The sequence below is a fragment of the Streptomyces sp. NPDC059008 genome, assembly GCF_042749045.1.
GTDB lineage: Bacteria > Actinomycetota > Actinomycetes > Streptomycetales > Streptomycetaceae > Streptomyces.
The window spans coordinates 1-55,408 of sequence record NZ_JBHYJC010000039.1 but is presented as its reverse complement, the minus strand read 5'-3'; the positions used below and the strand labels follow the sequence as shown (position 1 = coordinate 55,408).

The window sequence follows — 55,408 nt, the reverse complement described above, 5'->3', positions numbered from 1 at the left end:
TCGGGGCCGGCACCACCCGCGTCGGCGGACCTGCCAGGGAGGCATGCCATGCACTACCGCACGCTCGGCGGTGATCAAGGGCCCCGGATCAGCGCCGTCTGCCTGGGGACGCTGCCGTTCGGCACCACCGTCGACGAACCGACCTCGTTCGCGATCCTGGACCGCTTCGCGGCGGCCGGCGGCACCTTCGTCGACACCGCGAACCACTACGCCTGCTGGGTGCCGGGCACCACCGGCGACGAGAGCGAGCTGCTGCTCGGCCGCTGGCTGCGCAGCCGTGGCACGGCCGGCCGCACGGTGCTGGCCACCAAGGTCGGCGCCCGGCCCGATCCGGCCCGCGGCGCCCGGTGGCCCGCCAACGCGGAGGGCCTGTCCGCGGCGGCCGTACGCGCCGGCATCGAGGGCAGCCTGCGCAGGCTGGGCACCGACCGGGTGGACCTGTACTACGCGCACCTCGAGGACCGCTCGGTCCCTCTGGAGGAGACGGTCGAGGCGCTGGCCGGCCTCGTCCAGGACGGCAGGGTGGGCACCCTCGGCGCCGGCGACCACCGGACCTGGCGGCTGGCCGAGGCCCGGCACACCGCCGCCGGGCGCGACCTGCCCGGTTTCAGGGCCGTACAGCGGCGGCACACCTATCTGCGGCCGCGCCGGGGCCTGCCCTCCGGCCACCATGTGGAGGCCGACGAGGAGCTGCTCGACTACGCGGCGGCGCACCCCGATCTGACGCCGGTCGGGTATGGGACGCTGATGGGAGGGGCGTACACGCGTGCCGACCGCCCGCTGCCGGAGGTCTACGACCACCCCGGATCGGTGGCGCGGCTGCGGGTACTGGCGGAGGTCGCGGCGGAGTGCGGGGCCACCGTGAACCAGGTGGTGCTGGCCTGGCTGATGGGCGGGGAGCTGCCCGTCGTGCCCGTGCTGGGCGTGAGCTCGGTGGCGCAGCTGGACGAGGGGCTGGCGGCACTCGACCTGCGGCTGGACCCCGTCCAGCGGGCCCGGCTCGACACCGCCTGACGCGGGCCGGCCACCGGCCGCGGGCCCGGCGCATCGGCCCGCGGACGGCGTTGTCAGTGGTCGCCGGTAGGTTCTGTGACGGAGAACGCAACGCACACCGGAGGTTGTTGACGTGGTGACCGACATGCTGCCCGAGTCCTGGCGCGGGGTACTCGGCGAGGAGTTGGAGAAGCCCTATTTCAAGGAGCTCACCGACTTCGTCGAGCAGGAGCGGGCCAACGGCCCGGTCTACCCGCCCCGCGAGCAGGTCTTCGCGGCGCTGGAGGCGACGCCCTACGACCAGGTGAAGGTGCTCATCCTCGGGCAGGACCCGTACCACGGCGCGGGGCAGGGCCACGGCCTGTGCTTCTCCGTGCAGCCCGGTGTCAGGACGCCGCCGTCGCTGCGGAACATCTACAAGGAGATGAAGGAGGAGCTGGGCCACCCGATCCCGGACAACGGCTATCTGATGCCCTGGGCCCAGCAGGGCGTACTGCTGCTGAACGCCGTCCTGACGGTCCGCGAGGCCGAGGCCAATTCCCACAAGGGCAAGGGATGGGAGAAGGTCACCGACGCGGTGATCCGGGCGGTGGCCTCCCGGCCCGACCCGGCGGTCTTCGTGCTCTGGGGGAACTACGCCAAGAAGAAGCTGCCGCTGATCGACGAGGAGCGGCATGCGGTGGTGCAGGGCGCCCACCCCTCCCCGCTGTCGGCGAAGAAGTTCTTCGGCTCCCGCCCCTTCACCCAGATCAACGACGCGATCGCCGCGCAGGGGCACGCCCCGATCGACTGGCGGATCCCTGACCTGGGCTGAGCCCTGGCGGCCCGCGCCGTGCCCGTCCGTGCGATCCGCCGGGCGGGCCCGGCCACCCGGTGCGTCGCCCACACCGCGCGAAGGTTTCCGGCGGCGGTTAGCGTCGAGGGAACAGCAGTGACGGTGGTGAGCGAACCCCGGGAGTGCGCGGTGATGGACAAGCGGCGGGAGGCGACGCCCGAGGACGGCGTGCTGACCCGGATCGGCCAGGCGATCATGCTGCATCGCGCGGGTGACCGGGAAGAGGCCCGCAACCGCCTCTCCGCGCTGTGGCACGAGATCGGACCGCACGGAGACGCCTTCCACCGCTGCACCCTGGCCCACTACATGGCCGACACCCAGGACGACCCCAGGGACGAGCTCGACTGGGACCTGAGAGCCCTGGAGGCGGCCGAGGGCTTCGTCACCGAGCGGCCCGACCGCGGCGGATCCGCGCCCGGGGAGGTGAGCGTCGCCGACGGGCCGGGGCCGCGTCACCCCCTCGTCGCGCTGCGCGCGTTCTTCCCCTCGCTGCATCTCAACATCGCGGCCGACTACGCCGCACTGGACCGGACGGCCGATGCCCGCGCCCAGTTGCTGCGCGCCCGGGCGTCGGTCAACGCCCTCGCCGACGGCGAGTACCGCCAGGGGCTCAGGGACGCGATCGAGCGCCTGGAGCTGCGGATCGACCGCGCGGCCGGGCGAACGGCGTAGGGGCCGTCCCGAGCGCGTCTCCGCGCGACCGTGTCGATCTCCACGGGACGGCGTCGATCTCCACGGGACCGCGTCGATCTCCGTGGGCCCGCTGATGCCCCCTAGAGCCTGTCCGATGGGTCATGGCCGGGTCCGCGGCGCCGGGCACGGCACCTCGCGGCGTTTCACGAGCGTCGGCGGCCACGCGGCCCCAGAGACTGCCTCGCCGCCTGTGATGCGGACCGCATGGGACTGCGAATCGATCAAGATACGTGGGCGACCTGGAGCCGGCTTCCGGATCTCTACTGGTTGAAGAACCAGGACTCTTCCATCCGGAGCGTGGAGCCGCTGGTGTGGCGGACGCGGAAGACGGACATCCGGAGGTCCGCGCGGCCCCACGGGTCGCATGGTCCAAGCGCAAGCCGGCCCAGGGCCCGCCAGTCGATTTCGTCGGGCTCCTCGTCCAGATCGATTGCTTCCTGGGCGAGGGCCTCGGAGCTGATGGCGAGGGCGCGCACTACGGCCTGAGGGTCGCCGGTGACTTCCAAAGGTTCCACGCCGAGCCAGCCTTCGGCGTGCAGCATCACGCCGTCGGGAAGCTGGATGGTGTCTTCGGTGTGGTCTCCTCCGAGGTGGACGTCGGCCGATCCGACGATCCTGGCGTCGGGGTAGCGCTCGCGGAGAGTGTTGGATGCCCCGAGCAGTGGGCAGTCGCCGATGTTGTCGGCCAGGGACGGGTCGGTTATGGAGATGACATTGCCCCAGCAGCCCACCTTGATGATCTCCAGGTCCGACCGCGTCCCCAGAGCCAGCGAGTCGGCTGCGGAGGCGGGGGGCAGCTCTTCGAGGATCTCGTCGACCGTGTCGAAGTTTTCGGCGAAGTGACGGGCCTCTTTCGGGTCGTGGGGAGAGAAATTCACGGTGCCCGCGGGGAAGGGGGGAAGGAGGAGAGTGAGGGTGTAGTCGTCGCCATGTCCCCGAACTTCCAGGTCGGGTGGGCAGGTCCAGAAAGTGGTGTCGGCCATGAGTGGCACCGTAGCGACGGGCACTGACAGCCCGAGCCGGCGGCTGCTGACGGGCACGAACCAAGATCCGAACGAAACGGCCTAGCCCCGCAGCATCCCGTCGAGGAGCTCCGCGCACGAGGCGCGCAGCGCGGCGCGGGTGGGCACGGCGGCGTGGAACTGCCCCGCCGTGCAGGAGAAGAGCACACCGTCGCACCAGGCGACCATGCTGAGCGCGTGCCGTTCCGGTTCGTCCGAGCCGGCCGCCGCCAGCATCGCCACCATCGGCTCACGGAAGGCCCGGCCCGCCCGGTCGTAGACCTCCCGCAGTTCGGGCCTGCGGGTGGCCTCCAGGGCCAGTTCGTAACGGGCGACGAGCAGCTGGCGGTGCCGGGAGAGGTAGCGGTGCAGCGCCAGGGACAGCGCGTCGGCGACCGCACCCGCCGCTGTGCCGTCGCCGGCCCCCTCCGGGGCCTTCGACACCTCGTCCGGTGCCAGCACCGCCGCCTCCCGCTCGGCCAGCCGGCGTACCGCCGCCGCCAGCAGGGCCGCCCGGGTGCGCGCGAGATTCGACGTCGAGCCCTGCGGCAGCCCGGCCGCCTCGTCCACGGCCCGGTGGGTCAGCCCGCGCATGCCGCGTTCGGCGAGCAGAGCGAGCGCCGCATCGGCGATCAGCTCTAGGCGGGAGGCGGAGCGGGGGGCCGGGGTGGGGGAGCTGCGGGCGTTCATGGCAGGTCAGCCTAGCGCTTCCACTACGGGTGTAGTCTGCTCTTCGAGGCGACCACTACACCTGTAGTCGCGCACTGTGGACCGGGGAGGCGGTATGCGGCAACCCACCGCGATCGTGATCGGCGGCGGCATCGGCGGGCTCACCGCCGCGCTGGCACTGGATCGCCGCGGCTGGTCGGTCACCGTCCTGGAGCGCGCCGCCGCGCCGGGCTCCGGGTCCGGCCACCCGGCGGCGGACGCGGGCGGTGCGCGGCGCGACGGCGCGGGCATCGGCCTCGCGCCGAACGCCCAGCGCGCCCTGGACACCCTCGCCGCGGGCGACGCGGTACGCGCGAGGGCCGCCCGGCAGGCCTCCGGTGAGCTCCGCCTCCCCAGCGGCCGGCGGCTGGCCCGTACGGACGACGCCGCCGCCGTCCGGCGGTTCGGCGGGCCGGTCCTGGTCGCGCACCGCGCCGACCTGATCGCCCTGCTCGCCGCGCGGCTGCCCGACGGCGTGGTGCGCACCGCTTCCCCCGCCGCCCTGGTCGACCCGGGCGACCCGGCATCGCCCGATCGCCCGGCACGCGTACGCATCACAGGTGGCGCAGCGCAGGAGCTGACCGCGGACCTCGTCGTCGCCGCCGACGGCATCCACTCCGCCGTCCGCCGCACGCTCTTCCCCGGCCACCCCGCACCCCGCTACGCCGGTTTCACCGCCTGGCGGATGGTCGTCCCCGCCCTCGACCGCCCCTGTACCGCGCACGAGACCTGGGGTCCCGGTGGCCTGTGGGGCACCATGCCGCTGCACGACGGGCGCATCTACGCGTACGCCACCGCGGCCGTCCCACCCGGCGGCCGGGCCGCCGACGACGAGCGGGCCGAACTGCTGCGCCGCTTCGGCGACTGGCACCACCCCGTCCCCGCCGTGCTCGCCGCCGTCGACCCGGCCGCCGTGCTCCGCAACGACGTCCACACCGCGGCCGCGGCGCCGCCCGCCTTCCACCGGGGCCGGGTCGCCCTGCTCGGCGACGCCGTCCACCCCATGACCCCGAACCTCGGGCAGGGCGGGTGCCAGGCCATCGAGGACGCCGTCGTGCTGGCGGACCAGGCCGCGCCGGACGGCGATCTCGCCGCCGCGCTCGCCGCCTACACCCGGCAGCGGCTGCCGCGCACCATGGAGGTGGTACGCCGGGCCGAGCGCATCGGGCGCCTCACCACCTGGCGCTCCCGGCCCGCCTGTGCGCTGCGCGCCGCCCTGCTGGCCGCCACCGCCCTCCTCGCAACGGATCTCGCGCTGCGGGCCCTGGACGGCATCGCCGACTGGTCGCCGCCGGCCGCCACGTATGCTGCCGAGGCGCGGGGCACCAGGACCGCGGAGCTACCCAAGGAGCACGAGTGAAGATCGGCTGCATCGGACTCGGCGACATCGCCCAGAAGGCCTACCTGCCCGTACTGGGCGTACAACCGGGCCTTGAGATACATCTGTGCACCCGTAACCCGGCCACCCTCCAACGGGTCGGCGCCGCCCACCGCCTGAGCGGTGAACAGCTCCACACCGACCTGGACTCGCTGCTCGCCACGGGCCTGGACGCGGCCTTCGTGCACGCGGCGACCACCGCGCACCCGCAGATCGTGACCCGGCTGATCGAAGCGGGCGTCCCGACCTACGTCGACAAGCCGATCTCCTACGAACTGGCCGAGTCCCAGCGGATCGTCGCACTCGCCGAGGACCGCGCGGTGGGCCTGACCGTCGGCTTCAACCGCCGCTTCGCGCCCGCCTACGCCCAGTGCCGCGAGCACGCCCGCGACCTCATCCTGATGCAGAAGAACCGCGTCGGGCTGCCGGAGGACCCGCGCACGCTGGTCCTGGACGACTTCATCCACGTCGTCGACACCCTGCGGTTCCTCGTGCCCGGCGAGATCGACCACATCGACGTGCGGGCCAGGATCCGGGACGGGCTGATGCAGCACGTGGTGCTGCAGCTCTCGGGCGACGGCTTCACCGCCATCGGCACCATGAACCGCCTCAGCGGCTCCGCGGAGGAGGTCCTCGACGTCTCCGGCCACGACACCAAGCGCCAGGTCGTCAATCTCGCCGAGGTCATCGACCACAAGGGCCAGCCGAGCATCCGGCGGCGCGGCGACTGGGTGCCGGTCGCCCGCCAGCGCGGCATCGAGCAGATCGTCCAGGCGTTCCTGGACGACGTACGGGCCGGCCGGACGCCGTCCGCGCAGGACGCGCTGCGCACCCACGAGCTGTGCGAACGGGTGGTCACCGACGCGCTGGCGCAGGCCGTCCGCTGAGCGCGCGGACACCCGCGTACGCGCCGGCCAGTACCAGCGCGCCCACCGCCGTGTACACGGCCCAGTCGCCGTACCGGACATACGGGCTGGTGCCCTCGGCCAGCGGCAGGTCGTAGACCGCCGCCGCACTGCGGTCGGTGCCGAGCTGTTCGCCGATCCGCTCGCCCCGGGGGCCGTACACCGCGCTGACGCCGGTGAGCGTGGCATGCACCATCGGCCGCCAGGTCTCGGCCGCGCGCAGCGCACCGAGCGAGGCGTGCTGCAAGGGCGCCCAGCTGCCCTGGAACGTCGACGTCGAGGACTGGGCGACCAGCACCTGCGCACCGTCGCGCGTCAGATGACGGCTCATGTCCGGGAAGGCGGTCTCGAAGCACACCAGCGGCCCGATCCGCAGCCCGTGCGCGGCGGCGACCGGCATCACCACCTGGTGGGCGCCGCGTATCCGATCGGTCGTGGCCGCCTTGCCGACCTTCGTCGCCCAGCCCAGCACCGACCGCAGCGGTATGTACTCGCCGAACGGCACCAGCCGCATCTTGGCGTAGCGGTCACCGGTCGGCCCGTCCGGTCCGATGAGCACCGCGCTCTTGTAGATCCCCGGTCCGCCGTTGCGCGGCGCGTCGGCGTTGATCAGCAACGCGGCGCCCGTCCGCCGGGACAGCGCGGCGAGCCGGGCCGCGAGATCGGGGCGGTCCACCGGGTCCCGGTACAGGCTGCTCTCGCCCCAGACGACCAGCCGGACCCCGCGACCGGCCAGCGAGCGGGTGAGCGCCTCGCTGCGCGCCAGCCGTTCGGTGGGGGTGCCGGTCAGGCCCGGCTGGACGACCGCGATCCGCACCGTGCCCGCGGGGCGGGGGACCGGCGCCCAGTACCAGGCCGCCGTGGCGCCCAGGGCGCACACCAGCAGGCCGGCGACGGCGGGCAGCCGTACCGCCGGGCGGGCGAGCAACTCGGCCAGCGCGGTGTTCACCGCCACGATCAGCAGGCTGACCAGCCACACCCCGCCGACCGACGCCAGCCGCAGCGCGGGCGGCAGCTGCCACTGGCTGGCGCCCAGCAGCCCCCAGGGGCCGCCCAAGTACTCCCAGGAGCGGACCAGTTCGACCATCAGCCAGCCCGACGGCACCAGCACCAGCGCGGCGGTGCCCCGGCCGGCGCCGGGCGCGCCGCCCAGCAGCGCCCGCACCAGGAGGCCCCAGGGCGCCCACAGCGCACCCAGCAGCAGGGCGAGCACGAGTATGAACACATGCAGGCTCGGCAGCAGCCAGTGGTGCACGGCCAGTATGAAGCCGGCGCCGCCCAGCCAGCCGTCCAGCGCGGCCCGGCCGTACGTCGGCGCGGAACGCACCAGCAGCAGCCAGGGCACCAGCGCGGCGTACGCCAGCCACCACCAGGACGGTGCGGGAAAGGCGAGGGCCGGCAGCGCCCCGGCGAACGCCGCGGCCGCCGCGCGCCCCCAAGGAGAGCGCAGCCACCACGCCCGACGGCCGGGCGATCTGTCCATACGGCCTCCCTCGTGCGGGTTTCCGCCGGTCGGACGGCCAGTGTGCGCGGGCGGGCCGATCAAGGAAAGGGGGCGTGGCCAGGACGGCCGATTCGGACCCCCGAGGGTCCGGCAGCCGGGCGTCAGCCGTCCTGGACGTGTACCTCCCGCCACTTCTCGTGCACCACGACCCCGGTCAGCCGCCAGCCTTCCGCGGTGCGGCGGACGGTGAAGTCGTAGCGGCCGGCGCAGGTGTAATTGGGGGCGGTGGCACCGCCTCCGGTGTCCGTCGCGGGTCCGGCGAGCCGCATCGGGTTGAGGTAGTCGGCCCGGACGGTCGCGGTGTCGCCCGGCGCGCCGTCCGTTCTCGCCAGGGTGATCCGGCGGTTGACGATCAGGTGCTGCCGTATGGCGAAGTGCCGCAGCATCTCGGCGAGCCAGGCCGCGACCTGCTCGATGCCGCCCTCGATGCCGCCCGCGGAGCGGTAGTCGGCCCGGCCGTCCGGCGTGAAGAGGGCCAGATAGCCCGGCCAGTCGCCGTCGTCCACGGCGATCGCATAGCCCGTGACCAGCTCGTCGATGGCGAGACGGTCCATGACCGTGGAGTGTTCCGCGCGCTGCGTCATCTCCTCAGTTTTCGGCATGCCGAAGGCCCCCGCCAAGAGGTGGGGGCCTTCCGGTACGGGGGTCAGTTCACCAGTGCCGATTCGGCGAAGGGATCCCGGCCGGAATCCGTGTCCACGGCCGCGTCCCGTGCGGTCCGCGCCCCGGCCTCCCGCTCGGGGCCGGAGTCGGTGAACTGCGTCCGGTACAGCTCCGCATACCGCCCGTCCGCCGCCAGCAGCGTCTCGTGCGTGCCGCGTTCGACGATCCGCCCGCCCTCGACGACCAGGATCAGGTCGGCGGCCCGTACGGTCGACAGCCGATGCGCGATGACCAGTGCCGTACGGCCTTCCAGCGCCTCGGTGAGGGCTTCTTGCACCGCCGCCTCGGAGGTGTTGTCCAGGTGGGCGGTGGCCTCGTCCAGGATCACCACCCGGGGGTGGGCGAGCAGCAGCCGGGCGATGGTCAGCCGCTGCCGCTCCCCGCCGGAGAGACGGTAGCCGCGCTCGCCGACGACGGTGTCCAGACCGTCGGGGAGCCCGGCGATCAGCTCCTGCAGACGGGCCCGGCGCAGCGCGTCCCACAGCTCGTCCTCGGTCGCCTCGGGCCTGGCCAGCAGCAGGTTCTCGCGGATGGAGTCATGGAAGAGGTGCCCGTCCTGGGTGACCATGCCGAGGGTGTCGCGCAGCGAGGCGGCGGTCAGCTCGCGGACGTCCACCCCGGACAGCCGCACCGCGCCGGCGTCGGTGTCGTACAGCCGCGGCAGCAGCTGGGCCACGGTGGACTTGCCGGCGCCCGAGGAGCCGACCAGGGCGACCATCTGGCCGGCCTCGGCGCGGAAGGAGACGTCGTGCAGGACCTCTTCGCCGCCGCGGGTGTCGAGGGTGGCGACCTCCTCCAGGGAGGCCAGCGAGACCTTGTCGGCGGACGGGTAGCCGAAGCGCACGGAGTCGAACTCCACCGACACCGGGCCCTCCGGCACCGGGCGGGCGTCCGGCTTCTCGGTGATCAGCGGCTTGAGGTCGAGCACCTCGAAGACCCGCTCGAAGCTGACCAGCGCGCTCATCACCTCGATGTGGGCCCCGGAGAGGGCGGTCAGCGGGGCGTAGAGCCGGGTGAGCAGCAGGGCGAGGGAGACGATCGCGCCGGCCTCCAGCTGACCGCGCAGCGCGAGGAACCCGCCCAGGCCGTAGACGACGGCCAGCGCCAGGGCGGAGACCAGGGTGAGCGCGGTGACGAAGTACGTCTGGACCATGGCCGAGCGGACGCCGATGTCCCGCACCCGGCGGGCCCGGGTGGCGAACTCCGCGGACTCCCGGGACGGGCGGCCCATCAGCTTGACGAGCGTGGCGCCCGGTGCGGAGAACCGCTCGGTCATCTGCGTCCCCATCGCCGCGTTGTGGTCGGCGCCCTCCCGGCGCAGATCCGCCAGCCGCCGGCCGACCCGCCGGGCGGGCAGGACGAACACCGGCAGCAGCACCAGCGCGATCAGGGTGATCTGCCAGGACAGCGTGAGCATCACGGCGAGGGTGAGCAGCAGCGTCACGATGTTGCTGACGACCCCCGACAGGGTGTCGCTGAAGGCCCGCTGGGCCCCGATCACATCGTTGTTCAGCCGGCTGACCAGCGCACCTGTCCGGGTGCGGGTGAAGAAGGCGATGGGCATCCGCTGGACGTGGTCGTACACCGTCGTCCGCAGATCCAGGATCAGCCCCTCGCCGATGCTCGCCGACAGCCAGCGGGTCAGCAGGCCCAGGCCCGCCTCCGCGACGGCGATGACGGCGATCAGCCCGGACAGTCCGACGACCAGGGCGGAGGAGTCGCCGCCCACGATCGCGTCCACCACCCGGCCCGCGAGCAGCGGGGTGGCCACCGCGAGCATCGCGGTCACCGTGCTCAGTACGAGGAACCACAGCAGGTGCCGCCGGTGCGGCCGCGCGAAGGCCATGATCCGGCGCAGCGTCCCGCGCGAGAACCGGCGCCGGCCCTGCTGCGCGGTCATCGTGCTGTGCAGTGAATGCCAGGCGGTGACTTCCATGTCCATGGGGGCCTCCAGTGTGCCGGGGTCGTCACGGGATCGCCGTGCGTGACCGGCGACATAAAGAAACCTAGAACCTCAACCAAAATTGAGGTCAAGTGATTCCCTGCAGGTCACCCTTCAGGTCCCCGACGGCGCCCGGAAATCCCCGGACCGGCGGTGTGGCTCACAGGGCGCGTTCCCAGACCGTGGGCCCATCGGCGGTGTCGGGGGCGGTCACCGTCAGACGTACGGCCGGGCGGCCGTCGGGCAGCGTGGCGGTGGCGTCCACGACGATCTCCAGGCGCGTCGGCCGGGCCGCCGTCAGCGTGGCGCGCAGCGCCGTCAGCAGTTCGCGGCCGCATGCGTCGTCGACCCGGGCGTCGACCGGGCCGGTGAACTGCACGGACGGTCGGCTGCCGAGGGCCTCGGCCGCCGCGCCGGCCTCCCGCAGGATGCGCGTACGCAGTCCCGGTGGCGCCTGGGACGGCCCCTGCTGCAGCGCGATGATCGCCGTACGGATCTCCTGGATCGTCGCGTCCAGCTCGTCGACCGCCTGGCCGACCCCCTCCCGCACCTCCGGCACCACGGCCTTGCGCTGGGCGCTCTCCAGCAGCATCCCGGTGGCGAACAGCCGCTGGATGACCAGGTCGTGGAGGTCGCGGGCGATGCGGTCGCGGTCCTCGTAGACGGCGAGGCGTTCGCGGTCGCGGTGCCGGTCGGCGAGGACCAGCGCCAGCGCGGCCTGGGCGGCGAACTGGGTGCCCAGAGTGCGCTCGGTCTGGCTGAAGGGCCGGTCGCCGGGCACCCGGCACAGCGCCAGGGCGCCCAGTACCCGCCCGTTGCTGCGCAGCGGCAGCAGCATCGTCGGGCCGTAGTGGCGCGACAGCGGGGAGATCGACCGGGGGTCGGTGGCGAAGTCGTCGGCGAAGACCGCGAGTCCGGCGTCTATCCGGTGCACCACCGGGCTCTCCGGCGGGATCCGGCCGCGGTACGCCTCGGTCCGTACGGGGTCGGGCAGCTCGGTGGAGATCGCCACGACCTCCATACCGCCCTCGGTGTGCGGCAGCAGCACCGCTCCGGTGGCCGCCTCGGCGAGCTCGCGGCCCTTCTCCGCGACGACGGTGAGGGCGTTCCCGGTCGTCGAGCGGGTCTCGGGGCCGGCCAGCAGGGCCGTGGTGACGGAGGCGGCGCCGTCGATCCAGCGGGTGCGCTGTCGGGCGGCGGCGTGCATCCGGGCGTTGCCCATCGCGATACCGGCCTCGGTGGCCAGCACCCGCACCAGGTGGAGGTCCGCGTCCCCGAACCCCGGGCCGCCCGGCGCGGCGGACTCCTCGGCGCCCTCCTCGCCGGGCCTGTCGCCGTCGCGCCGGTCCGCGACGTACAGGGCGCCGAACGTCTCGCCGTGGAAGGTGATGGGCACCTTGAGGACGTCGGGGCCGTGCGGCTCGCCAGGGCCCTGCGGGGAGGGGGCGACGCCGTGGGTGATGAGGTCCTCGGCCGGCCCGTCGCCGTCCTCGTTGCGGATGCCGACGGCGGCGTAGCGCGCACCGGTGAGGGCGGCGGCGGTCTCGGCGATACGGGCCAGCGAGCGGTGCAGATCACGGTCGGAGCCGATCGCCGCCATCGCCTCCAGGAGCTGCGGAAGCCGGGAGATCGGCCCGCCGGCCAGCTCGCGCAGGCTCTGCGCGGTGCGGTCGGCGAGATCGGCTGCGGCGTCGGCGGAGCGGTCGGCCGCCGGGTCGGGCGACTTCAGGACACACCTCACTCTTCCGGGCGGTTTGGACAGTCTATTTGCCCTGAAGATGCCGATGCGAGCCGATGGGTTCCCGCTGCCGCCGCGCCCGCACCGGCTACCGCGCCCGCACCGGCTACCGCGCCCGCAGTGGCTACCGCGCCTGCTCCGGCGCGCGGGAGGCGATCAGGGGGCCGATCACCCGGGTGCCCGGGCCGACCCGGCCCCCGGGGCCGGGCAGCTGGGTGGTGTTGTCCGGCGTGAGCGCGCCACCGCAGTGCCTGCAGGCGGTGACCGGTGTGGTGTCCCGGTCGCAGTCCCGGTGGTGGATACGGGCCGGTGGACCGGCCTCGCCCGCGTACCACCGGTCGCCCCAGTCCATCAGCGCCAGCAGTACGGGGTAGAGCTCCTTGCCCTTCTCCGTGGCGACGTAAGCCTCGCGTGGCGGCCGCTGCTGATAGCGCTCGCGGGCGAGGACGCCCTCCTCGACCAGCCGCGACAGCCGCGCGGCCAGGACCTTGCGGGAGATCCCGAGGTCATGGGCGAGGTCGTCGAAGCGGCCGATCCCGGTCAGTACGTCGCGCATGATCAGCGCCGTCCAGGCGTCGCCGAACAGATCGGTGGCGCGGGCGATCGAACAGGCGACATCGGAGAGGGGAGTGCGGGTCACCCCTCAACCCTATCCAGGTTCCCTGAGGGAACCATGCATGCTAGGTTCCCTCAGGGAACCTGGACTTCGATGGAGCCCCTACCCGAACGAGGGAGCACGCGATGGGCCCGACCCCGCTGATCGCACTGGACTCGGCCGACCCCGAAGCGGTCGACGGGCGACAGATCCGGGCGGCCGCCTTCCAGGGCGTACGTCTGGCGTACACCTCCGGGGTCCTGGAGCGGCTCGGCCGGGCGCCCTCGGGGCGCGCCCTGGTCGTCGGCAGCGGGCGCGGGCTGCTGGCGCGCGGGATCGCCGCACTCGGATTCCAGGTCACCGCCGTCGATCCCTCCAGGGCCGCGACCGCGCTGGCCCGCGCCGCCGCCGGGCGCGAGGGTCCGGCCGTGGAGTACCGCACCGCGCCCGCGGAGCGGCTCGGCGTCCCCGCGGCCGCGTTCGACCTGGTCTACCTCGCGGACACCCTGGAGATCACCGAGGACCCCGACCGGGTGGTGGAGCAGGCCGCCGGAGCCCTCGCGCCCGACGGCGTCCTGGTCTACGACACGGTCAACCGGACACCCCTCTCCCGGCTGGTCTACCTCGGGGCCTTCCAGCGGCTGCCGATGACCCGGGTGGTGCCGGCCGGCCGCTACGCCGCGCGCCGGCTGCGTACGCCGGCCGAGGTCGCCGCGCTGCTGGCGCGCCACGGGCTGGCCGACGGCGGCGTCTGCGACTTCGCGCCCCGCAGCGTCCGCGGCCTGCTGAGCGGAATCCTGGCGCGCCGCAGCGGCCGGATCGGCGACGACGAGATCGAGGCGGTGGCCGGCTTCGCGCTCGCGCCGAAGCGCCGGCCGTTGGTCACCTATCTCGGCCATGCGCGCAAGGGGCGACTTTGAGACAACCTGCGGATCTGGCGTGCGCCGGGACTTGAGGGCGGCGGCCGGCGGGTAAGCCGTAGACAACCATGGGCGCAGTTGCAGAAACGTAGCGGCACCAGCGCTACGCAACCGCACCATCGACGACCCGGGAACGGGCCGACCCGCCCGGATCGTGCCGGGCGCCCCCCACACCTTCCGTACGTCTCCGTCGGGGGCGCGTGGTCACCCCGCGCCCCCGGCACGAAAGTGGGTCGGGCCGATGAACGATGCTCCGCACTATCCGAGACTTGTGGGCCCGCGCCGCGCGGCGGGCGGCACGACCGTGCTGGAACTCCGCGGTGACCTCGACATCCTCGCCGTTTCGGTGCTCTCCGACCGATTGGACGGCATCACCCGCGGCCAGGGTGTCGACCTCGTGGTCGATCTGCGCGCGGTGACCTTCCTCGACTGCGCCGGACTGTCGCTGCTCAGCCGCGCCCGCCACCGAACCCGGCAGCGGGGCGGCCGGCTGCGGCTGACCGGCGTCATCGAGGGCGGTTGCGTCGCCCGGCTGCTGCGGATGACCGGGCTGACCGGCGACTTCGAGAGCGTGTCCGGCGAGGCGCTCGCGCAGGAGGACGCGGCTGACGAGGCCCCCGCCCAGGACCCGGTCGCCCCGTCCGCCGGGGCCACCGACATCGCCGTGGTCTGAGGGCCCGCCCGACTCAGGCCGGCAGAGCCGCCTCGATGGCGGCGAGCAGCTCCTCGGCCTCCGGCTCCGTGCGCGGCCGGAAGCGGCCCGCCACCTCGCCCTCGGCGTTGATCAGGAACTTCTCGAAGTTCCACTGGACGTCGCCCGAGGCCCCCTCGGCGTCCTCGGTGCCGGTCAGCGCCGCGTACAGCGGGTGCCGGTCCGCGCCGTTGACGTCGGTCTTCTCGAACAGCGGGAAGCTGACGCCGTACGTCGCCGAGCAGAACGTGGCGATCTCCTCGGCGGTGCCCGGCTCCTGGCCGGCGAACTGGTTGCTGGGGAAGCCCAGCACGCTGAAGCCACGGTCCCCGTAGCGCTCCTGCAGTCGCTCCAGGCCCGAATACTGCGGGGTCAGCCCGCACTTGGACGCCACATTCACCACCAGCAGGGCCTTGCCCCGATAGTCGGCGAGCGAAGCGGGCTCACCTGTCAGGGTGCGCAGCGGGATGTCGTACAGGCTCACGGTCATGCTCCTCGTCGCGGTTCCGCGGATAGGGACGGCCATCATCCCTCCCAACAGCCGCGCCCGTCCTGATCTTCCCGGGATCGTCGGTCGGCCATGACACGGCCGGACGCAGCGCCCCCGAGCGCCACTCCTTGAGGAGCTGGTCGAAGATCGGCGTCCCCTCCTCGGTGGGGCGCCGCGCCTGGGGAGCGGGCGGTGGCAGCGGTGGCAGCTGGTGGGGGAGGGAGATGCGCTGAAAGGGGTGCGAGGGGGGCTTCTTGGCGTCCATGCCCGGACTCAACCGGAAATCGGCCACCGAGTTGCGGGACGCGGCCGGGGCCGTCCGCAGAAGCCCCTTCGGTGGTGACGAGCAGAAGATACGTTCCCGGCACCGTGGGGCCGGCGCGGATCCCGCCGACCCCACGGCCCTCTCCCATCCCGTGCGCCCCACCATCCGGCCCGCTCCGCTCGTGGCGTTCCGTACGGACCGGGCCGGGAGCGCGGGCGGCCCGCGCGGTCAGTCCCTGCCGAGCAGCGCCGCGAAGACCTGCGCCAGCGCCGCCTCGGGATCGGCCACCCGGCCCTCCGCCCGCCACGCCACGAAGCCGTCGGGGCGCACCAGCACCGCGCCCTCGGGCGTCGTGCCGTGCTTCTCGGCCCAGTCGACGCCCTCCTCCGGGGCCAGGTCGTCGTCCGGCTCGGTGCCGATCAGATAGCAGTCCAGCGCTACGGCGAAGCGCTGGACGGCGCCCTTGGCCGCGGTGCGCCACATGTCGCCGTCGGAGCCGGACAGCAGCACGAACGACTTCTCGTAGAGGTCCAGGGTCGAGCGGCGCTCGCCGCCGGCGTGCAGCCACATGTGCGGGGCGCGGGTGCCCGGCTCGCCGGTCAGTCGCAACTGCTCGGGAACCACCGGGAGCTCGGGGTCGGCGCCGACGACCGCGCCCTCGGGATAGCAGTAGCCGAGGGCGACGGTGAGCACGCCGCGCTGTCGGCCACCGCCCGCCCCGGGGGCCGGGACGTACCCGGGATGGCTGTGCTCGGCGGACCGGGCCGAGGCGCGGGCGCTCGTCTCGCGCGCCACCGGCCGGCGCTCCGCCTCGTACGTCGCCAGCAGCCCGGGGCCCGCCGAGCCGTTGAGGACCGCCGCGAGCTTCCAGGCGAGGTTGTGGGCGTCCTGGATGCCGGTGTTGGAGCCGAACGCCCCGGTGGGCGACATCTCGTGGGCCGAGTCGCCGGCGAGGAAGACCCGGCCGGCCGCATAGCGTTCGGCGACCCGCTCGGCGGCGTGCCAAGGGGCCTTTCCGGTGATCTCCACGTCCAGGTCCAGGGCACCGGTCGCCCGGCGGATGTGGTCGATGCACCGCTCGTCGGTGAAGTCCTCCAGGGTTTCGCCCTGGTCGGGGTGCCAGGGGGCGTGGAAGACCCACTCCGCCCGGTTGTCCACCGGCAGCAGCGCCCCGTCCGCCTCGGGGTTGGTCAGGTAGCAGGCGATGAAGTGCCGGTCGCCCACCACGTCCGCCAGGGCCGGGGCGCGGAAGGTGATGCTCACGTTGTGGAACAGGTCGCCGGGGCCCGTCTGGCCGATGCCCAGCCGCTCGCGGACCGGGCTGCGCGGGCCGTCGGCCGCGATCAGGTAGTCCGCCCGCACGGTGCTCTCCTCGCCGGTATCCCGGTTCCTCAGGACCGCGGTCACCCCCTGCGCGTCCTGCTCGAAGGAGACCAGCTCGGTGGCGAACCGCAGCTGGCCGCCGTGCTCGCGGGCGCGGCGCACCAGTACGGGTTCGAGGTCGTTCTGGCTGCACAGACACCAGGCGGACGGACTGATCCGGGCCAGGCCACCGCCCGGGTCGATCTCCTTGAACAGCCACTCCTGCTCGTCGCCGGTGAGCGAAGGGGCCTGCAGGATGCCGTGGTTGGGCGCCAGGACCGACGCGGCCTCCCGGATCGGCCGCTCCGCTCCGGCGACCCGGTACAGCTCCATCGTGCGGACGTTGTTCCCCCGCCCGCGCGGGTGGCGTGAGGTGTCCGCGTGCTTCTCGACCAGTAGGTGCCGCACACCCAGACGTCCCAGGAACAACGACGCGGACAGGCCCACCAGGGACCCGCCCACGATGAGTACCGGGACCCGGTCTTCAACGGTGGGGTTCATTCGTGCTCCAGCTCCATGGGCGCATTGAGGGCAGATGGAGCACGAATGCCCGGATGTGGCAGTTTTCGATCACGATTCACCTGCATGGCTCACAGATCTCGCGCCACCGGACGGTCCCCGCCACGATCGAATCCGGGACGCCCCGGGACACCCGGGCAGCCGCCCACCATCCGGCTCAGTCACCCGGCACGCACCGGAACTGACGACGCACCACAGGGGCCGTCGGGCCCCGAAGGAGATGCGTAGACGATGACCACGCTGTCGGAACGAATATCCCAGTCCGCCTTCGACGGCTCCCGCCTCCGGGTCGTGCTGCTCCTGGACCTCCACGACGGAGCCCAGCAGCGCTTTCTGGAAGCCTACGAGCACCTGCGCAACCAGGTCGCGTCGGTCCCCGGGCACATGACCGACCAGCTGTGCCAGTCCATCGAGAACCCCTCGCAGTGGCTGATCACCAGCGAGTGGGAGAGCGCGGCGCCCTTCCTCACCTGGGTCAACAGCGAGGAACACGTCAAGATGGTCCAGCCGCTGCACAGCTGCGTCCGCGACACCCGCTCGCTGCGCTTCAGCGTCCTGCGCGAGACCTCCAACATCGCCACGCTCGCCCCCGAGCCCCCCAAGGGCCGGCTGCAGGCCAACCCCCGCGTCGGCGACGGAGTGGTCCGGCACGCCCTGACCTTCACCGTCAAGCCCGGCAGCGAGGACAAGGTCGCCGAGATCCTCGCCGGCTACACCTCCCCGGAGGCCCGGGTCGACGACACCACCCGGCTGCGCCGCACCTCCCTGTTCATGCACGGCAACCGCGTCGTACGGGCCGTCGAGGTGCAGGGCGACCTCGTCGCCGCGCTGCGCCACGTCTCCCGGCAGCCCGAGGTCCGGGCCGTCGAGGAGGCCATCAACCCGTACCTGGAGCAGGACCGCGACCTCAGCGACCCCAACTCCGCCCGGGTGTTCTTCACCCGCGCCGCGCTGCCCGCCGTGCACCACGTCGCGGCACACGGCAGCCGGCCCGAGGACGTCCGGCGCCATGCGCTGCTCTACCCCGCCAAGGAGGGGTGCGGCATGGTGCTGGCCAGGATGCTGGCCCGCCAGGACGAACTGGCCGCCGACGACGAGGCCTGCCCGATCGCCGGCAGCACGATCTTCCAGCGCGACGACATCGTCGTCCGGCTGATCGACCTGCGGATCCCCATCGACAGCGACCCCGTGCTGTCGCTCGGCGTGCGCGGCCCCCGCAAGATCGCCGTGCTGCGGCGCCTCCTCGACCCCGATGCGGCCGGCGACCTGTCCGACGACCGCGAGCTCGCACGCTTCCTGACGCGCTCCGACATGGCCCTGATCACCGATCGCCGGGCCCCGGACGCCTGACCGCGGGCCGCCCGCGCCAGATCCCACCCCACTCGACCGACGGCCTCACGCCCCCTGGAGGAATCAGCCATGACCACGGACCGCCCACGCATCGTGGACCTCAGCGAGACCAAGCCCAACCGCCGGCGCGGAGGTGATCTGCGCGCCATGCTGACACCCAGCGCGGTGGGCGCCACGAGCGGCTTCATGGGCATGGCACTCGTCCAGCCCGGCGAGCGCATCGGCGAGCACTACCACCCGTACTCCGAGGAGTTCGTGTACGTCGTCCAGGGCGCCCTCGAAGTGGACCTGGACGGGGAGACCCACCCGCTGCGCCCGGACCAGGGCCTGCTGATTCCCCCCTACATGCGGCACCGGTTCCGCAACGTGGGGGACGTCGAGGCCCGGATGGTCTTCCACCTCGGCCCGCTGGCGCCGCGCCCCGAGCTCGGCCACGTCGACACCGAGGGCGCGGAGGACAGCACGCCGGCCGTGCCACCCGAACGAACGGAGCCGGTGTCATGACCCGCCGTGTGGCGGTCACCGGCGTCGGCATCGTCGCCCCGGGAGGCGTGGGCGTACCCGCCTTCTGGGACCTGCTGTCCGCCGGGCGTACGGCGACCCGCGGCATCACCCTCTTCGATCCGGAGGGCTTCCGCTCGCGCATCGCCGCCGAGTGCGACTTCGATCCCGAGGCCCACGGGCTGAGCCGGGAACAGATCGCCCGCTCGGACCGGTACATCCAGTTCGCGCGGGTCGCCGCCGACGAGGCGCTGCGCGACGCCGGCCTGGACACCGAGAAGGAGGACCCCTGGCGCATCGGAGTGTCCCTGGGCACCGCGGTCGGCGGCACCACGCGCCTCGAACACGACTATGTCGCCGTCAGCGAGCACGGGCAGCGGTGGGACGTCGACCACCGGCCGGCCGGCCGCTATCTGGAGCGGGCGTTCTCCCCCAGTTCGCTCGCCTCCGAAGTGGCCGAACAGGTCGGTGCGCACGGCCCGGTACAGACCGTCTCCACGGGCTGCACCTCCGGCCTCGACGCCATCGGGTACGCCTTCCACGCCATCGAGGAGGGCCGGGTCGACGTGTGCATCGCCGGCGCGTCGGACTCGCCGATCTCCCCGATCACGGTGGCCTGCTTCGACGCGATCAAGGCGACCTCCGCCAACAACGACGACCCCGCCCACGCCTCACGGCCGTTCGACGCCCACCGCGACGGATTCGTCATGGGGGAGGGCGGCGCCGTACTCGTCCTGGAGGAGCTCGAACACGCCCGCGCCCGCGGTGCGACGGTCCACTGCGAGATACGCGGCTACGCCACCTTCGGCAACGCGTACCACATGACCGGCCTCACCCAGGAGGGCCTGGAGATGGCCGAGGCCATCAACCGCGCGCTCGGTCACGCCAGGATCGACGCCACCCAGGTCGACTACGTCAACGCACACGGCTCCGGCACCCAGCAGAACGACCGGCACGAGACCGCCGCGGTCAAGCGGTCGCTGGGCAAGCACGCCTACCAGGTGCCGATGAGCTCCATCAAATCCATGGTGGGGCACTCGCTCGGCGCGATCGGCGCCATCGAGATCGTCGCCTGTGTGCTGGCACTGACCCACCAGGTCGTGCCGCCGACGGCCAACTACGAGACCCCGGACCCGGAGTGCGACCTCGACTACGTGCCCCGGACGGCACGGGAGCTGCCGCTGCGTTCGGTGCTCTCGGTCGGCAGCGGCTTCGGTGGATTCCAGTCAGCGGTCGTACTGACCCGACAGGGCGGGAGGGCACGATGAGCGCCCCTAAGGAACGACGCTCGGTCGTCACCGGCATCGGCGTCATCGCCCCCAACGGCGTGAGCACCGAGGCCTTCTGGAAAGCGACCAGGGAGGGCATCAGCGTCCTGGACCGGGTGACCCGCGAAGGGTGCGAGCACCTGCCGCTCAAGGTCGCCGGTGAGGTCCGCGGCTTCGACCCGGCGGATCTGATCGAGGAGCGCTACCTCGTCCAGACCGACCGGTTCACGCACTTCGCCATGGCGGCGGCCAACCTCGCGCTGGACGACGCCCACCTCGGCCGCGCCGACTACAACCACTCGCCGTTCGCGGTGGGGGTCGTCACCGCCGCCGGATCGGGCGGCGGCGAGTTCGGCCAACGGGAGCTGCAACGCCTCTGGGGCCAGGGCTCCCGGCACGTCGGCCCGTACCAGTCCATCGCCTGGTTCTACGCGGCCAGCACCGGACAGATCTCCATCCGCGGCGGCTTCAAGGGGCCCTGCGGAGTCGTGGCCAGCGACGAGGCGGGCGGCCTGGACGCCCTGGCGCACGCCTGCCGCACCATCCGGCGCGGCACCGAGGCCGTCGTCGTGGGCGCCGCCGAGGCGCCGCTGGCCCCCTACTCGGTCGTCTGCCAGCTCGGCTACGACGATCTGAGCAGGCTCGACGACCCGGACCGCGCCTACCGCCCGTTCACCGACGGCGCCTGCGGATTCGTGCCCGCCGAGGGCGGCGCGATGCTGGTCATCGAGGAGGCGGCGGCCGCCGGGAAGCGCGGGGCGACCGTCCGGGCCGTGCTCTCCGGGCACGCCGCGACCTTCACCGGGGCCTCGCGGTGGGAGGAGTCCCGCGACGGGCTCGCCCACGCGATCCGCGGCGCGCTGGAGGACGCGCGGTGCGCCCCGGAGGAGATCGACGTGGTGTTCGCGGACGCGCTCGGTGTCCCCTCGGCCGACCGGGCCGAGGCGCTGGCCCTCGCGGACGCCCTGGGCCGGCGCACCAGCCGGGTCCCGGTGACCGCGCCCAAGACCGGCACCGGGCGGGCGTACTGCGGTGCTCCCGTGCTGGACATCGCGGCCGCGGTGCTCGCCATGGAGAACGGCGTGGTGCCGCCCACGCCCAACGTCGTCGACGTATGCCACGACCTCGACGTGGTGATCGGCCGGGCCCGGCCCGCCGAGCTGCGGACGGCGCTGGTGCTGAGCCGGGGGCTGATGGGGTCGAACGCGGCGATGGTGCTGCGGCACGCCCCCACGTCCCCCTCGTGAGAAGGAGAACCCCACATGACCGCTCAACTGACCCTCGACGAGCTGGCATCGCTGATGAAGTCGGCCGCCGGCCTCACCGTCGACCCGAAGGATCTGGCCAACCGCGCCGACCTGTCCTTCGCCGAGTTCGGCCTCGACTCGCTCGGCCTCCTCGGCATCGTGGGCGAACTGGAGAACCGGCACGGCCGGCCGATGCCGACCGACGCGGAGCGCTGCAAGACGCCGCGCGACTTCCTCGCCCTCGTCAACACCGACCACGCCAACGCCGACAAGGACAAAGTGCCTACGACAGGAGCCTGACATGCCCGGCCACACCGAGAACGACATCACCATCGCCGCGCCCCTCGACCTCGTCTGGGACATCACCAACGACATCGAGAACTGGCCGCAGCTGTTCAGCGAGTACGCCTCGGTCGAGGTGCTGTCCCGGGAGGGCGACAAGACCACCTTCCGGCTGACGATGCACCCGGACGACAACGGCACCGTCTGGAGCTGGGTCTCCGAACGGGTCATGGACCGACGGGCCCGCACCGTCCGCGCCCGCCGGGTGGAGACCGGCCCCTTCGCGCACATGGACATCCACTGGAAGTACTCCGAGATCCCGGGCGGCACCTCGATGCACTGGACCCAGGACTTCGCGATGAAGCCGCAGGCCCCGGTCGACGACAAGGGGATGACCGAGCTGATCAACCGCAACTCGCGGATCCAGCTGGAACTCATCCGGGACAAGATCGAACAGCGGGACCGCGAGCTGCGTTCCGCCGCCGTCAACTGACCGTCCCCTGGGCCGTGTCCGGACCGCCACCCGGCGGCAAAGAAGGGATCTCCCCGATGCACCACGCTCTGATCGTCGCTCGTATGGCACCCGGCTCGGCTCCGGACATCGCCGAGGTCTTCAAGGCCTCCGACCGTACGGAACTGCCGCACCTGGTCGGCGTCTCGCGGCGGACCCTCTTCCAGTTCGGTGACGTGTATCTGCACCTCATCGAATCCGACCGGCCGCCCGGCCCGGAGATCGCCAAGGTCACCGAGCACCCCGAGTTCCGCGCGGTGAGCGACAAGCTGTCCGCCTACGTCAGCGCGTACGACCCGGAGACCTGGCGCAGCCCCAAGGACGCGATGGCCCACGAGTTCTATCGCTGGGAGCGCGACGGCCGCGGCTGACGCGCAGGCGGAGCCGGGGCGATCCCCCGGTGCACGCATCCGCCCGGGAACGGGCCGGGCCGCCCGGCGAGGAGGCTTCTCCTCGCCGGGCGGCCTGCCGTTCACGGGCACGTTCATCTCACGCCGGAACGGTGCACTCGAAGGCGTGCAGATAGGGGTTGACGGGTGTGATGTCGCCGACCTTCAGGCCGGCCGCCGACATCCGGCCGACCAGGCTCTCCTTGGTGTGCTTGGCGCCACCGACGTTCAGGAGCAGCAGCAGGTCCATGGCGGTGGTGAACTTCATCGAGGGGCTGTCGTCGACGAGATTCTCGATGATCACCACACGCGCGCCGGGGCGGGCGGCGTCGACGACGTTGCGCAGCGTCCGGCGGGTGCTCTCGTCGTCCCACTCCAGGATGTTCTTGATGATGTAGACATCGGCCTGTACGGGGATCTCGTCGCGGCAGTCGCCGGGCACGATCCGCACCCGCGGGGCGAGCGCGCCGCCCTCCCGGAGCCGGGCGTCGCAGTTCGCCACCACCGCGGGCAGATCGAGCAGCGTGCCCTGCATCGCGGGGTACTTCTCCAGCAGGCCGGCCAGCACATGCCCCTGGCCGCCGCCGATGTCCGCCACCGACGACGCCCCGGACAGGTCGAGCAGCGCGGCGAGGTCCTCGGCCGACTGCTTGCTGGAGGTGGTCATGGCCCGGTCGAAGACGTCGGCGGAGTCCGGTGCGTCCTCGTGGAGATAGCTGAAGAAGCCCTTGCCGTACAGGTCGTCGAAGACGTTGCGGCCCGAGCGCACCGCTTCGTCGAGCCGGGGCCAGGCGTCCCAGGTCCAGGGCTCGGTGCACCACAGGGAGATGTAGCGCAGGCTGTTGGGGGCGTCCTCGCGCAGCAGCCGGGACATCTCGGTGTGGGCGTACTTCCCGTCCGCGGTCTCCTCGAAGATTCCGTAGCAGGACAGCGTGCGCAGCAGCCGCTCCAGCGGCCGCGGCTCGGCCCGCACCGCGGTGGCCAGCTCCTGCGCCGTGGCGGGCCGCTCGCCGAGGGCGTCGGCGACGCCGAGCTTGGCCGCGGCCCGTACGGCTGCCGCGCACGCGGCTCCGAAGACCAGCTCGCGCAGCCGCATGGCCGGCTGGGGGGTGGGACTTACGGTGGTCATTCCGCCTCGATTCTCCCGTGTGAAGTCAGCACAGACGGGCCGGCTCCGAGGTCCGGCACTTGTTGCCGTGGAACTCGTTGCCCCGGCCTTCGGTGTCCCGGTTGGCCAGGTCCACCGGCTTGTTGTCCAGCACCACGTTGTCCGCGATGACGTTGCGCTCGTTGAGGGCCTTGACGAAGCTGTGGAAGAGCACGACGCCGCCGGAGAGCGGGGACTTGCCGGCGTTGTCCCGGATGCGGTTGTGGACCACCTTCGCGTCCTCGGTGCCGGTGAGGACGACGCCGGAGCCCTGGAGGAACGGCAGACGGGGGTTGGCGGGGCAGTACTTGTTGTTCTTGGTGATCTCGTTGTTCCGTACGGTCAGGGCGCCCGCCCGGGGGCGTGACTCGTCGCCGACGATGAACGCTCCGCCGCAGTTCCCGGTCATGGTGTTGTGGCTGACCGTCAGATTCCTGACGCGCCGGATCGTGACGCCGATCCGGTTGTCCGCCATGAGGTTCTGGGAGATGGACGTGCCCCGGGTGTCGGTGGCCCCGCCCTCCTCCTTCACCGTGTTCGCGACGAAGATGCCGGAGTCGCCGTTGCCGGTGACCTCGTTGTCCCTGATCAGGCTGGCGGTGGACTTCTCCGTGGCGATGCCCCACACGCGGTTCTTCCGGGAGGTCACATCGGATACGGTCAGCCGTTCGGTGCCGGAGGCCCAGATGCCGTTCCGCTTGAAGTCGGCGACGGTCAGCGAACGGATGTGGACGTCGTGGAGCGGGTGGCCCTTGCTGCCGATGACGCAGATGCCGTTGCCCTCCTGCCCGCAGGCGTTCTCCGCGCGCTTCCCGGTCGGCTTGATCACCGTCTTCCCGCCCGCTCCGACGAGGCGCAGCCGGGACTTGTTGATCAGTACGCTCTCCTGATAGACCCCGGGCTTGACGACGACGGTGTCACCCGGCCGTGCCCTGTCCACCGCCCGCTGGATCGAATCGCCCGGGCGGACCACATGCCGTCCCCCGCCGCAGGGCGCGCCGGCGCCCAGTCCGCCGGCCAGTACCGCTGCGACGCAGCCCATGTATTTCATCTGTCGAAGCGCCATGAGGCGAAGTTATGGGCGATCACCACCGCTCGCCACATGTGGTAACCCGATGGCCACGGTGTGTGCGCCCGCCAGCTTTCGACGCGCTGTCAGCTCCGCTGCCGAGGCCGGCCGCGCGGCCGCCCGTCAGGGCCGGTCAGGGTGCCTGCGGGAGTGCTCGCCGCCGTCGTCGGCCGCACCGGGGCACGGATGGCATTCGGTCGTCCCTGAATCAGCTGACCGGGTAGGAGGCGGCCCGTCGGCCCCGCCCTCCCGCGGCTCGCCGGGTCCGGCGTCCGACGGCGCGTCAGCCGGCCCGTCCGGCCACACCTCGGTGAGGAACGCCGCGAGGCTGGTCGGCAGAAACCACGGTCGGACGCGGAAGACGGTCATGGCAGTCCAACGCGCGGGGGCTGCCTGACGACACCGGGGGGCGGCTTGATCACCCGTTCGCTGCGCTTTGCCCGCCTCCCACGCTTTTGGCTTTCCCGCCGTGGTGGTTGTTCACCGTTGCGCCCTTTCGCTGCGCTTTGCTGCGGCCCGCGTTGTCGGCTTTCCCGCCGTGGTGGTCATTCGCCGTTGCGCCTGCGGCGGGCGGTTGTTTGTCGGGTGCGGTGACAGCCCTACGGACTCCGTCCTACGGTCTGTCCCCTCCCGTGGTGGGTGGGAAAGCGGCCGGTGGGGGCGTGCCCTGTCCGTCGACTACCGGCACACGGGGGCTTACGGGACCCCCACCGGTCTTCCCTCCCCCCACCCACGGGAGGGGGCGGACCGCAGGACGGAGTCCGGAGGGCCGCACCCGCTGCCGAAAACGCCCCGCGCAGCGGCACCCAGCCCGCCGCAGGCGCAACGGCGACAAACCCCCACGGCGGGAAAGCCGACAACGTGGGAAGCAAGCCAAGCGCAGCGGACAGGCTAGAATTTTGCAATTCAACAGACGACGTTACGGCCGTAGGCCGGAACGCGGAGGTCATGCGTGGTACCGAGGCGCAAGGGGCCGCCGCCCTGGCGGGCGGTCCGCTCACGGACCTGTATACCCACGCGCTCCGGGCCCGGTGCCACGCCCCCGTGCCGGGGCCGTGCGCCGGGGCGCGGGCCGCTCCGCACGGCCCGTGGGCACACCCGTAGTTGCCCGGAGCGCCTCGCCCACCGCTACTCCTCGCCGCGCCACGGGGTCCGCCGGGCCCGCACCACCGCGGTCCGCCCCGGAACCCGGCTCGCCCGGCTGCCCGGCACGGTGCTCGTGCACCGGCCGCCCCGGGACAGCCTCTGGCGCCGGGTACTGCTCTGCGTCGTCGTCACGAATCTGGTGCTGGTCTTCCTGGTGCTCGTCGTCTACCTGGGGCGGCACGCGGGGACGTAGGACGCGGGACGACGCCGGACGCCGCGGCATGGACCCGCCACAGCCACCAGACGTCCCGCCCGAACGACCACACCAGCAGCGCCAGCGCCACGGCCACCGCGGCCGCCGCCGAGGCCCGCGGCATGATTCCGGAACCGGCCACGACCAGCACGATCCCCTGGAGCGCCGCCACCGTCTTACGGGCCATGCTGTGCGGCAGCGCACCGCCGAGCCACGGCAGCGCCCAGGACGCCGCGACGAAGGCGTACCGCATCAGACCGATGGTCAGCACCCAGGCGCCCAGCGGCACCGCGAGGTAGACGCAGAGCACCAGGATGAGGAAGGCGTCGACCTCCATGTCGAAGCGGGCCCCGAGCCGGGTCGCCGTACCGGTGCGCCGGGCGACCTGTCCGTCGACGGCGTCCAGCAGCAGCGCGACGGTGGCCAGCGCGATCAGCACCGTGACCGGTGCCCGCCCGTCGAAGGAGTCCGCGACCAGCGCCGTCACTGCGCCGACGAGGATCGTCCGGGCCAGGGTGACGCGGTTGGCGGGGCCGAACGACCCCGTCCACGACCGGCGCAGCGCGAGGGTGAGCACGGCCCAGCTGCCCACGGCGAACACGGCACCCGTCAGCCACCCCGCGGTGCCCAGGCCGACGGCCCGGCCGAGCACCACCAGTACCAGCAGCTGCACACCCATTCCGGCCGTGGTGTCCTGCTCCAACCGCCTTGTGCCGTGGTGCTCTTTCACAACAGCCACTGTGCCTCCCGCGACTTGTGGCGCAGTCCATGGGCGCCGCGTATGGTGACGGCGTCCTCATGATCCCCAGCATCAACGACCCCACGACGGAGCGTCCAGGAGGATCCCGATGCCGCGCGTCGCTTGTGCGTTTTGGCTAAGCGCTCCGGGCCGGGGCGAGCTGCGGCCGGTGCCGCTGCCGGAGCCCGGTTCCGATGAGGTGCTCGTGCGGACGCTGTACTCCGGTGTGAGCCGCGGGACCGAGACCCTGGTCTTCCGCGGCGGCGTTCCCAAGAGCCAGTACGGCGCCATGCGGGCGCCGTTCCAGGAAGGCGAGTTCCCCGCCCCGGTCAAGTACGGCTACCTCAACGTCGGCGTCGTCGAGGAGGGTCCGCCCGCGCTGCGCGGCCGTACGGTCTTCTGCCTCGCCCCGCACCAGACGCACTACGTGGTCCCGGCGCACGCCGTCACCCCCGTGCCGGACGCCGTCCCCGCCGCGCGCGCCGTGCTGGCGGGCACCGTGGAGACCGCGGTGAACGCCCTGTGGGATGCCGCGCCGCTGGTCGGCGACCGGATCGCGGTGGTCGGCGCGGGCATGGTCGGCTGCAGCGTCGCCGCCCTGCTCGCCCGCTACCCGGCGGTCCGGCTGCAGCTGGTCGACGCCGACCCGGCGCGCGCCACCACCGCCGAGGCACTCGGTATCGACTTCGCGCTGCCCGACGACGCGTTGGGCGACTGCGACCTCGTCGTGCACGCCAGCGCGAGCGAGGAGGGGCTGGCGCGCTCGCTCGAACTGCTCGCCCCGGAAGGCACCGTCATCGAGCTGAGCTGGTACGGCGACCGGCGGGTCAGCCTGCCCCTGGGGGAGGCCTTCCACTCCCGCCGGCTGGTCGTCCGCAGCAGCCAGGTCGGTGCGGTCTCCTCGGCCCGCCGCGCCCGCCGCACCTTCGCCGACCGGCTCGCGCTCGCCCTCGACCTGCTCGCCGACCCCGCCTTCGACGCCCTGGTCACCGGCGAATCCGCCTTCGAGGAGCTGCCCTCGGTGCTGCCCCGGCTCGCCTCCGGCGACCTCGCGGCGCTGTGCCACCGCATCCGCTACGCGCCTCCGGGCGCCTCCTAGACCACGGGCGCGGCACGCCGCGACCGCCCCACGGCAAGCACCGTCACCGTGGCCGTCCATGAGACCGACATCACACCGGAGGAACGCCCGTGTTCAGTATCACCGTCCGCGATCACCTCATGGTCGCGCACAGCTTCCGCGGCGCGGTCTTCGGGCCCGCACAGCGACTGCACGGCGCGACCTTCATCGTGGACGCCACCTTCCGCCGGGAGGCTCTCGACGCCGACAACATCGTCGTCGACATCGGCCTGGCCACCCAGGAACTCGGCCAGGTCGTCGGCGAGTTGAACTACCGCAACCTCGACGACGAACCCGCCTTCGCGGGGATCAACACCTCGACGGAGGCCCTGGCCAAGGTGATCGCCGACCGGCTCGCCGACCGCGTGCGGGCCGGCAACCTCGGCGAGGGCGCCCGCGAGCTGGCCGGCATATCGGTCACCCTGCACGAATCGCATATCGCCTGGGCGACGTACGAGCGCACGCTGTGACGCGGACCGGCGCCGACGGGGCGTCGGAGCGGGTGGTGCACTTCGTCGTGCCCGATGGCGTCGACGATCCGAAGAAGCCCAGCGGGGGCAACGTCTACGACCGGCGGGTGTGCCGCGACCTCCCGGCGCAGGGGTGGCGGGTGCACCCGTACGCGATGCCCGGCAGCTGGCCGCGGCCGGACGAGGCGGCCCGCGCGGGACTGGCGGGCCGGCTGGCGGCCCTGCCGGACGGCGCGGTGGTCCTGCTCGACGGACTGGTCGCCGGCGGCGTCCCCGAGGTCCTCGCCCCCGAGGCCGAACGGCTGCGGCTCGCCGTGCTGATGCATCTGCCGCTGGGGGACGAGACCGGCCTCGACCCCGGGACGGCGGCCGAGCTGGACGCCCGCGAACGCCGCACCCTGCGTGCCGTGGGGGCCGTGGTGGCCACCAGCGAGTGGGCCGCCCGTCGGCTCGTCGCGCACCACGGCCCGGCCGCGGCGCGGGTCCACGTCGCCAGGCCGGGGGTAGATCCCGCGCCCCTCGCGCCCGGCACGGACGGTGCCGGCGCGCTGCTCTGCGTCGCCTCGCTCACCCCGCGCAAGGGACAGCGCCGGCTGCTCGACGCCCTCGCGGCCGTCTCCGAGGTGCCCTGGAGCTGTGCGTTCGTCGGCGGGCCCGGAGGCGACCCCGGCTACGCCGAACAACTGCCCAGCAGAGCCGCTGAGTTGGGCATCGCCGACCGGGTCGACTTCACCGGTCCGCTGGCCGGCGCGGAGCTGGCCGCGCGCTATGCCGCCGCCGACCTGCTGGTGCTCACCTCGTACGCCGAGACCTACGGCATGGTCGTCACCGAGGCGCTGGCCCGCGGGATCCCGGTGCTGGCGACGGCGGTGGACGGCGTACCGGAAGCCCTCGGGCGGGCCCCCGACGGCAGTCTGCCCGGCCTGCTCGTACCGTCCGCAAGCCCGGTGGAACTCGCCGACGCGCTGCGCCGCTGGTTCGGCGATCCGCGGCTGCGCCACCGGCTGAAGAGATCGGCACGCGACCGGCGTGCCATGCTGGAGGAGTGGGAGATGACGTCGCACAGTCTGGCCGGAGCGCTGGAACGGCTTCGGCACGAACCCCGGAGGGCGCGTTGAACGCCGTGGGAAGCGCCCGGTTCGCCGCCGGCTGGCTGGAGTTGCGCGAGCGCGCCGATGCCGTGTCCCGGGCGCCCGAGTTGCTGCGCCCCCTGCGCACCTGGCTCGCGCAGGCGGCCGGGCAGGAGGGGCGCCCACCCGGCCTGGTGATCCGCGATCTCGGCTCCGGGACCGGCTCGATGGCGCGCTGGCTCGCCGTCCGACTGCCCGGTCCGCAGCAGTGGACCCTCCACGACCACGACCCGGCGCTGCTCGCCCACGCCGGCGCGCGGATGCCCTCAACCGCCGCTGACGGCAGTGCCGTTCACACCGTGACCGAGCACGGCGATCTGACCGCCCTCAGCGCCGCGGACCTCGCCGGTACGTCACTGGTCTCCGCCTCGGCGCTGCTCGATCTGCTCACCCGCGACGAGGTGGAGGCGCTCGCCGAGGCCTGTACGCGCGCCGGGTGCCCCGCACTGCTGGCGCTCTCCGTCGCCGGGCGGGTCGAACTGACCCCGAAGGAGCCGCTCGACGCCGAGCTGACCGCCGCCTTCAACGACCACCAGCGCCGCGCGGACCGCGGCCGCCGCCTGCTGGGTCCGGACGCGGTCGCGGCGGCCGTCGCCGCCTTCGAGCGACGCGGCGCGACGGTGTCGCTGCGGTCCAGCCCATGGCGGCTGGGAAGCGCCGAGTGCACGCTGATCGCCGAATGGCTGCGCGGCTGGGTCGGTGCCGCGCACGCCCAGCGGCCGGCGCTGGCGCCCCGGGCCGTCGCGTATCTGCGCCGGAGACTGGACCAGTGCGCGGCGGGGGAGTTGGGCGTCACGGTGCACCACACCGATCTGCTGGCGCTGCCCGGTCCGCCGCCCGGGGCCGAGTGATGCACCGGTCCGGCTGGGCGGTGTGGCTGAGGCTGGCGGCGGGCGCGGGTGTGCTGGTGGCGCTGGTGTGGCATCTGGGCTCCGCCGCCTTCCTGGCCGGGCTGCGCAGGATCGACGCCGGTACGCTGCTGGCCGCCCTCGCCATCGGCCTGCTGACCACGGTCCTCAGCGCCTGGCGCTGGTGCCTGGTGGCCCGCGGCCTGGGGCTGCGGCTGCCGCTGGGCCGGGCCGTCGCGGACTACTACCGGGCGTTGTTCCTGAACGCGGTGCTGCCCGGCGGGGTCCTGGGCGACGTCCACCGCGCCGTCGGGCACCGCCGCGGCTCGGGCGACCTCGGCCGGGGCGTACGCGCGGTGATACTGGAACGCGCCGCGGGCCAGCTGGTGTTGCTCGTCTGCGGTGCCGCGGTGCTGCTCGTGCGACCCTCGCCGGTCTCCGCCGCACTCGCCCGCGCCCTCGGCTCACCCGGCGTCGCACTGTCCGCCGCCGCTCTGTGCGCGGTGGCCCTGACGGCCGTCGGATGGCGGTATCTGCGCCGGGGGAGCGCACGCGCCCCGCGCGCCGAGGCGCGCCAGGGCCTGCCGTCCCGCGGGGTCTGGCCCGGTGTCGCGCTGTCGTCGGTGGCGGTGCTCGCCGGCTACCTCGCGATGTTCGTCCTGGCGGCCCGTGTCGCCGGGGTCAGTGCCCCCACCGCCGAGCTGGTGCCGCTGGTGGTGCTAGCGCTGCTCGCGATGGCGCTGCCGGTCAACATCGGCGGCTGGGGCCCCCGCGAGGGCGCCGCAGCCTGGGCGTTCGGCGCCGCCGGGCTGGGCGCCGCGCAGGGACTGACCACCTCCGTGGTCTACGGCGTCCTCGCCTTCGTCGCCGGCCTGCCCGGCGCCGTGGTCCTGCTCGTGCGGTGGGCCGCCGGGGCACGCGCCGGCCGCCGCCCGCAGTTCGAGCTCGAAGAGCGTGTCCTCGCCGAGCAGGGCGCGCCGCAGCGGCGGACGTAGCGCCTGGCGCATCACAGGCGTACCGGGAAACCGCAGGCCGGGGACGCCATCGCCGAGCAGGACCGGCGCGACGGTGAGGTACAGCCGGTCCAGTGCCCGTGCCCGCACGAACCGCGACACGGTGACGCCGCCGCCTTCTATCAGCACCCGGCCCAGCCCGCGCCGCGCCAGCACGGCCAGCAGCCGCTCCGGGTCGAAGGCGCCCGCATCCGGCAGCCGGAGGACATCGACCCCGGCGTCCAAGGCGTCCCGGGGCGTGGGGCCGGCGCCCGGTCCGAGCACCCACAGCGTCGGCGCCGCACCGTCGGTGAACACCCCGCTGTGCACCGGCACCCGGCCCTGTGGGTCGAGCACCACCCGTACCGGATGCTCGCCCGGACAGGCACGTACGGTCAGCCGGGGGTCGTCCGCCACGGCGGTACCGGCCCCCACCACCACCGCGTCGGCCAGTGCGCGCAGCCGGTGCAGATGGCGGCGGTCCTCCGCCCCGGTGACGTAGTCGGCGTCGCCGGTACGGGTCGCGATGAAGCCGTCCAGGCTCTGCCCGAGCTGTGCGAACGCGATCCGCGGACCCGCGAGGCAGAGCGGGAGATAGCGCTCGGCGAGCTCGGCCGCCCCGGACGAGGCCGGCTGTCCCCAACGCCGTCCGCCGTCCCCGTCCGTCACCAGACCGGCCGCGTGGGCATCGGCGGCCGTACGGATCCGCAGCAGACGTTCCCATGCCGCCGTGGCGTCCAGCACCTCGGGCCCCTTTCCGGCCGTCATCTCACCGGCCGCCTTCCGTCGGCGTCCCCAGCAGCGCGGCGTATTCGCCGAATGCCGCCACCAGTCCGGCCAGCAATTCCCTGCCTTTGCGGGCGGAGGCGAGCGAGGGGCGTCCGATGACTCCGGAGGCGGTATAGGCCGACATTCCCAGTGTCAGCAGATGCTTTCGGTCATCGGCGGTGCAATCCGCCGATTCGTAGCCGTCCTTGACCAGTTCGGGATGGGCATGCAGGAGGATGGACGTCTCGACCTCTCCCGCATGCATATCGCTGTGCGCGGAGGTCCGTACCCCGGCCCGGGCGCGCGCCGCCTCCCAGTCCGCCGACTGGGGGAACAGCGCCATCCGCACCCCGCTCCCGGCGGATTCCTGAACCACATTGCGCAGTACGTAATTTCCGCCGTGCCCGTTGACCAGAATCAGGGTGCCGATGCCGGACCGGCGCAGTGAAGCGGCGATGTCGGTGACGACCGCGTGCAGGGTCCGCGCCGAAATGCTGACGGTCCCCGGCCAGTCGGCGTGTTCGTGCGAACAGGACACCGTCAGCGGTGGCAGCAGCTGGACGGGGTGGGCGGCGGCCAGCTCCCCGGCGATGGTGCAGGCGATGACGGTGTCGGTGACCAACGGCAGGTGGGCGCCGTGCTGTTCGAAACTGCCGACCGGCAGCACGGCCGTCGACGGGCGTCGCGCCCGCACGTCCTCGGTGGTGTCCGCCGGCAACAGAGGGGTGATCGGGGACGGTTGTGGTGGAGCGGTCATGGGCACTGCCGCCTTTCGTCGCCGGCTGACCGGGGCGTCGGCCTCGCAGCATACTTGTCGTATGGGTGAGTAATCGCTGCCGCCCTATTCACCGCGCGGGTACCATCGCGCCATGACGGACCCCGACGATGTAGTCGGTCCGGGCCTCGGCCCCGACCTCGCTCTCGCTCTCGACAATGCCGGCCGTGAAAATGCGGGTGTGGAACGGGTGGTGGAGGTCCGGCTGCCCACCACCTATGGGGAATTTCGCGCCGTGGGCTATCTCGACCGGCGCGGTGATATCGAGCAGGTGGCGCTGGTGTACGGCGAGGTGGCGGGCGAACTGGCGCTGACCCGGGTGCATTCGGAGTGCCTGACCGGCGATGTCTTCGGCTCCACGCACTGCGAATGCGGCGATCAGCTGTCCGCCGCGCTGCGCGCGATCGTGGCGGCCGGGCGCGGCGTTCTCGTCTACCTCCAGGGCCACGAGGGGCGGGGAATCGGCCTGCTGGCCAAACTCCGGGCGATGAAGCTGCAGGACGACGGGCTGGACACGGTCGAGGCGAACATCGCGCTCGGACTGCCCGTCGACGCCCGTGAATACCGCGTCGCGGCGGAGATCCTGCAGGACCTGGACGTCCGGTCCGTGCGGCTTCTGTCGAACAACCCGCGCAAGCGGGCCGCGCTGCTGCGGCACGGCATCACCGTCGCCGAACAGGTCCCGCTGCTGGTGGCGCCCCGGGCGGAGAACATCCGCTATCTGCGCGCCAAACGCGAGCGCCTCGACCACGACCTGCCGCATCTGGACGGCACCCACGGCCTGTCCTGAGGCGGCCGGCACACGAGCGGAAGGGCCCGCGACGCGTGGTCGCGGGCCCTTCCCGTGTGCGCCTGCCCGGCGGTGGACGCCGTATCAGGAGGTGGCGGGCGCCGCCGCGGGTGCGGCGGCCCGTTGCTGCGTGGGGACGACACGCTCCGCGAGGTGGCCGAAGAGCAGCCCGAAGGCGGTCCACAGCACCAGTTGGACGGCGATCGTCGACAGCCGGAACTGCCACAGCAGTGTGCCGGGGAAGCCGTGCGGCACATTGTCGTAGGACGGCAGGAAGGCGTACGCGACACCGACGGCGACCACGAACGCGGCGCCGGCCGCCACCGTGGCGTACCAGTTGCCCAGCTTGGGCGCCAGGCGCCGGCCGAGGATCGTCGCGCCGACGGCCAGCAGGATGCCGAGCAGCATCATCAGGAAGTACAGGGCGGTGCGCTGGCCGATCGTGTCGGGGTCGCCGACGGCCGGCGGGTTCGCCGGGTACTTCAGGAACGGTACGAGATAGACCAGCAGTGCGGCGCCGGACAGCAGGGCGGCGGTGGTCCGGGCGCCGAAGCGGCCGATCCGGCCCAGCAGGAAGCAGAAGACCAGTGCGGCGATGCCGCCCAGCGCCACGCCGTAGACCAGGACGCCGGTCGCCAGCCCCGCCGTGGACTGCATACCGCGGCTGACGACCTCCACCTCGTGCTCGTGGCCGTGACTGTGGGCCTCCTCGAACGCGATGGCGGCGTCCACCCGCGGTTCGCCCAGCAGGTAGGCGACGACGAGGGCGACGACACCGGCTGCCAGGCCGGCGAGCAGACCGCGCACCAGAAGATTTCTGACGGTGAGCGAGTTCATTGGGTGCCAGGTCCGATCAGTGGCAGGGGAAGCCGAGGAGGTGGCGCCCGTCGTGGACCCACTCGTGCACGTCGGTGCCGGACAGCAGTGAGGTGGCGCCCTGCTCGGCGCCGACGAAGTACAGCAGGACCAGCGCCAGGACGACGCCGAACAGCGCCCAGGGGGCGATCTCCTTGAGGGGGAGCGGGGCGGGGGCGGCGGCGCCGGTGGCCGGGGGTGCGATGGTCTGAGCCATGGCAGAACCTCCTATTAGGGGGAACTCGCGTCCCTAGTCAGTGGAGTGCGGGACGACATGCCGGGTCTGGCTCATCCGGCCTGGCCCTTTTGGGCTGGTAAAAACCGGACATACAGTGGCGCGACCGCGCCGGGATCCCACCGGCTTCCGTCATGTCATCGTCAATACGATCGGGAAGGTACCGTGAACCGGCCACCGGGCCAAGGCCGTAGAGGGGGCGGAGTGGCGCAGGACGGGGCGCGCTCGCCGGGCAACTGCCCGGTACGGATGGCCGGTTGACGGTGGTGGTGGCCGGCGGAAGGAGCAGGCGTGACGACTCGGGTGATGTTGGTCTCACCGGCGGCGGGCGACGCCCAGCGCGAGGTGCGCTTCGATGACGACGGTCCGTTGGGCGAGGCCGGTCTGCGCCGCGCGCGGGCCGCGGCCGGATCGCTGCCGGCCGCCGACCGGATCTTCGCCTCGCCCTCCGTCCGGTGCCGGGACACCGCCGTGGAACTCGGGCTGCCGGCCCGCTCCGCGCCGGAGCTGGCGGGCTGTGCGATGGGCGCCTGGCGCGGCCGGACCCTGGCCGAGGTCGCCGATGCCGAACCGGTCGCGGTCTCCAGTTGGCTGAGCGATCCGGACTTCGACGGACACGGCGGGGAGTCGCTGCGGGCGCTGTGCGACCGGATCGCGGGCTGGCTGACCCGGATGGCACTCGACGCGGGCCGGGTGGTGGCCGTCGTCGAACCGGATGTCGTACGGGCCGCGGCGGTGTGCGCGCTGCGAGTGCCCGCGGACGCGTTCTGGCGGCTGGACGTGCCGCCGCTCACCGCGACCGAGCTGAGCGGCCGCGGCGGGCGCTGGAACCTGGGGCTGGGGCGGGCGCTGGACCGCAGGTGAGCGGGGGTGTGGCCGAAATGCTTCAGAATTCACCTGTCGCTTCATCTACACATAAAAGCGACATAAGTGCAGAATAAAGGTGCGCGGCCCGATGCCACGCGAAACGGCCAGGCTTGCGAGCGAAGGAGGCGAGTCGTATGGCCGACGTCTCACACACCAGGGGAGATCTCGCCGGTCACCCCGACGCTTCTGAGATGCGGGCCCGCTACGAGCGGGTGCTCGGTGGGCGTGATGTCGTACTCGTCGACGGCCCGGTGTTCCTGGTCGGCCTGTACTGCGCCGTCTCGCCGTGGATCGTCCACTTCGCCGCCGCGCAACCTCCGCTGGTGTTGCACAACCTCATCCTCGGCATCGCGATCGCCCTGCTGGCGGTGGGTTTCACTGTGGCACCCGCGCGGATGTACGGCCTGAGCGGCGCGATGTGCGCGATCGGTGTATGGATGATCATCTCGCCCTGGATCGTCGGCAGCAGTCCGGACGCCGGCGTCATCTGGAACAACCTCGTCATCGGTGTTCTGACGTTCTTGCTGGGCGCCATGTGTGTCGCCGTGGCATCGAGGAGCCGCAGCGCCACATGACCTGCGCTCCCCAAACGGGGGCGTGTGACAAGCCGCCGGTGCGCCTGCTCCCTCGGGGGCGGGCGGGCCGGCGGTCGCGTGTGCGGGCGCTGCGGTCGGGCTATCGGCGTCGTGCGCGGCTCTCGGTCGACAGGTGCCCGGCCAGTCCGGCCAGGACCAGCCCGCTCGCGATCAGCAGGCCGTGCGCCAGGGCGATACCGAGGGCTAGGCCGGCGATCGCCGCGGCCTGTGCAAGCCGTGCGGCGCCGCGCGGACAGGTGCGCGAGCGCCAGGTCGACGGGGTGCGGGTGTCGGAAAGGGCTCGGTGCCGGAACGGCTCGGCGATCTCGCCGAAGGGGCGGTCGTCGTACGGGGACAGGGGCGTCTCTCCTCTCCCGGATGGCGCGCGGGCGGCGTCGTACGGGCGGGATGTGGGCGAAGGGGGCGAAGGGGGCGTTGCCCCGTTGATCATTTGTAGTTAGGCTCGCCTAACTCATTGCGGGGCAACAACGTCACCTGCGTGTTGTGCCCTGCCGGGCCCTGCCCGTAACGCCGTTGAACCGGAGAGGTGTCGCACCATGTCGTACGAGAAGCAGCCTTTGGACGAGGCCCGGGACGCGCTGGTACGGATCGCCTACGGCGGCATGGCGGCACACACGCTGGGCGCCGCGGCCCGCATGGGGATCATCGACCTCATCGGGGACGGGGAGCGCGGCCCGGACGAGCTGGCCGCGGAGTGTGCCGCCGAACCCCAGGCCATGGGCCGGTTACTGCGGGCGCTGGCCGGCCTCGGACTGCTCGTGGAGCGGCCTGCCGGGAAGTTCGCCACCACCCCGGCCGGCGCTCTGCTGCACAGCGACCACCCCCAGTCGCTGCGCTCCTTCTCCCGGATGTTCACCGACCCCACCATCCTCCGGGCCTGGGAGCTCCTGGACGACAGCGTGCGTACCGGCCGGCCCTCCTTCGACACGGCCTTCGGTCAGGACTTCTTCGGCTACCTCGCCGAACAGCCGCAGCTCTCCGCCGACTTCAACGCCGCCATGGGCCAGGCCACCCGCGACACCGCCGCGCTGGTCCCCGCGGCCTACGACTTCGGCCGCTTCAAGGCCGTCGCCGACATCGGCGGCGGCGACGGCACCCTGCTCGCCCCGATCCTGCAGGCGCACCCCGCGCTCCGCGGCATCCTCTTCGACAGCGCGGAGGGCCTCGCCCAGGCCGGTACGCGACTGGCGGACGAGGGTCTGGCCGGGCGCTGCTCGCTCGTCGCCGGGGACTTCTTCGCCACCGCTCCCGAGGGCGCCGACCTCTACCTCCTCAAGAGCGTGATCCACGACTGGAACGACGAGCAGTGCACCACGATCCTGCGGCACTGCCGGCAGGCGATCCCCGACGACGGCCGACTGCTGATCATCGAGCCGGTGCTGCCGCCCGTGGTCGCCCCCTCGCTGTCCGGTGTCGACCCCTCAGGGGCCGGCGCGCTCTACCTCAGCGACCTCAACATGCTGGTCAACGTCGAGGGCCGGGAGCGCACCCGGGACGACTTCGACCAGCTGTGCCGCGCCGCGGGCTTCGCCCTGCGCACCGTCATCCCGCTCCCGGAACCCAACCGCTTCTGCCTCATCGAGGCCGAGCCGGTCTGATCCGGCGGTGACCCGGGCGGCGCGGCGCACCGGAGCGGGGCCGGCGGGGCCCCGCGCACACGTGCGGCCGCCGCCCGGACTGGGATAATCGGGGTATGGGGTATTTGGCTCTGGGCGACCGCCCCGGAGAGGGAGCATCCCGTGACCGCTGTGCCCGTGGATGATCACGAAGACTTCGCCGACGCCGACCGCGGCTTCATCGCGGAACTGGACCCGCCCGAGGTCACCATGGACGACGGCCGGGTGGTCTGGGACGCCGGGGCCTACGGATTCCTGGCCCAGAACTGCCCCGACACCGCCCACGAGGGCCTGTGGCGCCAGGGCCGGCTGGTGAGCCGCCAGGGTCTGTACGAGGTCACCGACGGCATCTACCAGGCCCGCGGTCTGGACCTGTCCAATATGACGCTGGTCGAAGGCGATCACGGCGTGATCGTCATCGACCCGCTCCGCTCCGCGGAGACCGCCGCCGCGGCCCTGGAGCTCTACCGCAAGCACCGGGGAGACCGGCCGGTCACCGGCCTGATCTACACCCACTCGCACGGAGACCACTTCGGCGGCGCCCGCGGCGTACTCCCGCCCGGCCACCACCCCGTTCCGGTGCTCGCACCCGCCGGCTTCCTCGCCCACGCCGTCGGCGAGCACGTCTACGCCGGGACCGCGATGGACCGGCGCGCCGTCTACATGTACGGCGCCGAGCTCACCAAGGGGCCGGACGCCCAGATCGGCTGCGGTCTGGGCGCCACCCACTCCACCGGAACCATGACCCTGATCCCGCCGACCGTGGACATCACCAGCACCGGCCAGGAGGAGATCCTCGACGGGGTGCACCTCGCCTTCCAGCTCACCCCGGGCACCGAGGCGCCCGCCGAGATGAACTTCTGCTTCCCGGCGCACCGGGCGCTCTGCCTGGCCGAGAACGCCACCCACACCCTGCACCACGTCCTGTCGCTGCGCGGCGGCGCCGTCCGCGACGCCCGGGCCTGGTCCCGCTACCTGGGCGAGGCGCTCGCCCTCTTCGGCGACCAGGTGGAGGTCGCCTTCGCCTCCCACCACTGGCCGACCTGGGGCAAGGACCGCATCAGGACCCTGCTGGCCAACCAGCGCGACCTGTACGCCTATCTGCACGACCAGACCGTGCGGCTGCTCAACCAGGGGCTCACCGGCCCCGAGATCGCCGAGGAGCTGCGGCTGCCGCCGGGCCTCGCGCGGGAGTGGGCCCACCACGGCTACTACGGCTCGCTCAGCCACAACGTCAAGGCGATCTACCAGAGCTACCTGGGATGGTTCGACGGCAACCCCGCCCACCTGTGGGAGCACCCTCCGGTCGAGCAGGCCAAGCGCTATGTGCACACCATGGGGGGCGTCGAGGCCACCGTGGACGCGGGCAAGCAGTACGCCGCCGACGGCGATCTGCGGTTCGCCGCCACCCTCCTCAACCACGCCGTCTTCGCCGACCCCAAGAACCTCCGCGCCCGCCGCGAACTGGCCCTCGTCTACGAACGGCTGGGCCACGGCTGCGAGAACGGCACCTGGCGCAACTTCTACCTCACCGGCGCGATGGAACTGCGCGGCACCCTCGCCACGCCACGGTCGGCCACCGCCGTCCCCGAAATGGACCGGGCCCGCACCGTCGACCAGCTCCTCGACGCGCTCGCCGTCCGCATCGACGGCCCGCGCGCCTGGTCCACCCCGCTCACCCTCGACCTCTACCTCCCCGACGAGGACCGGACCTGGCATCTGACGCTGTCCAACGGGGCGCTGACCCACCTCAGTTCGCCGGGCGCCCCCACCCCGTCCGACGACCGCGGCCCCGACCTGACCCTCACCCTCACCAAGCCCCAACTGCTCGACATCCTGGCCGGCCAGGGGCCGCCCGAGGCGGACCGGAACGGCGGGACCGGGGCGCTCAACCAGCTCCTGGGCCTCCTCAGCCTCCCCGACCCCACCTTCCCCATCGTCACGCCCTGACCGCCACGGCCCGCCCGCAGTCGTCAACTTCGCGCCGCGGACCGCCCACGCCACCCTCCGCCACCCGACGCCGAAGCTGGGGCAAACTGGGCTGGTGGCGAGCAGCATTCCCGAAGAATCCAGCAGTTTCGTCGGCCGGAGGGCCGAACTACGACAGATCGGCCAGGAGTTGACGGACCACCGGCTGGTCACCCTGACCGGACCCGGTGGCGTGGGCAAGACCCGCATCGCCATACGAGCCGCGCGCGCGGCGGCGCCACGCTTCCCCGACGGGGTTTGGTGGGCCGAACTGTGGCCCTTACACAACGAGGGGCTGCTGCTGGCCACCGTATGCGACGCCGTCGGCCTGGCCGACCACACGGCCCGCACCCCCGCGGCGGCGCTGTGCGAATGGCTCGCCGACAAACGGCTGCTGCTGGTCCTGGACTCCTGCGAACACCTCGTCGACGCCTGCCGCGATCTCCTCGCGGACCTGCTGACGGCCGCCCCCCACCTGACCGTGCTGGTCACCAGCCGGCAGCCGCTGGACCTCGTCGGCGAGTGGACCACCGAGATCGGCCCGCTGCCCTGCACCGGCGACAACGACGCGCTGGCCCTGTTCACCGAACGGGCCGGCGCCGCAGCCCCCGGCCTGCGGCTCACCGACCCCCGGCACGCGGCGGCCGCCGACACCATCTGCCGGCGCCTCGAAGGCATTCCGCTGGCCCTGGAACTGGCCGTCGCCCAGCTGGCCGACAGCTCCGTGGAGCGCATCGCCGAGCGGCTGACCTCCCGCTTCGACGCCCTCGACGGCGACCCGCCGACCCGGCTCCCGCGACACCGGACGCTGCGCTGCGCCATCGGCTGGAGCCATGAGCTGTGCACCCCCCTGGAGCGGCTGCTGTGGGCCCGGCTGTCCGTCTTCCGGGGCACCTTCGACGAGGAGTCGGCGGCCTCGGTCTGCGCCGGCGGCCCGCTCACCGAGGAGGAGGTGCGCACCGTACTGGCCGGGCTGGCCGCCAAGTCGGTGCTCACCCGCGAGGGCCCGCGCTTCCGCATGCTCGACACGCTGCGCGAGTACGGCCGGCTGTGGCTCGGCGAACTGAACGAGACGGCCGCCCTGGCGGATCGGCACGCCGCGTACTTCGTGGCCTTCGTCCGCCGCGCCGAACAGGGCTGGCTGGGCCCCGAACAGGTCGCCTGGTACGGCCGGGTCGCCGACGCCCACGTCGACCTGTGCACCGCCCTGGACCACCTCCTGGCCACCGCCCCGGAACAGGCCCAGGAACTCAGCGCCTCGGTCGGCTTCTTCTGGAGCTGCTGCGGCCATCTGCACGAGGCCCGCGACTACACCGCCCGTGCCCTCGCCGCGCACCAGGGACCGAGCCGGGCCCGTACCCGTGCACTGTGGGCGCTGGGCGTCGCCGTACTCGTGCAGGGTGATCTGGCGCTCGCCGACGCCCTGGGCGCGGAGTGCGCCGACGCGGCGCGGGCGGGCGACGACGCGGAGGAGGTGCTTCAGGCCGGCTACCTCATCGGCCTCACCCATCTGATGGCCGGCCGTCCGATGTCCGCGTACACCGTCGTCGAGCAGGTCCTCGGAGCGCCGCCGGACACCCCGTTCGCCTCACCCGGACGGCTGCGCTGCCACCTCGTACGGATCTTCGCGCTCACCAACCTCGGCAAGCTCGACGAGGGCCGCGCCGAGGCCACCGCACTACGCCGCGGCTGTGCGGAGCGCGGCGAACACTGGACCCGCTCCTACACCGACTACCAGCTGTCCCTGGTCGCGCTCTTCCAGGGCCGGCCCGCGGAGTCGGCCGGGCACGCCCGCGCCATGCTCGCCGCCAAGCGGGACATCGGCGACAAGTTCGGGATCGCGCTCGGCCTGGACCTGCTCGCGGCCGCCCTGGCGGCCCAGGGCGAGGGTGCCGCGGCCGCCCGGGTCTACGGATGCGGCCAGGCCGTCTGGCGCACCGTCGGGCATCCCCAGCGAGGCACTCCCGAGCTGCGCGCGGTACGCGAGGAGTGCGAGCGGCGGGCCCGCGCGGCGATCGGCGACGACGCCTACGCGGAGCTCTTCCACCGGGCCAGCGAGGAGCGCCCCGAGGTCGCGCTCGCCCGGATCCTGGCAGGCGACCTGTGACCGCCGCCCCGCATCAGACGGCGGGCTCGCCGGCCAGCGTGTACAGCAGCTCGTAAGCGGTGGGGATCATCCGGCAGCCGTTCCCGCGGCGGGTGGCCAGCGCCACCAGACCGGTGTGCGACGCCGGGTGGTAGCCGAAGAACGCCTGCTGGCCGAAGGTCGCCCCGACGTGGAAGAGCAACGGGCCGCGCGGGGCCGGGTGCTGGAACCACGTCAGGGTGTGGGTGTTGCGGCGCCGCCAGCCGCGGCGCAGCAACGGGACCTGGACGTCGCGCAGCGGCAGCGCCAGCGGAGTGTCCTCGGGGGAGAGGTGCGCTTCGAGGTAGCCGAGCAGGTCCCCGGGGGTGGCGCGGACCGACCCGATGGCGACGAAGGCGCCCATGTCGGTGCTGGGCACCGGCGTCACCCCGTTCGCCCGGTGGCCGATGGCGTCGGTGCCGGTGGCCCCCGGGCCCAGGGTGGTGTCCGCCAGCCCGAGCGGGCGCAGTACGCGGTCGGTGAGCAGGGCCGGGTAACCGGTGCCCGCGGCCTCGGCCATCGCCGGGCCGAGCAGCGCCAGCCCGAAGTTGGAGTAGCGCCAGCGGGTGCCGGGACGGTTGCGGGGCCGGGTCCGGGCGAAGGTGTGCAGCAGGCGCTCGGTGTCGTAGGCGGCGTACCCGTTGACGGACGGGTGCAGCAGGGCGCCGGGGAGCAGGTCGGTGGGGATCCGCGGCAGCCCCGAGGTGTGGGTGGCCAGATGCCGCAGGGTGATCCGCCGCGAGTACGGGTGCGGCAGCGACAGGCGCGGCAGGTACGTGGCGAGCGGATCGTCCAGCGCCAGCACCCCGGCCCTGGCGAGGTCGGCCAGCAGCAGCACGGTGAAGGTCTTCGACAGCGAGCCCACTTCGTAGCGCAGCGCATGGCGCGGGGTGGGCGGGGTCAGGGCCGTGCCGCCGGTGAGCACGGTGCGCAGGCCGCCCCGGGTGACCGCGAGCACCACGTCCGGGGCGTCGATCAGGGTCACCGCGTCCGCGAGGCGGTCGGCGAGCGCGGCGCCGCGTGCCGAGCCCATCAGACGGCGGACATCGCCCGCGAGGTGGCCATCGCGGAGGCGAACGCGGCGACCAGGGTGGGGTGGTGGACCTGGTCGAACACGTAGGCCGGGTCCCCCTCGGGCATCCGGCGCAGGACGGGCATCGCGCCGCAGTCCGACTGCGCGGCGGCGTAGCGCTCCCACAGCGCCGCGTCCAGCGAGGGCCGCGGCAGACAGGCGTCGACGACGAGGAGCTCGCCCAGCAGATCCCAGTGTTCGAGGTCCGCCCAGTCGTTCATCCAGGCCGGCAGGTACCGCGTGAGGTAGTCGGCGACGGCCGGCGGAATGCCCTGGGGGTTCTCGCCCCAGTTCGTGAGGTGGAAGACGGTGTGGGTGATGTCGTAGGCGATGTGCAGCTGCACCGTCCAGGGTTCGGCCAGCTGCCCCAGCCAGGTGCGGGCGAAGGCCTGCGCGAAGTCGCTGCTGGGCACCAGGCCCAGCTTGCGTTCCGCGTTGAGCACGGCCAGCCGCCGGTTGGGCGGCATCTCCAGCGCCGTCCAGGTGCCGGTGCGCCGGCAGACCTCCACCCGCTCCTCCAGACCCGGGTGACGGTGGCCCAGCTCGTGGAAGGGCGCATAGACCTCCAGCGGCACGGGGGACAGCGGCTCGTCGCACTGGAGGCGGGCCAGTACGTTGCCGCCGTCCAGCAGCTCCCGCCAGGCGAAGTCCAGCAGCTGCCCGGCACGGGTCTTCTGCCGGGACCCGGCCACCCCCTCCCGGAACAGCACCTGCATGTTCATCGCCAGCTCCCCGACGGGCTTGAGCCGTTCGGCGACCGCGTCGTTGGTGGCGAAGTCCTCGGGGGTCAGCCGGAAGCGCTCACGGTGCTCGTCGAGCCAGGACAGCGCCCGGTCGCCGACACCGTGCAGCAGGGCGGGGGATGCGGCGGTCACCATCACGGGGCTGTCTCGCTTTCACAGAGGGTCCGCCCGCCCGCCGGCGCCGGCCCGCCGGCCGACGGACCGGCCTCGGCCTCGTCGGCGGCGATCCGGGCGAGGGTGGCGGCGAACGCGGTCACCAGGGTGGAGTGGTAGCAGGCGATGAAGACCTCGTACGGGTCGCCCGACGACGGGGCCGTGCCGATCTCCGGAACGCTGCCGTCGGCCGCCTGCGCCGCGGCCAGCCGCTGCCAGGCCGCCGTGTGGTACGGAGCCGCGGGCAGGCAGGCCGTCACGGCCAGCAGCTCGCCCACCAGGTCCCACGACTCCTCCTCCAGCCAGTTCTCCAGCCAGGAGGGGAGCCACAGCCGCAGATAGCCGGCGAGTTCGGGGGACAGCCGTTGCCGGTTGCGGCCCCAGTCGGTGAGGTGGAAGACGTCATGGGTCACGCCGTAGGCCGCCCTGCGGTCCAGTGCCCACGGCTCCGGCAGCCGGCCGAGGCCGGTCAGCGCGAGCACGGCGGCGAAGTCGGCGTGCTGGCGCAACCCGATCCGCCGCTCGGTGTTGAGCACGCCGAGCGTACGGGTGTGGTCCTCGCGCGCCACCCGCCAGCCGCGCAGCCGCATGGTGGTCTGCAGCAGATCGTCGGCCTCGGCATGGCGCAGCCCGGCCTGGGTGAAGATCCCGTAGAGCTCCGCCGGATAGGTGGCGAACGGCTCGCCGCGGATCAGCTCGGCGAACAGCTCGCCGTCCCGGGTCTCGTTCCAGGCGAACGAGAACAGACCGCGGGCCGTCTGGCGGATGTCGTCCCGCGGGTGCAGGACCCCGATCAGCTGGGTCAGTTCGGCCAGTTCGCCGAGGGGTTTGAGGGTCAGATTGGGATCGGCGTCGGTCGTCACGTTCGGAGGCAGGCGGAAGAGCCCGCGCGCCTCCTCCAGCCACCCCAGGCTGCCCTGGACCATCCGGTCCAGCAGCCCGGGGTCGCTGGGGGCGGCGGTCACCAGCCCCGCCCGTGGAAGCGCTTGGCGGCCACGACGTGCAGCGCGACCCGTGGCTCGGCGCCACCCATCTGGCGGACGAACGCCAGCCCGCTGTCCAGCCCCAGGGTCTGCGGCACCTCCGGCAGCCGGGCCAGCCAGCGGCCCAGACCGGCCGCCTGCAGCCAGTCGCGCCGGCGTACCGCCCGGACGAAACCGCGGGACAGATCGTCGGTACGGGTGGCCAGTTGCTCGGCGAGACCCGGTGCCAGTTTCGGCAGCGCGAGCGACGCCAGTTGCGACACCCGGTGGGACAGCTTCGGCCAGGGGTCGAGCCCCACCCATTCGATGTCCGCGTCGGGCGCCGCCGGCCAGTGCTGTGCGCCTCCCGGCAGAAACGCGTGCGCGGCCTCGACCAGGCCCCGGTAGGTCCACACCGACACCTGCGAGGCATCGGCTCCCGGTGGATAGGCCGCGAGTGCCTGCCGGACCACCGCTTCGTCGTCCGCGCCGAAAGGCGCCGCCCGGTGTTCCACGGCGTACGGCGCGAGCACGTCGGCGCCGAGCACCCGAACGGCGGCTGGGGTCAGTGCATCTTCTTGCCGCAGAATGCCAGACAACGCATAGGGGTCGCCCTCACCCCGCAGGGCGAGGGCGACCTCAGTTGCGGCATCGGCAAGCGCAGCGCTCAGCGGGACTGCTCCCTGCGTCTGCTCAGCCAACGCTTCGTCCCCTCAGCGAGTGTCCGTCTTGGGCCGGGGGGTGGGCGGCGAGAGCAGGAGCGCCCCGAGGAGGAGCAGTGCAGCCGCGCACTCGCGGGTGTCGCGGAAGACACCGTCGGATTCGGTGGGTTCCAGCAGTCCCTCGACCTCGGCGGCCAGGGTGGCCGTCTCGACGGGCGCTGTGCGGTCAGTAACCATGCGATCAACTCCTTGTGGCGAATGGGATACCAGATTCACATCGGCTTTTATGGGACGCAACGGGAAAAAACGGAACATTAGGCGGTTCGTGTGACTTCACGTCATATGCTCCGCCGTCGTTCGTTCCAGCAAGTCCCTTGATTTCACGCGGAGTTGAAGGAAGGCCGGGTGATACCTGGCGGCTGCCCGGGTGACGGCCCTCAGGGTGAAGCGCGGCCGGTTCGCGCCTCAGGGCCGCGACCTTCGGCGTGGGCGTCGGGTGGCTCGGCCGGCCGGCCCCCGACCGGCAGCGCCTGCCGCACGACGCGCTCCCGGCGCTGGAAGATCTCCTGCAGGGGTCGGCACCGCCGCGCGGCCCGCCCCGTACCGCCACCGACCGAGGCAAGGGCAGGGACCCCATGTACGACGCACTCCTGGCAGAGACCGTCACCCTCACCGGCCACGGCGGCGACCTCATCGAGGCGTACGCCGCCCGGCCGCTCGTCCCCGGGCCGCTCGGGGGTGTGGTGGTCATCCACCACATGCCCGGCTACGACACCGGCAGCAAGGAGATCACCCGCCGGTTCGCCGCCGAGGGCTTCCTGGCCGTCTGCCCCAACCTCTACAGCCGCGAAGCGCCCGGCGCCGAACCGGACGACGCGGCGGCGGTGGCCCGCGCGCGGGGCGGGGTCCCCGACGCGCGCTTGGTCGGGGACGTCGCCGGGGCCGCCCGCTATCTGCGCGGACTGAGCTCCTCCAACCACCGCGTGGGGACCATCGGGTACTGCTCCGGCGGCCGTCAGTCCTTCCTCGCGGCCTGCAGCCTGGATCTGCAGGCCGCCGTGGACTGCTACGGAGGCTTCATCACCCGGCGCCCGCCCGAGGACTTCCCGCTCGCCGTCGAACCGATCGTCCATCTGACCAAGGACCTCGGCTGCCCGCTGCTCGGCCTCTTCGGGGCCGAGGACCAGCACCCGTCCCCGGAGGAGACGGCGGAGCTGGAGAACGCGCTGCGCAAACACGGCAAGGTCCACGCGTTCCATACGTACGAGGGCGCCGGCCACGCCTTCTTCGCGGTGAACCGGCCCAGCTACCACCCGCAGGTCGCGCAGGAGGCCTGGCAGCGGGTGCGCGAGTTCTTCGGACGCCATCTGAGCGGGTGAGGAGGGCGTGCTGCGCGGCTGCTTCCTCATGCGCACCTGCCGCCCCGTTTCACCGGCCTGCCCTGTGCACCCGCCGCTCCTCTTCACCGGCCTGCCCGCACCCTCCGCCCCGTTTCACCGGCCTGCCCTGTGTGCCCGCCGATCCTCTTCACCCGCCTGCTGCACCCGCCGCTCCTCTTCACCCGCCTGCCCGCACGCTCCGCCCCGTTTCACCGGCCCGCCCTCGTACCTACACCCGCCCACCCCCCGTAGGGGGGTGGGCGGAGGGGAAAAAGACCAGGCGGCGAGCTTTCGCCCCGCTGCCCTACAGTGCCAAGGTGCCGACGTACAGCATTGGTCAGGCAGCCGGGCTGCTGGGAGTGAGTGCGGAGACCGTCCGCCGGTGGGCCGACGGCGGTCAGCTGCGGATGGACCGGGACGGCGCGGGGAACCGCATGCTCGACGGGGTGAGCCTGGCGGCGTTCGCCAAGGAGCGCGCCGCCGGACTGCATCCGGTGCCGGGCGATGTGCTGACGTCCGTACGGAACTCGTTCGCGGGCATCGTCACCAAGGTGACCATGGACGAGGTGATCGCCCAGGTCGAGATCCAGTCCGGGCCGCACCGGCTGGTGTCGGTCGTCAGCCGGGAGGCGGTCGAGGAGCTGGGCATCGAGGTCGGGGTGACCGCCACCGCCCGGGTGAAGTCCACCAACGTGCACATCGACCGGCCGGGCGACCGGAGTTGAGCCGTCCGCGCGAGGGGGGCCGGGCGTCGGCGCGGCTTCCTCGGGGGCCCGGCAGCCTCAGCGGCACAGCAGTGCGGCCCGCAGGTCCAGTTTGTGGTCGAGCCGGGACAGGTCGCGCCCGGTGAGCATCTCTATGCGCTGGATGCGGTAGTGCACCGTGTTCACATGCAGCCGGAGCTTCTCGGCCGTACGCGACCAGGACCCGTGCTGTGCGAGGAAGACCTCCAGGGTCTCCAGCAGCATCCTGTGCGAGGCGGAGCCGCCGCGCGCCAGCGGGCCCAGCACCCGGCTGCTGAAGGCCCTGCGGACATCGGCCGGGACCCCGGCGAACAGCGGGCCCATCGTGCTGAGGTCGTCGACGCGGACCACCCGGGAACCGTCCGGTGCCTCGGAGCGGGCCGCCGCCAGCGCGTAACGGGCCTGCTCCAGCGCGGAACCCAGTCCCTCGGCCGCGGCTGCCGGCGCGCTGACCCCCGCGTGCAGCGGCGCCTGCCGAAGGGCGTGCGGGGCCGGCCACACGTCGTCCGGCGGGGTGCGTTCGCACCGTCGCTCGGCCTCCGGTGTCGCAGGGACGACGGCGACCGCCTCGCCACCCGGTAGCCCGCCGGCCGCGAACGGCTCACCGGGGGAGTGCCGCAGCACCTCGACCAGCGCGCTCACCGCACCGTCGCCGTCCGCACCGCCGAGGGTGGCCACCACCACCCGGTACGGACCCGAGGCGGGCAGTCCGCAGCTGCGCAGCGCGGCGTCGAGCGCCGCACCGTCGGCCGGGCCGGCGTCGACGAGCGCGACCAGCTCGTCGGCCGCCCGCCGCTCGTCCGGCCGTACGGCCTCGGTGACGGCCCGGAAGGTGGTGCGCGCGGGCACCGCCACCAGCACGGTCTCGTACGCACGGCAGGCGTCGACGAGCGCGCCGGGGATCTCGCCGGGCGCCTTCTCGGCGGCCAGCAGCGCGGCGGCACCGGCCGAGCGCAGCGCCGCGACGAAGCGGTCGGCCTGCGTGTGGTCGTCGCCGGGCGCCCACCACCCCAGACCGCTCAGCACCAGCTCGCCCGGGCGCACCAGCCCCGTCGGGTCCGCGAGGTCGGTGGTGGTGACCCCGCGGATTTCCCGGTCGAGGAGGGAGCCCTCGCCCCACAACAGGGTCAGATCGAGCGAATCGACCTGGAGGAGATCTCGGACGTGCATGTGCTGACTCCTTGCGCGGCTGCCGGAGGCGTGCTCCGGCACGCTCACCTTCGCGAGGCGAATGCGGGTCCCAACATCGTAAACCTCGGATATGCCGCCCTCACGCCCCATTTCCCCTCACAGCGGCAAACTGGAAGCTCGCACGAGGGTGGCATGTGTGGTTCAGGACCGACCCGCTCGGGCATCACTGGGAGGCAGCCGCCGCTGGACGGATCGCCTCAAGGGGGACCCCAATGACGCGTACGAGCCGAATCGACCCGCCGTCCCGCACCGCCGCCGTCCGCCCGACGGACCCCGAGGATGCCGTACGGGCCGATCCCCGGCGCCTGGTGATCCGCGGTCAGCTGCGCCGTCCGCTGACGCTGACCGTCGCCGACCTGCGGGAGGCCCGACGGACCGGCCGGCGGCGCCGCCGTCGCGGGCCGCCCCGCGCCCGCCCGTCCGCCCCGCGCCCCACGACCTCGCGCCCCCTCCCCGCATACGCCCGGGGCGCCGCACTTCGTCCGTTCCTCCAAGCGGCTCGGCGTCGGCCTGGCATCTGCCATATAGGTTCGTCCGGCGGATTGCAGATGCGACCTTGAGCTGCATATCTTGTCGCACATGCAGTCCTACACGATTGGTCAGGCGGCGCGGCTGCTGGGCGTCAGCCCGGACACCGCGCGTCGCTGGGCCGATGCCGGCAAAGTCGCGACCCATCGCGACGACAGCGGCCGCCGCCTCATCGACGGCCGCGATCTGGCCGCCTTCTCCGTCGAGGTGGCGCAGCACGGCACCGGTGAGGACGACGGCTCGTACACCTCCGCGCGCAACGCCTTTCCGGGCATCGTCACCGCCGTCACACTCGGCGACGTCGCCGCCCAGGTCGAGATCCAGGCCGGTCCGCACCGCCTGGTGTCCCTGCTGACCCGGGAAGCGGTGGAGGAGCTCGGCCTGGAGGTCGGCATGCAGGCCACCGCCCGCGTGAAGTCCACCAGCGTGCACATCGACCGCACCTGACCGACCGCATCTGACCGACCGCGGCAGCACCACAGCCGGAGCGCCCCCACCGTGCCGATGCCAGCTGCCCACCCCAGCGGCGTCGCCCGTCCACGGCGCGGCTTTTCCCATCCGCTCGGGCGGCGTCCGCCGTCCCGCGTCACAAGGAGTCCTGCCTCATGCCTCAGCTCGTCAGCGGGCGCCGCGCCGCCGCCGCGATCGTCACCGCCGCCCTGCTCGTTCCGCTCGCCGCCTGCGGGGAGGGAGCGGACAAGAAGAAGGACGACGGCGACGCGAAGTCCGGCGGCGCCACCAAGGCGGAGCTCACCGTGCTGGCAGCCTCGTCGCTGACCGATGTCTTCCAGAAGGCCGGCGCGCTCTACGAGAAGGACCACCCGGGCACGAAGGTGAAGTTCTCCTTCGCCGGTTCCCAGGAGCTGGCCGCCCAGGTCAGGGAGGGCGTCCCCGCCGACGCGCTGGTCACCGCCGACACCAAGACGATGGACAGCCTCAAGGTCGACACCGGTGCCCCGACCGTCATCGCCAAGAACCGCCTGGTCATCGCGACCGGTGAGGGCAACCCGAAGAAGATCACCGCGCTCAAGGACCTCGCCAAGAGCGACCTGAAGGTCGTGCTCGCCGCCTCCGAGGTGCCGGTCGGCCGCTACAGCAAGCAGGTGCTGGACGCCCAGAAGCTCACGGTCAAGCCGGTCTCCCAGGAGCCCAACGTCCGCGCGGTCCTCAGCAAGGTGGAGCTCGGCGAGGCCGACGCCGGCCTGGTCTACAAGACGGACGCCGCCACCGCGCCGAAGAAGGTCGACGCCGTCGACATCCCCGACGCCCAGAACGCCGTCGCCTCCTACCCGGCCGCGACCCTCAAGGCCTCCGAGCACTCGGCGGCCGCGGCGGCGTTCGTGAAGTGGCTGAGCACGCCGGCGGCCCAGAAGCTCCTGCGGCAGGCGGGCTTCCAGCAGCCGTAGGGGATCCCTCCCCAACGGTGCGCGGCGTCGCACGGGTCTGTCCGGCTCGGGGGAGCGGACAGCCCCGTGCGCGCCGCCGTTCGACACGGCTCACGCCGGTCCGACCAGCCCTGCCTCCAGGAACCGTCCAGTCCCAGGAACGCCCGATGACACGCCTTCGCATCCCGGCCGCGCGCCCGGCGGGCCGGCGCCGCGCGCCCGGCACCCGTACGCCCGTCGCGCTGGCGGTGCCCGCGCTCGTCGCCGTCGCGTTCCTGCTGATGCCGCTCGTCGGCATCCTCGCCCGGACCTCCTGGGGCGAACTCGGCACCCATCTGACCAGTCCGGGCGTCACCGAGGCACTGAGTCTCTCGCTGCTGGTCTCCTTCTGGGCGCTGGGGCTGTCGCTGCTGCTGGGCGTACCGCTGGCCTGGCTGCTGGCCCGGGTCAGTTTCCCCGGCAAGGCGCTGGTCCGCTCGCTGGTGCTGCTGCCGATGGTGCTGCCGCCGACGGTCGGCGGTGTCGCCCTGCTGCTCGGCTTCGGCCGCCGCGGAGTCCTCGGCCCCTGGCTGGAGGACACCTTCGGCATCGTGCTGCCGTTCCACACCTCGGGCGCCGTGGTCGCCGCCACCTTCGTCGCGATGCCGTTCCTCGTCATCAGCCTGGAGGGCACGCTCGCCGGGCTGCGCCCCCGCTACGAGGAGACCGCGGCCTCCCTCGGCGCCTCACCCGTCCGGGTCTTCTGCACGGTCACCCTGCCCATGGTCGCGCCCGGCCTCGCCGCCGGCGCCGCGCTGACCTGGGCCCGCGCGCTCGGCGAATTCGGTGCCACGATCACCTTCGCCGGCAATCTGCCCGGCACCACCCAGACCCTGCCGCTCCAGGTCTATCTGCTGCTCCAGGACTCCCCGGAGGCCGCCACCTCGGTCTCGCTGCTGCTGCTCGTCATCGCCATGGCCGTACTGATCTGCCTGCGCGGCCGCTGGACCGGTGCCACCACCGGCCGCCCGGCCCGCGACGTACGGGCCGCGGAGGACACCGACCTCCCGGCCCCCTCCGCCACCGCCGGCGAACCGACCGCCACCCCGTCCGCCCCCGCCCGGGAACGCTGGCCGCTGCACGCCGACGTCACCGGCTTCAACCAGCTCACCCTGGACGCCGAACCGGGCACCACCATCGCCGTCGTCGGCCCGAACGGAGCCGGCAAGACCACCCTGCTGCGCGCCCTGCTCGGCCTCACCCCGCGCGCCCACGCCACGCTCCGCCTCGGCGACACCGACGTCACCACGCTGCCCCCGCACCGCCGCGGTGTCGCCTGGGTCCCCCAGGACGGCGCGCTCTTCCCGCATCTGAGCGCCCTGAGCAACACGGCATACGGTCTGCGCGCCCACGGCACCGCCCGCGCCGAGGCCCGCCGCGCCGCGCGGCAGTGGCTCGACCGGCTCGGCGTGGGCCATCTCGCGCACCGCAGACCCGCGCAACTCTCCGGCGGGCAGGCCCAACGCGTCGCGCTGGCGAGGGCGCTCGCCGCCCGGCCCCGGCTGCTGCTGCTCGACGAGCCGCTCGCCGCGCTCGACCAGACCACCCGCGCGCACGTCCGCCACACCCTGCGAAGCCATCTGGCGGGTTTCGGCGGCGTCTGCCTGATCGTCACCCACGACCCGGTCGAAGCGGTTTCGCTCGCCGACCGCGTCCTCGTCCTCGACGACGGCCGCGCCCTCCAGGACGCCCCGCCCGCCGAGGTCACCCGCCATCCGCGCTCTCCCTGGGTCGCCCGGATGCTGGGCCGCAACGCCTGGCCGGGCATCGCCACCGGCGACGGTCTCGGGCTCGCCGCCGGCGGTCGTCTCGTCGTCGCCGACCCCCTGCCGGAGGGTTCCCGGGCGCTGGCGATCATCGCCCCGGAGGCCGTGTCGCTCCACCTCGACAAGCCCGCGGGCAGCCCCCGCAACATCTGGCCCGGGACCGTACGGGAGATCACCTCGGCGGGCAGCCGGCTGCGGGTACTGGTCACCTCGCAGCAGGCCCCCGACCTGGTGGCCGAAATCACTCCATCGGCCGCCCTCGAACTCGGCCTCGCCGACGGGGTGTCCGTATGGACCAGCGTCAAGGCCACCGAAATCTCGCTCGTGACGCTCTGAGGATCAGTCGTGCGGCGTGGCCGCCGGCTCCAGCACGAACACCGGGATCACCCGGTCCGTCTTGCGCTGGTAGTCGTCGTAGTCCGGGTACGCCTCGACCGCGCGCCGCCACCACAGGGCCTTCTCCTCGCCGGTCACCTCACGCGCCGTCATGTCCCGCCGCACCGGGCCGTCCTGCAGCTCCACCCGGGGGTCCGCCACGACGTTGTGGTACCAGACCGGGTGCTGGGGCGCGCCGCCCAGGGAGGCCACCACGGCGTAGGTGCCGTCGTGCTCCACCCGCATCAGCGGGCTCTTGCGGATCTTTCCGCTCTTCGCTCCCCGGGTGGTGAGGACGACGACGGGCATCCCGCGCATCGTGGTGCCCTCCGTGCCGCCCGAGCTCTCATACAGTGCGACCTGATCGCGCACCCACTGCGCCGGACTCGGTTCGTACTCACCCTGAAGAGGCATGCTGTCCGTCCCATCTGCCAAGACACGAGTGGTGACCGGTGTCGTACCGACCGATCACCGCCGACCGGGTTGGTGCGGGTCACCGACGGGCGCTGCGCGCGCCGGTGATCGCCTGACCTTCGCTCAACAAGCAACGCGGGCGCAATCATCCCGGCCCGCGGCCGTGTCCTGGACGCGCTGTCCGTCGCGCCCTTCCGCAGGCCGTGCCGCCGCCCTACGGTCTCGCGCATGACCACCCAGCGGTTCACTCCCGGCTCCGCCGCACCGCCCTCTCCGCCCGCCTCCCACACCACCCTCGAACGGAACGCCATCGGCACCGGTGACCTGGTCTTCTTCGTCGTGGCCGCGGCCGCCCCACTGACCGTCATGGCCGGTGCGGCGCCGGTGGCGATCGCGATGGCCGGCCGGGCGGCGCCGCTGGGCTACCTCCTGTCCGGGCTGCTGCTGATCGTCTTCGCCGCCGGCTTCACCGCGATGAGCCGCTACGTCCGCAACGCCGGCGCGTTCTACGCCTACATCGGGCGCGGGCTCGGCCGGGCGGCCGGCGCCGGTTCGGCGTATGTGGCCCTGCTGTCGTACAACGCCGTCGAGGTCGGGCTGCTGGCCGTCTTCGGACGGTTCACCGCGTCGGGGTTCTCGGCGCTGACCGGTGTGCGGGTGCCCTGGTGGGCCTGGGCGCTGGCCGGTCTCGCGGCCATCGCGCTCCTCGGCTACCGCAGGGTCACCCTGAGCGCCAAGGTGCTCGGTGCCGCGCTCGTGCTGGAGGTGCTGATCCTGCTGGTCTTCGAGGTCGCGGTGTGCGCGCACGGCGGCGGGCCCGACGGACCGCAGTTCGGGGCGCTCTCGCCGGAGCACCTCGGCACCGCGGGCGCCGGCGGTATGTTCGTGCTGTCCGTCGGCGCGTTCATCGGCTTCGAGGCGACCGCGATCTACGCCGAGGAGGCGCGCCGTCCGGAGCGCTCGGTGCCGCGCGCCACCTATGCGGCCGTCGGATTTCTCGCGCTCTTCTACACCTTCACGGTCTGGACGATCGTCAACGCCTACGGGGCGGACCGCGTGCAGGCGGTGGCCAACGGCGAGGCGGGCACCGACATGGTCTTCGCCGCCACCGGGCGGTTCGCCGGTGCCTGGGCCGCCGACGCGATGCACGTCCTCATCGTCACCAGCACCTTCGCCGCCACCCTCGCCTTCCACAACGGCGCCACCCGCTACTTCTACGCCCTGGGCCGGGAACGTCTGCTGCCGCGCCGTCTGGGCACGGTCACCGCGCACAGCCGGTCCCCGGCCGCGGCCGTCATCCTCCAGTCGGCGATCGCCCTGCTCGTCGTCCTCGCCACGGTTCTCACCGGCCGGGACCCCTACGCGGTCACCTTCCTGTGGACCAGCGGTACCGGGATCCTCGGTGTCATGCTGCTGCAGGCGCTCGCCGCCCTCGCCGTCGTCGGCTTCTTCCGCCGCGACCGCAGGGGGCTGCCCGCCTGGCGCGTGCTGGCCGCGCCGCTGCTCGCCGCGGCCGGCCTGGCCACGGTCATCGTGCTGGTCTGCGCCGACTTCGGCCTGCTGACCAGCGCGCCGACGGGCACCAACATCGCCCTGCTGGTGCCCCTGCCGCTCGCCTTCGCGCTCGGTACGGCCGTGGCGCTGCGCATCCGCCGCCGCGACCCACGGGCGTACCGGCGGCTGACGACGGGGGAGACGGAGCCGGCGCCGAGCGCCACGAGGAGGGAGAGCAGCACGGCCCCCAGGGTGACCAGGACGCTGTTGCGCCAGAACAGTCCGAAGCCGTCCGCCTGCACCGCC

General features: G+C 73.0%; 53 protein-coding genes, 3 pseudogenes and 1 riboswitch. Of the genes and pseudogenes, 31 read left to right on the top strand and 25 right to left on the bottom strand.

Annotated elements, in window-relative coordinates; all coding sequences use genetic code 11:
* Positions 1–48 precede the first annotated feature (48 nt).
* The 3 genes from ACFWZH_RS31240 to ACFWZH_RS31230 all read left to right on the top strand — a co-directional run bounded on the left by ACFWZH_RS31240 (position 49) and on the right by ACFWZH_RS31230 (position 2,500).
* On the top strand, positions 49–1,014 hold the full coding sequence (locus ACFWZH_RS31240) for an aldo/keto reductase (protein ID WP_384438770.1): 966 nt from the start codon (positions 49–51) through the stop codon (positions 1,012–1,014).
* Between the two features lie 124 nt (positions 1,015–1,138).
* A complete protein-coding gene (locus tag ACFWZH_RS31235; protein WP_384438829.1) occupies positions 1,139–1,807 on the top strand; it encodes a uracil-DNA glycosylase in 669 nt (222 codons plus the stop codon).
* Positions 1,808–1,960: 153 nt separating this feature from the next.
* Positions 1,961–2,500, top strand: coding sequence for a hypothetical protein (locus tag ACFWZH_RS31230; protein ID WP_384438826.1), 540 nt, complete (start codon positions 1,961–1,963; stop codon positions 2,498–2,500).
* A gap of 281 nt (positions 2,501–2,781) precedes the next feature.
* Here ACFWZH_RS31230 and ACFWZH_RS31225 read toward each other — a convergent pair whose 3' ends face one another.
* Complete coding sequence (locus ACFWZH_RS31225; protein ID WP_384438767.1) at positions 2,782–3,504, bottom strand: DUF6333 family protein; 723 nt, start codon at positions 3,502–3,504, stop codon at positions 2,782–2,784.
* An 81-nt stretch (positions 3,505–3,585) separates the two neighbouring features.
* Complete coding sequence (locus tag ACFWZH_RS31220; protein ID WP_384438763.1) at positions 3,586–4,212, bottom strand: TetR/AcrR family transcriptional regulator; 627 nt, start codon at positions 4,210–4,212, stop codon at positions 3,586–3,588.
* Between the two features lie 94 nt (positions 4,213–4,306).
* Here ACFWZH_RS31220 and ACFWZH_RS31215 point away from each other — a divergent pair, with 94 nt between their 5' ends.
* Together ACFWZH_RS31215 and ACFWZH_RS31210 are read left to right on the top strand one after the other, a co-directional pair.
* Positions 4,307–5,590: an FAD-dependent oxidoreductase gene (locus ACFWZH_RS31215; RefSeq protein WP_384438760.1), complete on the top strand. Its 1,284-nt coding sequence runs from the start codon at positions 4,307–4,309 to the stop codon at positions 5,588–5,590.
* The gene (locus ACFWZH_RS31210) at positions 5,587–6,495 is read left to right on the top strand and encodes a Gfo/Idh/MocA family protein (protein ID WP_384438757.1); all 909 of its coding nucleotides are present in this window, start codon (positions 5,587–5,589) and stop codon (positions 6,493–6,495) included. Before ACFWZH_RS31215 ends, ACFWZH_RS31210 begins: the two co-directional genes overlap by 4 nt.
* Here ACFWZH_RS31210 and lnt read toward each other — a convergent pair.
* The 5 genes from lnt to ACFWZH_RS31185 form a co-directional block, all read right to left on the bottom strand.
* A complete protein-coding gene (gene lnt, locus ACFWZH_RS31205; RefSeq protein WP_384438754.1) occupies positions 6,464–7,996 on the bottom strand; it encodes an apolipoprotein N-acyltransferase in 1,533 nt (510 codons plus the stop codon). The genes ACFWZH_RS31210 and lnt overlap by 32 nt on opposite strands.
* A gap of 122 nt (positions 7,997–8,118) precedes the next feature.
* Positions 8,119–8,601, bottom strand: a complete 483-nt coding sequence (locus ACFWZH_RS31200) for a nuclear transport factor 2 family protein (protein ID WP_384438751.1) — start codon at positions 8,599–8,601, stop codon at positions 8,119–8,121.
* 62 nt (positions 8,602–8,663) lie between these two features.
* On the bottom strand, positions 8,664–10,622 hold the full coding sequence (locus ACFWZH_RS31195) for an ABC transporter ATP-binding protein (protein ID WP_384438748.1): 1,959 nt from the start codon (positions 10,620–10,622) through the stop codon (positions 8,664–8,666).
* 160 nt (positions 10,623–10,782) lie between these two features.
* Positions 10,783–12,363, bottom strand: coding sequence for a GAF domain-containing protein (locus ACFWZH_RS31190; RefSeq protein ID WP_384438745.1), 1,581 nt, complete (start codon positions 12,361–12,363; stop codon positions 10,783–10,785).
* A gap of 121 nt (positions 12,364–12,484) precedes the next feature.
* Entirely contained in the window at positions 12,485–13,000 is a 516-nt protein-coding gene (locus tag ACFWZH_RS31185; protein ID WP_384438742.1) for a winged helix-turn-helix transcriptional regulator, read from the bottom strand.
* Positions 13,001–13,101: 101 nt separating this feature from the next.
* Here ACFWZH_RS31185 and ACFWZH_RS31180 point away from each other — a divergent pair, with 101 nt between their 5' ends.
* Together ACFWZH_RS31180 and ACFWZH_RS31175 are read left to right on the top strand one after the other, a co-directional pair.
* Positions 13,102–13,875, top strand: a complete 774-nt coding sequence (locus ACFWZH_RS31180) for a class I SAM-dependent methyltransferase (protein ID WP_384438739.1) — start codon at positions 13,102–13,104, stop codon at positions 13,873–13,875.
* A 241-nt stretch (positions 13,876–14,116) separates the two neighbouring features.
* Positions 14,117–14,548, top strand: coding sequence for an STAS domain-containing protein (locus ACFWZH_RS31175; protein WP_384438736.1), 432 nt, complete (start codon positions 14,117–14,119; stop codon positions 14,546–14,548).
* 13 nt (positions 14,549–14,561) lie between these two features.
* Here the strand turns inward: ACFWZH_RS31175 and ACFWZH_RS31170 are convergent, their stop codons facing one another.
* Both ACFWZH_RS31170 and ACFWZH_RS31165 read right to left on the bottom strand, forming a co-directional pair.
* Complete coding sequence (locus ACFWZH_RS31170; RefSeq protein WP_384438823.1) at positions 14,562–15,050, bottom strand: glutathione peroxidase; 489 nt, start codon at positions 15,048–15,050, stop codon at positions 14,562–14,564.
* Positions 15,051–15,549: 499 nt separating this feature from the next.
* Positions 15,550–17,184, bottom strand: coding sequence for an FAD-dependent oxidoreductase (locus ACFWZH_RS31165; protein ID WP_384438733.1), 1,635 nt, complete (start codon positions 17,182–17,184; stop codon positions 15,550–15,552).
* A gap of 249 nt (positions 17,185–17,433) precedes the next feature.
* Here ACFWZH_RS31165 and ACFWZH_RS31160 point away from each other — a divergent pair, with 249 nt between their 5' ends.
* The 7 genes from ACFWZH_RS31160 (at position 17,434) to ACFWZH_RS31130 (ending at position 22,732) form a co-directional block, all read left to right on the top strand.
* Positions 17,434–18,552, top strand: coding sequence for a SchA/CurD-like domain-containing protein (locus ACFWZH_RS31160; RefSeq protein ID WP_384438730.1), 1,119 nt, complete (start codon positions 17,434–17,436; stop codon positions 18,550–18,552).
* Between the two features lie 69 nt (positions 18,553–18,621).
* Positions 18,622–19,056: a cupin domain-containing protein gene (locus ACFWZH_RS31155; RefSeq protein WP_384438727.1), complete on the top strand. Its 435-nt coding sequence runs from the start codon at positions 18,622–18,624 to the stop codon at positions 19,054–19,056.
* Positions 19,053–20,321: a beta-ketoacyl-[acyl-carrier-protein] synthase family protein gene (locus tag ACFWZH_RS31150; protein ID WP_384438724.1), complete on the top strand. Its 1,269-nt coding sequence runs from the start codon at positions 19,053–19,055 to the stop codon at positions 20,319–20,321. Before ACFWZH_RS31155 ends, ACFWZH_RS31150 begins: the two co-directional genes overlap by 4 nt.
* Positions 20,318–21,568 (top strand): ketosynthase chain-length factor, encoded by a 1,251-nt coding sequence (locus ACFWZH_RS31145; protein ID WP_384438721.1) that lies wholly within the window; start codon positions 20,318–20,320, stop codon positions 21,566–21,568. Before ACFWZH_RS31150 ends, ACFWZH_RS31145 begins: the two co-directional genes overlap by 4 nt.
* Before the next feature lie 15 nt (positions 21,569–21,583).
* Entirely contained in the window at positions 21,584–21,868 is a 285-nt protein-coding gene (locus tag ACFWZH_RS31140; RefSeq protein WP_384438718.1) for an acyl carrier protein, read from the top strand.
* A gap of 1 nt (position 21,869) precedes the next feature.
* Positions 21,870–22,343, top strand: a complete 474-nt coding sequence (locus ACFWZH_RS31135; protein WP_384438715.1) for an SRPBCC family protein — start codon at positions 21,870–21,872, stop codon at positions 22,341–22,343.
* A gap of 56 nt (positions 22,344–22,399) precedes the next feature.
* Complete coding sequence (locus tag ACFWZH_RS31130) at positions 22,400–22,732, top strand: TcmI family type II polyketide cyclase (protein ID WP_384438712.1); 333 nt, start codon at positions 22,400–22,402, stop codon at positions 22,730–22,732.
* Positions 22,733–22,850: 118 nt separating this feature from the next.
* Here the strand turns inward: ACFWZH_RS31130 and ACFWZH_RS31125 are convergent, their stop codons facing one another.
* From ACFWZH_RS31125 to ACFWZH_RS31115, 3 genes are all read right to left on the bottom strand, one after another.
* Entirely contained in the window at positions 22,851–23,879 is a 1,029-nt protein-coding gene (locus tag ACFWZH_RS31125) for a methyltransferase (RefSeq protein WP_384438709.1), read from the bottom strand.
* A gap of 25 nt (positions 23,880–23,904) precedes the next feature.
* Positions 23,905–24,963, bottom strand: a complete 1,059-nt coding sequence (locus ACFWZH_RS31120; RefSeq protein ID WP_384438706.1) for a nitrous oxide reductase family maturation protein NosD — start codon at positions 24,961–24,963, stop codon at positions 23,905–23,907.
* Between the two features lie 1,277 nt (positions 24,964–26,240).
* Complete coding sequence (locus ACFWZH_RS31115; RefSeq protein WP_384438820.1) at positions 26,241–26,984, bottom strand: CDP-alcohol phosphatidyltransferase family protein; 744 nt, start codon at positions 26,982–26,984, stop codon at positions 26,241–26,243.
* Positions 26,985–27,153: 169 nt separating this feature from the next.
* Between ACFWZH_RS31115 and ACFWZH_RS31110 the strand changes: the two genes are divergently transcribed.
* From ACFWZH_RS31110 to ACFWZH_RS31090, 5 genes and pseudogenes are all read left to right on the top strand, one after another.
* Positions 27,154–28,143 (top strand): dehydrogenase, encoded by a 990-nt coding sequence (locus ACFWZH_RS31110; protein WP_384438703.1) that lies wholly within the window; start codon positions 27,154–27,156, stop codon positions 28,141–28,143.
* An 89-nt stretch (positions 28,144–28,232) separates the two neighbouring features.
* Complete coding sequence (locus ACFWZH_RS31105; RefSeq protein ID WP_384438700.1) at positions 28,233–28,631, top strand: 6-pyruvoyl tetrahydropterin synthase family protein; 399 nt, start codon at positions 28,233–28,235, stop codon at positions 28,629–28,631.
* Positions 28,628–29,749: a glycosyltransferase family 4 protein gene (locus ACFWZH_RS31100; protein WP_384438697.1), complete on the top strand. Its 1,122-nt coding sequence runs from the start codon at positions 28,628–28,630 to the stop codon at positions 29,747–29,749. Before ACFWZH_RS31105 ends, ACFWZH_RS31100 begins: the two co-directional genes overlap by 4 nt.
* Positions 29,746–30,612 (top strand): class I SAM-dependent methyltransferase, encoded by an 867-nt coding sequence (locus tag ACFWZH_RS31095; RefSeq protein ID WP_384438694.1) that lies wholly within the window; start codon positions 29,746–29,748, stop codon positions 30,610–30,612. Before ACFWZH_RS31100 ends, ACFWZH_RS31095 begins: the two co-directional genes overlap by 4 nt.
* Positions 30,612–31,421: pseudogene (locus tag ACFWZH_RS31090) on the top strand (lysylphosphatidylglycerol synthase transmembrane domain-containing protein); the annotation flags it as partial. The gene ACFWZH_RS31095 and the pseudogene ACFWZH_RS31090, both read left to right, overlap by 1 nt.
* On the opposite strand, the gene ACFWZH_RS31085 reads toward ACFWZH_RS31090, so the two are convergent.
* A complete protein-coding gene (locus ACFWZH_RS31085) occupies positions 31,329–32,369 on the bottom strand; it encodes a RibD family protein (protein ID WP_384438691.1) in 1,041 nt (346 codons plus the stop codon). The pseudogene ACFWZH_RS31090 and the gene ACFWZH_RS31085 sit on opposite strands and share 93 nt — an antisense overlap.
* Before the next feature lies 1 nt (position 32,370).
* Complete coding sequence (locus tag ACFWZH_RS31080) at positions 32,371–33,126, bottom strand: creatininase family protein (RefSeq protein ID WP_384438688.1); 756 nt, start codon at positions 33,124–33,126, stop codon at positions 32,371–32,373.
* Positions 33,127–33,238: 112 nt separating this feature from the next.
* On the opposite strand from ACFWZH_RS31080, the gene ribA reads away from it, so the two are divergent.
* On the top strand, positions 33,239–33,934 hold the full coding sequence (ribA, locus tag ACFWZH_RS31075; RefSeq protein ID WP_384438685.1) for a GTP cyclohydrolase II: 696 nt from the start codon (positions 33,239–33,241) through the stop codon (positions 33,932–33,934).
* 84 nt (positions 33,935–34,018) lie between these two features.
* Here the strand turns inward: ribA and ACFWZH_RS31070 are convergent, their stop codons facing one another.
* Both ACFWZH_RS31070 and ACFWZH_RS31065 read right to left on the bottom strand, forming a co-directional pair.
* A complete protein-coding gene (locus ACFWZH_RS31070) occupies positions 34,019–34,771 on the bottom strand; it encodes a CbtA family protein (protein WP_384438683.1) in 753 nt (250 codons plus the stop codon).
* Positions 34,772–34,787: 16 nt separating this feature from the next.
* Positions 34,788–35,006: a CbtB domain-containing protein gene (locus ACFWZH_RS31065; protein WP_384438680.1), complete on the bottom strand. Its 219-nt coding sequence runs from the start codon at positions 35,004–35,006 to the stop codon at positions 34,788–34,790.
* 64 nt (positions 35,007–35,070) lie between these two features.
* Positions 35,071–35,155: riboswitch (cobalamin riboswitch) on the bottom strand.
* Between the two features lie 160 nt (positions 35,156–35,315).
* Between ACFWZH_RS31065 and ACFWZH_RS31060 the strand changes: the two genes are divergently transcribed.
* Together ACFWZH_RS31060 and ACFWZH_RS31055 are read left to right on the top strand one after the other, a co-directional pair.
* Entirely contained in the window at positions 35,316–35,888 is a 573-nt protein-coding gene (locus ACFWZH_RS31060) for a histidine phosphatase family protein (protein WP_384438677.1), read from the top strand.
* 137 nt (positions 35,889–36,025) lie between these two features.
* Positions 36,026–36,466: an SPW repeat protein gene (locus ACFWZH_RS31055; protein ID WP_384438674.1), complete on the top strand. Its 441-nt coding sequence runs from the start codon at positions 36,026–36,028 to the stop codon at positions 36,464–36,466.
* 100 nt (positions 36,467–36,566) lie between these two features.
* Here ACFWZH_RS31055 and ACFWZH_RS31050 read toward each other — a convergent pair whose 3' ends face one another.
* Positions 36,567–36,917: a hypothetical protein gene (locus ACFWZH_RS31050; protein WP_384438671.1), complete on the bottom strand. Its 351-nt coding sequence runs from the start codon at positions 36,915–36,917 to the stop codon at positions 36,567–36,569.
* A gap of 106 nt (positions 36,918–37,023) precedes the next feature.
* On the opposite strand from ACFWZH_RS31050, the gene ACFWZH_RS31045 reads away from it, so the two are divergent.
* The 3 genes from ACFWZH_RS31045 (at position 37,024) to ACFWZH_RS31035 (ending at position 42,178) form a co-directional block, all read left to right on the top strand.
* Positions 37,024–38,085 (top strand): methyltransferase, encoded by a 1,062-nt coding sequence (locus ACFWZH_RS31045; protein ID WP_384438668.1) that lies wholly within the window; start codon positions 37,024–37,026, stop codon positions 38,083–38,085.
* 141 nt (positions 38,086–38,226) lie between these two features.
* Positions 38,227–40,053: an alkyl/aryl-sulfatase gene (locus tag ACFWZH_RS31040; protein ID WP_384438665.1), complete on the top strand. Its 1,827-nt coding sequence runs from the start codon at positions 38,227–38,229 to the stop codon at positions 40,051–40,053.
* Between the two features lie 94 nt (positions 40,054–40,147).
* Entirely contained in the window at positions 40,148–42,178 is a 2,031-nt protein-coding gene (locus tag ACFWZH_RS31035; protein WP_384438662.1) for an ATP-binding protein, read from the top strand.
* A 13-nt stretch (positions 42,179–42,191) separates the two neighbouring features.
* Here the strand turns inward: ACFWZH_RS31035 and ACFWZH_RS31030 are convergent, their stop codons facing one another.
* From ACFWZH_RS31030 to ACFWZH_RS31010, 5 genes are read right to left on the bottom strand one after another with little or no spacing between them, the layout of a single operon-like run.
* The gene (locus tag ACFWZH_RS31030; RefSeq protein WP_384438659.1) at positions 42,192–43,229 is read right to left on the bottom strand and encodes a serine hydrolase domain-containing protein; all 1,038 of its coding nucleotides are present in this window, start codon (positions 43,227–43,229) and stop codon (positions 42,192–42,194) included.
* Positions 43,229–44,146, bottom strand: coding sequence for a DUF6895 family protein (locus ACFWZH_RS31025; RefSeq protein ID WP_384438656.1), 918 nt, complete (start codon positions 44,144–44,146; stop codon positions 43,229–43,231). The genes ACFWZH_RS31030 and ACFWZH_RS31025 overlap by 1 nt, the downstream gene beginning before the upstream one ends.
* Complete coding sequence (locus ACFWZH_RS31020; protein ID WP_384438653.1) at positions 44,146–45,129, bottom strand: DUF6895 family protein; 984 nt, start codon at positions 45,127–45,129, stop codon at positions 44,146–44,148. Before ACFWZH_RS31020 ends, ACFWZH_RS31025 begins: the two co-directional genes overlap by 1 nt.
* Complete coding sequence (locus tag ACFWZH_RS31015) at positions 45,126–45,827, bottom strand: hypothetical protein (protein WP_384438650.1); 702 nt, start codon at positions 45,825–45,827, stop codon at positions 45,126–45,128. The genes ACFWZH_RS31020 and ACFWZH_RS31015 overlap by 4 nt, the downstream gene beginning before the upstream one ends.
* A 12-nt stretch (positions 45,828–45,839) precedes the next feature.
* Positions 45,840–46,025 (bottom strand): hypothetical protein, encoded by a 186-nt coding sequence (locus ACFWZH_RS31010; protein WP_384438647.1) that lies wholly within the window; start codon positions 46,023–46,025, stop codon positions 45,840–45,842.
* Between the two features lie 248 nt (positions 46,026–46,273).
* On the opposite strand from ACFWZH_RS31010, the gene ACFWZH_RS31005 reads away from it, so the two are divergent.
* The gene (locus ACFWZH_RS31005) at positions 46,274–47,167 is read left to right on the top strand and encodes a dienelactone hydrolase family protein (protein WP_384438644.1); all 894 of its coding nucleotides are present in this window, start codon (positions 46,274–46,276) and stop codon (positions 47,165–47,167) included.
* A gap of 317 nt (positions 47,168–47,484) precedes the next feature.
* On the top strand, positions 47,485–47,892 hold the full coding sequence (locus ACFWZH_RS31000; RefSeq protein ID WP_384438641.1) for a molybdopterin-binding protein: 408 nt from the start codon (positions 47,485–47,487) through the stop codon (positions 47,890–47,892).
* Between the two features lie 57 nt (positions 47,893–47,949).
* Here ACFWZH_RS31000 and ACFWZH_RS30995 read toward each other — a convergent pair whose 3' ends face one another.
* Positions 47,950–49,080, bottom strand: coding sequence for a helix-turn-helix domain-containing protein (locus ACFWZH_RS30995; RefSeq protein ID WP_384438639.1), 1,131 nt, complete (start codon positions 49,078–49,080; stop codon positions 47,950–47,952).
* 600 nt (positions 49,081–49,680) lie between these two features.
* Between ACFWZH_RS30995 and ACFWZH_RS30990 the strand changes: the two genes are divergently transcribed.
* From ACFWZH_RS30990 to ACFWZH_RS30980, 3 genes are all read left to right on the top strand, one after another.
* Positions 49,681–50,076 carry a molybdopterin-binding protein gene (locus ACFWZH_RS30990; RefSeq protein ID WP_384438636.1) on the top strand — a complete coding sequence of 132 codons (396 nt, stop codon included), beginning with the start codon at positions 49,681–49,683 and terminating at the stop codon, positions 50,074–50,076.
* A gap of 158 nt (positions 50,077–50,234) precedes the next feature.
* Positions 50,235–51,035 (top strand): molybdate ABC transporter substrate-binding protein, encoded by an 801-nt coding sequence (modA, locus tag ACFWZH_RS30985; protein WP_384438633.1) that lies wholly within the window; start codon positions 50,235–50,237, stop codon positions 51,033–51,035.
* A gap of 146 nt (positions 51,036–51,181) precedes the next feature.
* Entirely contained in the window at positions 51,182–53,155 is a 1,974-nt protein-coding gene (locus tag ACFWZH_RS30980; protein WP_384438630.1) for an ABC transporter permease, read from the top strand.
* Between the two features lie 3 nt (positions 53,156–53,158).
* Here ACFWZH_RS30980 and ACFWZH_RS30975 read toward each other — a convergent pair whose 3' ends face one another.
* Entirely contained in the window at positions 53,159–53,608 is a 450-nt protein-coding gene (locus ACFWZH_RS30975) for a nitroreductase family deazaflavin-dependent oxidoreductase (protein ID WP_384438627.1), read from the bottom strand.
* 228 nt (positions 53,609–53,836) lie between these two features.
* Here ACFWZH_RS30975 and ACFWZH_RS30970 point away from each other — a divergent pair.
* Positions 53,837–55,207: pseudogene (locus ACFWZH_RS30970) on the top strand (APC family permease); the annotation flags it as partial.
* A gap of 47 nt (positions 55,208–55,254) precedes the next feature.
* On the opposite strand, the pseudogene ACFWZH_RS30965 reads toward ACFWZH_RS30970, so the two are convergent.
* A pseudogene (locus ACFWZH_RS30965) lies at positions 55,255–55,408 on the bottom strand (carbohydrate ABC transporter permease); the annotation flags it as partial.

Bases quoted from the DNA above. Each gene is read 5' to 3' on its own strand.
- ACFWZH_RS31240 (WP_384438770.1), top strand. From the start codon at position 49: ATGCACTACCGCACGCTCGGCGGTGATCAAGGGCCCCGGATCAGCGCC.
- ACFWZH_RS31235 (WP_384438829.1), top strand. From the start codon at position 1,139: ATGCTGCCCGAGTCCTGGCGCGGGGTACTCGGCGAGGAGTTGGAGAAG.
- ACFWZH_RS31230 (WP_384438826.1), top strand. From the start codon at position 1,961: ATGGACAAGCGGCGGGAGGCGACGCCCGAGGACGGCGTGCTGACCCGG.
- ACFWZH_RS31225 (WP_384438767.1), bottom strand. From the start codon at position 3,504: ATGGCCGACACCACTTTCTGGACCTGCCCACCCGACCTGGAAGTTCGG.
- ACFWZH_RS31220 (WP_384438763.1), bottom strand. From the start codon at position 4,212: ATGAACGCCCGCAGCTCCCCCACCCCGGCCCCCCGCTCCGCCTCCCGC.
- ACFWZH_RS31215 (WP_384438760.1), top strand. From the start codon at position 4,307: ATGCGGCAACCCACCGCGATCGTGATCGGCGGCGGCATCGGCGGGCTC.
- lnt (WP_384438754.1), bottom strand. From the start codon at position 7,996: ATGGACAGATCGCCCGGCCGTCGGGCGTGGTGGCTGCGCTCTCCTTGG.
- ACFWZH_RS31200 (WP_384438751.1), bottom strand. From the start codon at position 8,601: ATGACGCAGCGCGCGGAACACTCCACGGTCATGGACCGTCTCGCCATC.
- ACFWZH_RS31195 (WP_384438748.1), bottom strand. From the start codon at position 10,622: ATGGACATGGAAGTCACCGCCTGGCATTCACTGCACAGCACGATGACC.
- ACFWZH_RS31180 (WP_384438739.1), top strand. From the start codon at position 13,102: ATGGGCCCGACCCCGCTGATCGCACTGGACTCGGCCGACCCCGAAGCG.
- ACFWZH_RS31175 (WP_384438736.1), top strand. From the start codon at position 14,117: ATGAACGATGCTCCGCACTATCCGAGACTTGTGGGCCCGCGCCGCGCG.
- ACFWZH_RS31165 (WP_384438733.1), bottom strand. From the start codon at position 17,184: ATGAACCCCACCGTTGAAGACCGGGTCCCGGTACTCATCGTGGGCGGG.
- ACFWZH_RS31160 (WP_384438730.1), top strand. From the start codon at position 17,434: ATGACCACGCTGTCGGAACGAATATCCCAGTCCGCCTTCGACGGCTCC.
- ACFWZH_RS31155 (WP_384438727.1), top strand. From the start codon at position 18,622: ATGACCACGGACCGCCCACGCATCGTGGACCTCAGCGAGACCAAGCCC.
- ACFWZH_RS31150 (WP_384438724.1), top strand. From the start codon at position 19,053: ATGACCCGCCGTGTGGCGGTCACCGGCGTCGGCATCGTCGCCCCGGGA.
- ACFWZH_RS31145 (WP_384438721.1), top strand. From the start codon at position 20,318: ATGAGCGCCCCTAAGGAACGACGCTCGGTCGTCACCGGCATCGGCGTC.
- ACFWZH_RS31140 (WP_384438718.1), top strand. From the start codon at position 21,584: ATGACCGCTCAACTGACCCTCGACGAGCTGGCATCGCTGATGAAGTCG.
- ACFWZH_RS31135 (WP_384438715.1), top strand. From the start codon at position 21,870: ATGCCCGGCCACACCGAGAACGACATCACCATCGCCGCGCCCCTCGAC.
- ACFWZH_RS31130 (WP_384438712.1), top strand. From the start codon at position 22,400: ATGCACCACGCTCTGATCGTCGCTCGTATGGCACCCGGCTCGGCTCCG.
- ACFWZH_RS31125 (WP_384438709.1), bottom strand. From the start codon at position 23,879: ATGACCACCGTAAGTCCCACCCCCCAGCCGGCCATGCGGCTGCGCGAG.
- ACFWZH_RS31120 (WP_384438706.1), bottom strand. From the start codon at position 24,963: ATGGCGCTTCGACAGATGAAATACATGGGCTGCGTCGCAGCGGTACTG.
- ACFWZH_RS31115 (WP_384438820.1), bottom strand. From the start codon at position 26,984: ATGGGTGTGCAGCTGCTGGTACTGGTGGTGCTCGGCCGGGCCGTCGGC.
- ACFWZH_RS31110 (WP_384438703.1), top strand. From the start codon at position 27,154: ATGCCGCGCGTCGCTTGTGCGTTTTGGCTAAGCGCTCCGGGCCGGGGC.
- ACFWZH_RS31085 (WP_384438691.1), bottom strand. From the start codon at position 32,369: ATGACGGCCGGAAAGGGGCCCGAGGTGCTGGACGCCACGGCGGCATGG.
- ACFWZH_RS31080 (WP_384438688.1), bottom strand. From the start codon at position 33,126: ATGACCGCTCCACCACAACCGTCCCCGATCACCCCTCTGTTGCCGGCG.
- ribA (WP_384438685.1), top strand. From the start codon at position 33,239: ATGACGGACCCCGACGATGTAGTCGGTCCGGGCCTCGGCCCCGACCTC.
- ACFWZH_RS31070 (WP_384438683.1), bottom strand. From the start codon at position 34,771: ATGAACTCGCTCACCGTCAGAAATCTTCTGGTGCGCGGTCTGCTCGCC.
- ACFWZH_RS31065 (WP_384438680.1), bottom strand. From the start codon at position 35,006: ATGGCTCAGACCATCGCACCCCCGGCCACCGGCGCCGCCGCCCCCGCC.
- ACFWZH_RS31055 (WP_384438674.1), top strand. From the start codon at position 36,026: ATGGCCGACGTCTCACACACCAGGGGAGATCTCGCCGGTCACCCCGAC.
- ACFWZH_RS31050 (WP_384438671.1), bottom strand. From the start codon at position 36,917: ATGATCAACGGGGCAACGCCCCCTTCGCCCCCTTCGCCCACATCCCGC.
- ACFWZH_RS31045 (WP_384438668.1), top strand. From the start codon at position 37,024: ATGTCGTACGAGAAGCAGCCTTTGGACGAGGCCCGGGACGCGCTGGTA.
- ACFWZH_RS31030 (WP_384438659.1), bottom strand. From the start codon at position 43,229: ATGGGCTCGGCACGCGGCGCCGCGCTCGCCGACCGCCTCGCGGACGCG.
- ACFWZH_RS31025 (WP_384438656.1), bottom strand. From the start codon at position 44,146: ATGGTGACCGCCGCATCCCCCGCCCTGCTGCACGGTGTCGGCGACCGG.
- ACFWZH_RS31010 (WP_384438647.1), bottom strand. From the start codon at position 46,025: ATGGTTACTGACCGCACAGCGCCCGTCGAGACGGCCACCCTGGCCGCC.
- ACFWZH_RS30995 (WP_384438639.1), bottom strand. From the start codon at position 49,080: ATGCACGTCCGAGATCTCCTCCAGGTCGATTCGCTCGATCTGACCCTG.
- ACFWZH_RS30990 (WP_384438636.1), top strand. From the start codon at position 49,681: ATGCAGTCCTACACGATTGGTCAGGCGGCGCGGCTGCTGGGCGTCAGC.
- modA (WP_384438633.1), top strand. From the start codon at position 50,235: ATGCCTCAGCTCGTCAGCGGGCGCCGCGCCGCCGCCGCGATCGTCACC.
- ACFWZH_RS30980 (WP_384438630.1), top strand. From the start codon at position 51,182: ATGACACGCCTTCGCATCCCGGCCGCGCGCCCGGCGGGCCGGCGCCGC.
- ACFWZH_RS30975 (WP_384438627.1), bottom strand. From the start codon at position 53,608: ATGCCTCTTCAGGGTGAGTACGAACCGAGTCCGGCGCAGTGGGTGCGC.